The 57,671-nt window shown below is 71.6% G+C and carries 40 protein-coding genes (2 of these 40 only partly in view); 22 read left to right on the top strand and 18 right to left on the bottom strand.

The annotated features are described in order from the left end of the window. On the bottom strand, positions 1-1,478 hold the 5' portion of the coding sequence (locus bpln_RS05920) for a phosphoenolpyruvate carboxykinase (GTP) (RefSeq protein WP_055138314.1). The gene continues 388 nt to the left of window position 1, outside the view; the window shows 1,478 of its 1,866 coding nt (coding positions 1-1,478); the start codon lies at positions 1,476-1,478; its stop codon lies beyond the left edge, outside the window. A 700-nt stretch (positions 1,479-2,178) separates the two neighbouring features. On the opposite strand from bpln_RS05920, the gene bpln_RS05915 reads away from it, so the two are divergent. The 3 genes from bpln_RS05915 (at position 2,179) to bpln_RS05905 (ending at position 4,830) form a co-directional block, all read left to right on the top strand. Next, positions 2,179-2,619 (top strand): Hsp20/alpha crystallin family protein, encoded by a 441-nt coding sequence (locus tag bpln_RS05915; RefSeq protein WP_042624400.1) that lies wholly within the window; start codon positions 2,179-2,181, stop codon positions 2,617-2,619. Between the two features lie 21 nt (positions 2,620-2,640). Then, positions 2,641-3,099, top strand: coding sequence for an Hsp20/alpha crystallin family protein (locus bpln_RS05910; RefSeq protein ID WP_055138313.1), 459 nt, complete (start codon positions 2,641-2,643; stop codon positions 3,097-3,099). Positions 3,100-3,360: 261 nt separating this feature from the next. Further along, the gene (locus tag bpln_RS05905; RefSeq protein WP_055138312.1) at positions 3,361-4,830 is read left to right on the top strand and encodes a DUF2242 domain-containing protein; all 1,470 of its coding nucleotides are present in this window, start codon (positions 3,361-3,363) and stop codon (positions 4,828-4,830) included. A 13-nt stretch (positions 4,831-4,843) separates the two neighbouring features. On the opposite strand, the gene dkgB is transcribed toward bpln_RS05905, so the two are convergent. Both dkgB and bpln_RS05895 read right to left on the bottom strand, forming a co-directional pair. Further along, positions 4,844-5,650: a 2,5-didehydrogluconate reductase DkgB gene (dkgB, locus tag bpln_RS05900; protein ID WP_042624398.1), complete on the bottom strand. Its 807-nt coding sequence runs from the start codon at positions 5,648-5,650 to the stop codon at positions 4,844-4,846. A 149-nt stretch (positions 5,651-5,799) separates the two neighbouring features. Further along, on the bottom strand, positions 5,800-6,996 hold the full coding sequence (locus bpln_RS05895; RefSeq protein WP_055138311.1) for an MFS transporter: 1,197 nt from the start codon (positions 6,994-6,996) through the stop codon (positions 5,800-5,802). A gap of 594 nt (positions 6,997-7,590) precedes the next feature. Here bpln_RS05895 and bpln_RS05890 point away from each other — a divergent pair. Beyond that, entirely contained in the window at positions 7,591-8,331 is a 741-nt protein-coding gene (locus tag bpln_RS05890; RefSeq protein ID WP_055138310.1) for an HAD family hydrolase, read from the top strand. Positions 8,332-8,462: 131 nt separating this feature from the next. Here bpln_RS05890 and bpln_RS05885 read toward each other — a convergent pair whose 3' ends face one another. After that, a complete protein-coding gene (locus bpln_RS05885; RefSeq protein ID WP_042624395.1) occupies positions 8,463-8,795 on the bottom strand; it encodes a DUF2322 family protein in 333 nt (110 codons plus the stop codon). 120 nt (positions 8,796-8,915) lie between these two features. On the opposite strand from bpln_RS05885, the gene bpln_RS05880 reads away from it, so the two are divergent. Beyond that, a complete protein-coding gene (locus bpln_RS05880) occupies positions 8,916-9,491 on the top strand; it encodes a flavin reductase family protein (RefSeq protein ID WP_042624394.1) in 576 nt (191 codons plus the stop codon). Positions 9,492-9,584: 93 nt separating this feature from the next. Here bpln_RS05880 and bpln_RS05875 read toward each other — a convergent pair whose 3' ends face one another. Then, the gene (locus bpln_RS05875; RefSeq protein WP_042624393.1) at positions 9,585-10,457 is read right to left on the bottom strand and encodes a LysR family transcriptional regulator; all 873 of its coding nucleotides are present in this window, start codon (positions 10,455-10,457) and stop codon (positions 9,585-9,587) included. Between the two features lie 119 nt (positions 10,458-10,576). Here bpln_RS05875 and bpln_RS05870 point away from each other — a divergent pair, with 119 nt between their 5' ends. From bpln_RS05870 to bpln_RS05855, 4 genes are all read left to right on the top strand, one after another. Next, positions 10,577-11,836 carry an MFS transporter gene (locus bpln_RS05870; protein ID WP_055138309.1) on the top strand — a complete coding sequence of 420 codons (1,260 nt, stop codon included), beginning with the start codon at positions 10,577-10,579 and terminating at the stop codon, positions 11,834-11,836. Between the two features lie 371 nt (positions 11,837-12,207). After that, positions 12,208-12,975 (top strand): DeoR/GlpR family DNA-binding transcription regulator, encoded by a 768-nt coding sequence (locus bpln_RS05865; RefSeq protein ID WP_055138308.1) that lies wholly within the window; start codon positions 12,208-12,210, stop codon positions 12,973-12,975. Between the two features lie 215 nt (positions 12,976-13,190). Next, on the top strand, positions 13,191-13,874 hold the full coding sequence (locus bpln_RS05860; RefSeq protein ID WP_055138307.1) for an HAD family hydrolase: 684 nt from the start codon (positions 13,191-13,193) through the stop codon (positions 13,872-13,874). 130 nt (positions 13,875-14,004) lie between these two features. Next, positions 14,005-14,373 (top strand): NUDIX hydrolase, encoded by a 369-nt coding sequence (locus bpln_RS05855; RefSeq protein WP_055138306.1) that lies wholly within the window; start codon positions 14,005-14,007, stop codon positions 14,371-14,373. 173 nt (positions 14,374-14,546) lie between these two features. Here bpln_RS05855 and bpln_RS05850 read toward each other — a convergent pair whose 3' ends face one another. Beyond that, on the bottom strand, positions 14,547-15,227 hold the full coding sequence (locus bpln_RS05850; RefSeq protein WP_042626476.1) for a flavin reductase family protein: 681 nt from the start codon (positions 15,225-15,227) through the stop codon (positions 14,547-14,549). Positions 15,228-15,487: 260 nt separating this feature from the next. Here bpln_RS05850 and bpln_RS05845 point away from each other — a divergent pair, with 260 nt between their 5' ends. From bpln_RS05845 to bpln_RS05820, 6 genes are all read left to right on the top strand, one after another. Further along, positions 15,488-16,426 carry a LysR family transcriptional regulator gene (locus tag bpln_RS05845; protein ID WP_042624387.1) on the top strand — a complete coding sequence of 313 codons (939 nt, stop codon included), beginning with the start codon at positions 15,488-15,490 and terminating at the stop codon, positions 16,424-16,426. Between the two features lie 98 nt (positions 16,427-16,524). Then, entirely contained in the window at positions 16,525-17,673 is a 1,149-nt protein-coding gene (locus tag bpln_RS05840) for an aromatic ring-hydroxylating oxygenase subunit alpha (RefSeq protein ID WP_042624386.1), read from the top strand. Between the two features lie 47 nt (positions 17,674-17,720). After that, positions 17,721-18,959, top strand: coding sequence for an ABC transporter ATP-binding protein (locus bpln_RS05835; RefSeq protein WP_055138305.1), 1,239 nt, complete (start codon positions 17,721-17,723; stop codon positions 18,957-18,959). Beyond that, positions 18,956-20,005: an ABC transporter substrate-binding protein gene (locus bpln_RS05830; protein WP_055138304.1), complete on the top strand. Its 1,050-nt coding sequence runs from the start codon at positions 18,956-18,958 to the stop codon at positions 20,003-20,005. Before bpln_RS05835 ends, bpln_RS05830 begins: the two co-directional genes overlap by 4 nt. A gap of 79 nt (positions 20,006-20,084) precedes the next feature. Next, positions 20,085-21,380, top strand: coding sequence for an ABC transporter permease (locus bpln_RS05825; protein ID WP_042624383.1), 1,296 nt, complete (start codon positions 20,085-20,087; stop codon positions 21,378-21,380). A gap of 23 nt (positions 21,381-21,403) precedes the next feature. Next, positions 21,404-22,231 (top strand): ABC transporter permease, encoded by an 828-nt coding sequence (locus bpln_RS05820; RefSeq protein ID WP_042624382.1) that lies wholly within the window; start codon positions 21,404-21,406, stop codon positions 22,229-22,231. A 125-nt stretch (positions 22,232-22,356) separates the two neighbouring features. On the opposite strand, the gene bpln_RS05815 is transcribed toward bpln_RS05820, so the two are convergent. From bpln_RS05815 to bpln_RS05795, 5 genes are all read right to left on the bottom strand, one after another. Continuing rightward, positions 22,357-23,607, bottom strand: coding sequence for a TCR/Tet family MFS transporter (locus bpln_RS05815; RefSeq protein ID WP_042624381.1), 1,251 nt, complete (start codon positions 23,605-23,607; stop codon positions 22,357-22,359). Continuing rightward, complete coding sequence (locus bpln_RS05810; RefSeq protein ID WP_158512003.1) at positions 23,604-24,815, bottom strand: cupin-like domain-containing protein; 1,212 nt, start codon at positions 24,813-24,815, stop codon at positions 23,604-23,606. The genes bpln_RS05815 and bpln_RS05810 overlap by 4 nt, the downstream gene beginning before the upstream one ends. A gap of 14 nt (positions 24,816-24,829) precedes the next feature. Then, a complete protein-coding gene (locus bpln_RS05805; protein ID WP_055138302.1) occupies positions 24,830-41,911 on the bottom strand; it encodes a non-ribosomal peptide synthetase in 17,082 nt (5,693 codons plus the stop codon). A gap of 157 nt (positions 41,912-42,068) precedes the next feature. After that, complete coding sequence (gene pabB / locus bpln_RS05800; protein ID WP_055138301.1) at positions 42,069-43,613, bottom strand: aminodeoxychorismate synthase component I; 1,545 nt, start codon at positions 43,611-43,613, stop codon at positions 42,069-42,071. A gap of 61 nt (positions 43,614-43,674) precedes the next feature. Then, positions 43,675-44,274: a VOC family protein gene (locus bpln_RS05795; protein WP_082465193.1), complete on the bottom strand. Its 600-nt coding sequence runs from the start codon at positions 44,272-44,274 to the stop codon at positions 43,675-43,677. A 675-nt stretch (positions 44,275-44,949) separates the two neighbouring features. Here bpln_RS05795 and zapE point away from each other — a divergent pair. From zapE to bpln_RS35110, 3 genes are all read left to right on the top strand, one after another. Next, on the top strand, positions 44,950-46,002 hold the full coding sequence (zapE, locus tag bpln_RS05790; RefSeq protein WP_055138300.1) for a cell division protein ZapE: 1,053 nt from the start codon (positions 44,950-44,952) through the stop codon (positions 46,000-46,002). 265 nt (positions 46,003-46,267) lie between these two features. Continuing rightward, positions 46,268-46,702 (top strand): DUF2471 family protein, encoded by a 435-nt coding sequence (locus tag bpln_RS05785; RefSeq protein ID WP_042624379.1) that lies wholly within the window; start codon positions 46,268-46,270, stop codon positions 46,700-46,702. A 331-nt stretch (positions 46,703-47,033) separates the two neighbouring features. Beyond that, positions 47,034-47,321 (top strand): hypothetical protein, encoded by a 288-nt coding sequence (locus bpln_RS35110; RefSeq protein ID WP_148653938.1) that lies wholly within the window; start codon positions 47,034-47,036, stop codon positions 47,319-47,321. On the opposite strand, the gene bpln_RS05775 is transcribed toward bpln_RS35110, so the two are convergent. The 3 genes from bpln_RS05775 to bpln_RS05770 form a co-directional block, all read right to left on the bottom strand. Beyond that, the gene (locus bpln_RS05775; protein WP_244132091.1) at positions 47,315-48,475 is read right to left on the bottom strand and encodes a fimbrial protein; all 1,161 of its coding nucleotides are present in this window, start codon (positions 48,473-48,475) and stop codon (positions 47,315-47,317) included. The genes bpln_RS35110 and bpln_RS05775 overlap by 7 nt on opposite strands. Then, complete coding sequence (locus bpln_RS35105; RefSeq protein WP_148653937.1) at positions 48,456-48,647, bottom strand: hypothetical protein; 192 nt, start codon at positions 48,645-48,647, stop codon at positions 48,456-48,458. Before bpln_RS35105 ends, bpln_RS05775 begins: the two co-directional genes overlap by 20 nt. A gap of 285 nt (positions 48,648-48,932) precedes the next feature. After that, positions 48,933-49,895, bottom strand: a complete 963-nt coding sequence (locus bpln_RS05770; RefSeq protein ID WP_055138297.1) for a 2-hydroxyacid dehydrogenase — start codon at positions 49,893-49,895, stop codon at positions 48,933-48,935. A gap of 275 nt (positions 49,896-50,170) precedes the next feature. Here bpln_RS05770 and bpln_RS05765 point away from each other — a divergent pair, with 275 nt between their 5' ends. From bpln_RS05765 to bpln_RS05750, 4 genes are all read left to right on the top strand, one after another. Further along, positions 50,171-50,956, top strand: a complete 786-nt coding sequence (locus bpln_RS05765; protein ID WP_042624376.1) for an SDR family oxidoreductase — start codon at positions 50,171-50,173, stop codon at positions 50,954-50,956. Between the two features lie 56 nt (positions 50,957-51,012). Further along, on the top strand, positions 51,013-52,341 hold the full coding sequence (locus bpln_RS05760; protein ID WP_055138296.1) for an MFS transporter: 1,329 nt from the start codon (positions 51,013-51,015) through the stop codon (positions 52,339-52,341). Between the two features lie 23 nt (positions 52,342-52,364). Next, positions 52,365-52,757 (top strand): VOC family protein, encoded by a 393-nt coding sequence (locus bpln_RS05755; RefSeq protein WP_055138295.1) that lies wholly within the window; start codon positions 52,365-52,367, stop codon positions 52,755-52,757. 69 nt (positions 52,758-52,826) lie between these two features. Further along, the gene (locus bpln_RS05750) at positions 52,827-54,083 is read left to right on the top strand and encodes a citrate synthase (protein ID WP_055138294.1); all 1,257 of its coding nucleotides are present in this window, start codon (positions 52,827-52,829) and stop codon (positions 54,081-54,083) included. Between the two features lie 116 nt (positions 54,084-54,199). Here bpln_RS05750 and bpln_RS05745 read toward each other — a convergent pair whose 3' ends face one another. From bpln_RS05745 to bpln_RS05730, 4 genes are all read right to left on the bottom strand, one after another. Further along, entirely contained in the window at positions 54,200-54,508 is a 309-nt protein-coding gene (locus bpln_RS05745) for an antibiotic biosynthesis monooxygenase family protein (RefSeq protein ID WP_042624372.1), read from the bottom strand. 34 nt (positions 54,509-54,542) lie between these two features. After that, a complete protein-coding gene (locus bpln_RS05740) occupies positions 54,543-55,673 on the bottom strand; it encodes an NAD(P)/FAD-dependent oxidoreductase (protein WP_055139456.1) in 1,131 nt (376 codons plus the stop codon). A gap of 126 nt (positions 55,674-55,799) precedes the next feature. Then, positions 55,800-57,113, bottom strand: a complete 1,314-nt coding sequence (locus bpln_RS05735) for an Nramp family divalent metal transporter (RefSeq protein ID WP_042624371.1) — start codon at positions 57,111-57,113, stop codon at positions 55,800-55,802. A 167-nt stretch (positions 57,114-57,280) separates the two neighbouring features. Continuing rightward, positions 57,281-57,671 carry the 3' end of a cytochrome c gene (locus tag bpln_RS05730; protein WP_055138293.1) on the bottom strand. Its footprint extends 2,045 nt past the window's final position, so the window shows 391 of its 2,436 coding nt (coding positions 2,046-2,436); its start codon lies off the right edge, out of view; the stop codon is at positions 57,281-57,283.

Here is a 57,671-nt window from a genome sequence, read left to right as displayed (position 1 = left end):
CAGTGCGAGAAGTAGTCGCTCATGTTGTAGCCGCAGAATGGCAGCATCGCGAACGGGTCGCGCCGCACCACGCCCTGCTGGCCGGCGGCCGCGGCCGTGGTCTCGGAGCCCATGGTGGCCGCCATGTAGACGCCCTCGGTCCAGTCGCGCGCCTCGGTCACGAGCGGCACCGTGGTCGAGCGCCGGCCGCCGAACACGAACGCGTCGATCGCGACGCCGGCCGGGTTGTCCCAATCGGCGTCGATCGACGGGCACTGCGAGGCCGGCGCCGTGAAGCGCGCGTTCGGATGCGCGGCCTTGCGGCCGGTCTCGCGGCCGATCTCGGGGGTCCAGTCGTTGCCCTGCCAGTCGCGCAGGTGCGCGGGCGGCGTGTCGGTCAGCCCTTCCCACCAGACGTCGCCGTCGTCGGTCAGCGCGACGTTGGTGAAGATCACGTTCTCGCGCAGCGTGGCGAGCGCGTTCGGGTTGGTCTTCTCGCCGGTGCCGGGCGCCACGCCGAAGTAGCCGGCCTCGGGATTGATCGCGTAGAGCCGGCCGTCGGCGCCGGGCTTGAGCCAGGCGATGTCGTCGCCGATCGTGGTGACCTGCCAGCCCTCGAAGCCGGCCGGCGGGATCAGCATCGCGAAGTTGGTCTTGCCGCAGGCCGACGGGAACGCCGCCGCGATGTGGCGCTTGGTGCCGTCGGGCGCGGTCACGCCGAGGATCAGCATGTGTTCGGCGAGCCAGCCCTCGTCGCGGCCCATGGTCGAGGCGATCCGCAGCGCGAAGCACTTCTTGCCGAGCAGCGCGTTGCCGCCGTAGCCGGAACCGTAGCTCCAGATCTCGCGCGTCTCGGGGAAATGAACGATGTACTTGGTGTCGTTGCAGGGCCAGCGCACGTCGGCCTCGCCGGCCGCGAGCGGATGGCCGACGCTGTGGACGCAGGGCACGAAGTGGCCGTCCTCGCCGAGCACGCGATACACGTCGCGGCCCATGCGCGTCATGATCCGCATGTTGACCGCCACATAGGGGCTGTCGGACAGCTCCACGCCGACGTGCGCGATCGGCGAGCCGAGCGGCCCCATCGAGAACGGCACGACGTAGAGCGTGCGGCCGCGCATCGCGCCGCGAAACAGGCCGTCGAGCGTCGCCCGCATCTCGGCGGGCGCGATCCAGTGATTGGTCGGGCCGGCGTCGTCGCGCGACTCGCTGCAGATGAAGGTGCGATCCTCGACGCGCGCGACGTCGGACGGATCGGACAACGCGAGGAACGAGTTCGGACGCTTGACCGGATCGAGCCGGATCAGCGTGCCCTGCTCGACCATCTGCTCGCAGAGCCGGTCGTATTCGGCCTGCGAGCCGTCGCACCAGACCACGCGCTGCGGCTCGGTCAGCGCGGCGATGCGCGCGACCCAGTCGATCAGGCCGCGATGCTTGACGTAATCGGGTACGTCGAGCAAGGCGGAATGCGTGGCCTCGACCGCATTGCTTCGGGTCATGGAAATCTCCTGGTAGTGGGAAAAGGGAAGCGGAATCCGGGGGCGGCGCGTGTCAGGCTGGACATCGCGGCACGCGGGTGCGGCCCGGCGAGGCGCATGGCGGCTGGCGGCGAGGCGAGCCGGGCATGCCGTCGGGCGGCACCGGTGAGAGGGACGAGGCTCGGCGCGATGCTGCCGGCGCAAGCCGGCCGGCGGCGCGGCGCGCGCCGGTATCGAGGGTGGAAACGATCGCGTCGATCGGCATTGCCGATACGAATCCCCGTCATAAAGAAAAGAAAATCAGCATACCATCGCGCTCCCGCAGTGTGGGACGGCCGCGCGCCAGGCTAGGGGATGATCCCGATAGGGATCGCCCCGAAACGAAAGGGCACGACCCCGTGGGCGGGGTCCGCGCGGCATCGATGCCGCCACGCGAGACCGGCGCGCGTGGCCGGCCCGATACGTCGCCGCGTCCGCCGTTCAATACGAGGCGGTCATCATGGCCGCAACGCACCACTGCCGCTGCACGGCCCGATCGATGCCCCCGCAAGCATCGATTCATCGTCGCCCCAATTTTTCCCTCTTGAATTCGTCGGCACCGCTCCTACCTGTGGAGCCATGAGGCGGTTGCACTGGGCACCGCCGGTTGACAACGCATCGCACACGTCGCGTGCCGTTCGCGCTCGCACTTCGCGTGCCGATCTTCGAGAGGACTCGAACCATGACCACTTATCGTTTCGGTGCCGGCCTGTTCGGCGAACTCGACCGGCTGCAACGGCAGATGTCGGGGCTGTTCGCGGCGCCGACGTTCACGGCCGCCGCGCGCGCCGGCCGCTTCGACGCGTTCCCGCCGATCAACGTCGGCATCACCGATGACGCGATCGAGATCGTCGCGCTCGCGCCCGGCATGCAGGCCGCCGATTTCGACGTGACGATCGATAAAGGACTCCTGACGATCACTGGCGAGCGCAAGGCCGCCGAGGACGCCGCCGAGTCGCGCGTGCTGGCTCGCGAACGCTTCGCCGGGCGCTTCCGCCGCGCCGTCGAGCTGCCGTCGACGGCCGATGCCGGGCAGATCCAGGCGCGTTACGACAATGGTTGTCTGCGCATCCGTATTGCGAAGCGCGCGGCATCGCAGCCGCGTTCGATCCACGTTCAATAATTTGCCGCGAGGAATATCGCCATGACCACGACTCCCGAACTCATCGAGCGCCCCGCCACCGTCGCGCCGGATCACCCCGCCACGGCGCCGCAAGCCGCCGCGCCGCAAGCCGACGTGCGCCGTGAACCGGCCGCAACACGGAGCGTGACCGTCACGCCGGCCGTCGACATCGTCGAGGACGCGCAGGGCGTGACGCTGCGCGCCGACCTGCCCGGCGTCTCGAAAGCGGGCCTCGACCTGCGCGTCCACGAGGCGCGCCTCACGATCGATGCGCACGCCGAACTGCCGGACACGGCGGGGCTGCGCGTGCAGCATGCCGAATGGCACGCGCCGCGCTACCTGCGCAGCTTCACCGTGAGCCCGTACCTCGACACCTCGCGCATCGACGCGAGCCTGCGCGACGGCGTGCTGACGCTGCGGATCCCGCGCCGCGAGGAAGCGCTGCCGCGCAAGATCGAGGTCGGCACGGGCGCGGCCTGATCCGCGCCGGGGCGGCGCGGCAAGCGTGCCGGAGGGTCGGACGCCGCCGCGCGCGCTGCGCCGCCCCGCATCGCACCGCCCGACCCGGCTTCGGTCCCATCCCGCCGCCACGCCGGCGGGATTTTTTCGTGTCGGATCCAACACCGCAACTGCGGGGCGGCATCAGGGGAAACTATAATAGCGGCCGGTCACGCCTTCGGCCCGGCGTCGCGTCACGCGTCGGCGGGCGCGTGCCACGTGGCCCACCCCTTACCCGACGCCATGCACAATCGATCCAGACTGATTTCCCTCACCTGCGCGCTCGCGGCCTCGGCCGTGCTGGCGGCCTGTTCGTCGGCGCCGAAACCGCTTTACACGCAGGAGCAGTTCGATGCGTCGAGCAGCCCTTACACGCACACCTTCCACGAGAACGCGACGGCCACCTGCGAGGCCGCGCGGCGCGCGCTGCTGAGCCAGGGCTACATCACCAACCTGACGCGGCCCGACACCGTGGACGGCAGCAAGAACTTCCAGCCGAACAACGATTCGCACGTGACGATCGAGTTTCACGTGGTCTGCGTCGACGCGGACGCCGATTCGACCTCGACCATCGCCTACGTGAACGCGGTGCAGGATCGCTACACGCTGAAGAAGGCCACCACCTCGGCGAGCGTGGGGCTGTCGGTGCTCGGTTCGGTGTCGCTGCCGATCGGTTCGAGCGACGATTCGATGGTGAAGATCGCGAGCGAGACGATTCCGGCCGGGGTGTTCTACGACCGCTTCTTCAAGCTCGTCGATCACTTCCTGAAGGTCGACCCGGCGCGGCACGGCAAGGCCGCCGCGAAGGCCGCCGAGAAGGAACCGGTGGCGCCGCTGCCGGAACCGGCGCCGAGCACCGGTGCGCCCGGCGACGACGGCGCCGTGAAGCTGAAGACGCCGGCCGTGCCGACGCCGCCGGTACCGTCGCCCGCGCCGGTATCGGGCCTCGCGCCGGTGCCCGTCGCGGCGGCGCAGGCCGGCGCGCTCGCCACGGCCGCACCGAACCGCGCGGTCTCGGCCACGCCGGCGACGTTCCCGGCGGTGTCGCCGGCCGCCGCCCCGCATGCGCAGGCCGCGGTGAACGGCGGCGCGGGGGCGAATGCCGCGAACGCTACGAATGCGGGCAGCGCCGCCAACGCAGCGCCGGGCCCGGCCACGCACGCGGCGGGCGGCCCGCAGGCCGTGGTCGCCTCGACCGGCACCTCGGCCGTGACCACCGGCTCGGCCGCGCAGCCAATCGCCACGCCGACGCCGGACGCGCCGGACGCGCCGGCCGACGTGCAGTCCGCGCTCGCGACGCCGCGCACGGCGGGCACGATGGCCGCGCCGGCGGCAAACCCGGCCGCCGCGGCGCCGGTCGAGCAGAACCATCCGGGCACGCCCGCCGCAGCGCCGGCCGCCGGCAGCGCGGCCATGGCGAGCACACCGGCGGCCGCCACGGCGGCGACCGCAACCACCCCGCCCGCCGCGCCGGCGAACCCGGCGCCCGCTGCATCGGCCGCCGCCGCGCCTCCCACCCCGGCATCGCAACCCGCCCCGGCCGCCGCCAGCGCGGCCAGCCCCACTACCAACGCCGCGAACCCGCCGGCAGCCGCCCCGGCACGACCGGCGCCGGCCGCCTCGGCCACTCAGCCGTCATCGGCCGTCCCGGCCAGCCCCGCCTCCACCACGGCCACGCCGGCCGCGCCGACTCCGGCCAGCGCCCCGCAATAAGCGCGCGACGCGCTCAATCCCAAACGGGCGCCAGCCCCGCCGGGCTCACTTCGCGTCCGTTGCGTTCGAGATCGGCGATGCGCGCCATCTCGTCGTCATCGAGCCGCAGGTTGCGGGCCAGCAGATTGCTCGCCAGGTTCGCGCGCTTCGTCGACGACGGAATCACCGCGTAACCGAGTTGCAGCGCCCAGGCAAGCGCGACCTGCGCCGGCGTCGCGCCGCGCGCGGCCGCGATCGCGCCGAGCACCGGATCGCCGAGCACCTTGCCGTAGGCGAGCGTCATGTACGAGGTCACGGCGATCGCCTGCGAGGCGAGGAACGCCACCAGCGCGCGGTTCTGCAGGTACGGGCTCAGTTCGATCTGGTTGGTCGCGATCGCGCCGGTGCCGAGCACGTCGATCGCCTCGCGCGTCAGCGCGATGTTGAAGTTCGAGATGCCGATCTCGCGCGTGAGGCCGCGCGCCTTCGCGTCGGCGAGCGCCTCGAGCGTGGCCGCGAGCGGCACGCCGTTGCCGGGCGCCGGCCAGTGGATCAGCGTCAGGTCGACCCGGTCGGTGCGCAGCTTCGCGAGACTGGCCTCGAGGCTCGGCACGAGCCGCTGCGGCGCGTAGTGATCGACCCAGATCTTGGTCGTCACGAACAGCGCGTCGCGCGCGATGCCCGACTCCGCGATCGCGCGGCCCACCTCGGCTTCGTTGTCGTAGATCTGCGCGGTGTCGATCGCGCGGTAGCCGAGTGCGAGCGCGTCGCGCACCGAATCGATCACCACCTGCCCTTTCAGGCGAAACGTGCCGAGGCCGAACGGGGGAATGCGAGTCATGATTCGTTGTCCTGTCGATGGGAACGGAGAAGGACCGGCGCGAGCGGGCCGCCGCGCGCCCGCAGGCCGGGGCACGGCGAGGTGGGCGCGGCCGGTGAAGGCGGGCCGCCGGGCGACCGGCCGGCCGATACGATTGAAGCTGCCGCGACTCAGCAGGCGGCCGGGCTCGGGCGCCGGCGCATCTGCGAGAGCACCAGCAGCAGGCCGAGCACGGCGATCGAGGCGCCGACGACCGGCACCGCCGCGTAGCCGAGGCCCGACGAGATCGCCGCGCCGCCGGCTGCCGCGCCGAGCGCGTTGCCGAGGTTGAACGCGCCGACGTTGACCGACGAGGCGAGCCCCGGCGCCTCGGCCGCGGCACGCATCACGCGCATCTGCAGCGGCGGCACCACGGCGAAGGTGGCCATGCCCCACACCAGCAGCGCCAGCGCGGCGCCGAGGTGGGTGGCGGCCAGCACCGGGAACGCGACCATCACGACGATCAGCAGCAGCAGGAACGCGATCAGGCTGCCTTCGAGCGAACGGTCGGCGAGCTTGCCGCCCGCCACGTTGCCGATCGAGAAGCCCACGCCGATCAGCACCAGCATCGCGGTCACGAAGGCCGGCGTGGCATGCGTGAGCTGCGCGAGCGCGGGCGCCACGTAGGTGTAGAGCGTAAACATCGCGCCGGCGCCGAGCACCGTGGTGGCGAGCGCGCCGAGCACCACCGGCCGCCGCAGCACCGCGAATTCGGCGCGCAGGTTCGGCATCGCGCCCGTCTCGCCCTTCGGCAGCGCGGCGAGCAGGCCCGCGATCGCGAGCAGGCCGAGGCCGGCGGTGGCGACGAACGACATGCGCCAGCCGATCGCCTGGCCGAGCCAGGTGGCGGCCGGCACGCCGCCGACGTTGGCGATCGTGAGTCCCATGAACATGGTGGCCACCGCGCTGGCCTGGCGCTCGCGCGGCACCACCGAGGCGGCCACTACCGAGCCGATGCCGAAGAACGCGCCGTGGTTGAGGCTCGTCACGAGGCGCGCCAGCAGCAGCGTGGTGTAGTCGGGGGCCAGCGCCGAGAGCAGGTTGCCGAGCGTGAAGATGCCCATCAGCAGGATCAGCGCGGTGCGCCGCGAGGCGCGCGCGAGCAGCAGCGTCATGACCGGCGCGCCGACCATCACGCCGATCGCGTAGGCGCTGATCAGCATCCCGGCGGTCGGGATCGACACATGGACGCCGTCGGCGATCACGGGCAGCAGGCCCATCGGCGAGAACTCGGTGGTACCGATACCGAACGCGCCGACGGCCAGCGCCAGCAGCGGCAGGTTCGAGCGCGCGGCCGGCTGCGCGGCGCGGGTGGGGGAAGCGTTCATGGCGGGCGGATCCTGTAACGGAGCGGGCGCGGCTGGCGGGGAAGCCCGCCGCCGCGCCCGCGGATTCGGTTGATGCGTAGTGTGCCCGGCATGTTGCCATGCAAAAAGCGGCCGCGTCGCGAAAGACTCTTGATTTTGAGTCAAGGATCGTGACGCCGCCCGGATCGGAAGCCAATGTGGGGCCACGCGGGAATCTGGCTGAAGCGTCGAATGAAATCTGATTTTTCCTGAATTTCATTCAATATTTGGTCGAAAATGCGAATGAAACGACATCGCTTCCCGCCATGCTTCTCATGGCAGGTCGGCCGCCGCCGAACACCGAATTCCATCCAATAATCTACGTTCGCGCTTTCGTTAAGACATCAGGCGATTGAGTTTTTCGCATCGCAGCAATCGATACGACGCATCGCGCTGCGACTGGGCGCCCCATGTTTCCGCGTCCTTGTCGCGCCTGAGACACAAGGCCGCAGCACCGGCCCGCCGCCCCCGAGCCAGCGCGCGACATCGTTGCGCCGCATGTCGCAAACCGGTCGCGCCGTGCATCGTGCCGACCGATGTTACCGGTATGATTACCCGTTACCGCAGGAGAAACACATGTCATCCCCCCTCCCCTCCACGCCGCGCGAGGACCGCGCGCTGATCAGCGACTGCGACGGCGTGCTCGTCGACAGCGAAGCGATCGCCGAGCGCATCGTGATCGAACGGCTCGAAGCCCTCTGGCAGGTCGAAGGCGTCCACGACGCGATCCGTCCGCTGCTCGGCATGCGCACCGCGGTGGTGCTGACCCAGGCCGCCGCCGCGTTCGGCCGCATCATCAGCGAGGAACAGATCCATTCGATTCGCGAGGAAATCCGCACGCGCGCGGCCGACGCGCCGAAGATCCCCGGCGCCGTCGAGGCGCTGCGCGCGCTGCCGCTGCGGCTTGCCTGCGCGAGCAACAGCGATCTCGACTACGTGGCGCGCGTGGTCGCGCGGCTCGGCCTCGATACCTGTTTCGGCGGCCGGCTCTTCACGGGCGACCGCGTCGCGCAGCCGAAGCCGGCGCCCGACGTCTATCTGGCCGCCTCGCGCGAGCTGCGGGTGCCGCCCGCCGGCTGCGCGGTGATCGAGGACAGCGTGACGGGCGCGCGCGCCGCGCTCGCGGCCGGCATGACCGTGCTCGGCTTCACCGGCAGCGCCCACCACCCGGCGGAACGCCGCGAGGCGCTGCGCGAGATCGGCGTCCATGAAACGTTCGAGCGGATGAGCGAGTTGCCGGGGCTGGTCGAGCGCTGGCTCGACGGCGAATTCGGCGTGGCGCGCGAGGCGCAGGAGCGCGCCGGCTCGGAAGCCTGAGGACACGCGGCATCGCGAAGCGATGCCGGCGGCGGCTGAAAGCGGTGGGATGAACGCCGAATGTCCGGCATGTTGCGGCGGCTGCGCGGCGGCCTGCACCACGCGGCCGCGCCGGTCGTGACGGCAGCCCGTCAGGCAGCCGCGATCACCTCGATGCGCAGCGCGCCGCCGCCCGCGGCCACTTCCAGCAGCCGGTCGACGTTCGGATGCGCGCCGGGACGACTGCGTGCGTCGGCCGTGTGCTCGCCGAACACCGCGAGGCCGTGCTGGGCCGCGCGCGCGTCGAGCGTGCCGAACGCCTGCCGCAGATAGTGATAGACGGCCAGCGAGCCCTGCTTGCCCGGCTTGTTCTCGATGGTCGCGACGACGGCGCCGCCGGCATCGACGAGATCGATCCGTTCGATGCCGTCGATCGACGGCAGTTGCGCGAGATTGTCCTTGAATACGGGAGTCGGTTGAATCACGGCGGGTTCCTCGGGGTCGGGAAAAGTCGGGGGCTCGTATGGTAGCGGAACGTGGCGCAAGCTGGTGGCCGTCCCGGTAGAATCGGCCGCTTCGCCCACTCTCCCGCACGCTTTCCTCCCATGACGCATTTCGCTCCCGTCCGGCTCGAACACGCGAGCCGCCTGCTGAACCATGGTCCGACCGTGCTCGTCACGAGCAGCGACGGCACGCGCCGCGACGTGATGGCCGCGGCCTGGTCGATGCCGGTCGAATTCACGCCGCCTCGGCTGGCCGTGGTGATCGACAAGACCACCTTCACGCGCGAGCTGATCGCGGCGAGCGGCACGTTCGGCATCGTGGTGCCGGGCTTCGCCGCGCTCGACCTGACCTTCGCGGTGGGCGGCACCAGCGGACGCGACGGCGACAAGTTCGCGCGTTACGCGATCGACGCGCGGCCCGGCCCCGTGCTCGGCGTGCCGGTGATCGAGCAGGACTGCGTGGCCTGGCTCGAATGCCGGTTGATCCCCGAGCCGCACACCGAGCAGGCCTACGACACCTGCTTCTGCGAGGTGGTGTCGGCGGCGGCCGACAGCCGCGCGTTCTCGAACGGCCACTGGACGCTCGACGACAGCAACGAAGCGCTGCACACGATCCACCATCTCGGCGCCGGCAAGTTCGTGCGCGCCTCGGGTCTGATCGTGGCGAAGCCGCTGTAACGGCACCTCGCCCGCCGGCACCCTCCTGCTCGCTCTCTCGCCCTTTCACGCCCTTTCACGCCCGCCGGCCAGCGCGCCGGCGGCTCGCCACGCTCACAGCAGCGCGATCAGGTTCGCGACCACCGCCTCGCGCTCGCGTTCGCGCGTGGCCAGCGCGAGCCGCGCCACGGCCGGCGCGCCGTCGATGTCGAGATAGCGCACGCCCTGCACGCGCACCTGTTCGAACGCGGCCGGCACGATCGACACGCCGAAGCCGGCCGCCACCAGATTGATCACCGACGAGATCTGCGGCGCCTCCTGCGCGAGCCGCGGCGTGAAGCCGGCGCGCCGGCACGCGTCGAGGATCTCGGCGTAGAGCGTCGCGCCCGACGGCCCGGGCACCAGCACGAAGGCCTCGTCGGCGAGCGCGTCGAGCGCCACGCGGCGGCGCTTCGCGAAACGGTGCGCGGCCGGCACCACGAGCTTCATCGGCTCGTCGGCGAACGCGCGCAGCCGGATCCCGTCGAACGCCTCCACGCCGGGCCGCACGAACACGGCGTCGAGCTGCTCGTCGAGCAGGCGGCGCACGAGGCTCGGCGTGTTGGCCTCGTCGAGCGTGACCTCGATGGCCGGCCACGCGGCCTTGAAGCGCTGGATCAGCGCCGGCACCACCGGATTGAACACGGCCGAGGCGGTGAAGCCGAGCCGCAGGCTGCCGGTCTCGCCGCTGCCGGCCTGACGCGCCGCGCGCATCGCGCGCGCGGCGTCGTCGAGCGTGCGCGCGGCCTCGACGCGAAACGCCTCGCCGGCGCTCGTCAGCACCACGCCGTGCGCGGTGCGCCGGAACAGCTCGACGCCGAGCTCGCGCTCGAGGTTGCGGATCTGCTGGCTCAGCGGCGGCTGGCCGATGCCGAGCCGTTCGGCGGCACGCGTGACGTTCGACGCCTCGGCGATGGCGAGGAAATAACGAAGATGGCGCAGTTCCATGGTATCTGTGAAACGTCTTTCTCCGATCCTTTTCATATATTGGACAGTATAACTACGGGTGCGGACAATGGAGCCCTGTCATCCGTTACCCGTCCCGCCGGCGCGTGCCGGCCATCGCCATGAACACCGTCTCCCCCACTTCGGCCGCGCCCGGCGCCGACACGCGCATCGCGCCCGGCAGCGCCAGCTATCGCCGCATCAGCCTCGCGCTGTTCCTCGCCGGCTTCTCCACGTTCTCGCTGCTCTACTGCGTGCAGCCGCTGCTGCCGCTGTTCTCGAACGCGTTCTCGATCGGTGCGGCGCAGAGTTCGCTCGCGCTGTCGCTGTCCACCGGCTGCCTCGCGTTCGCGATCCTCGCGGCGAGCGCGCTGTCCGAGCGCCTGAGCCGGCGCCGCCTGATGTTCGCGTCGATGGCGCTGGCCGCCGCGCTGAACGTGGTGGCGGCCTGGATGCCGAGCTGGTCCGGGGTGCTGGTCGCGCGCGCGCTCGAGGGGCTGGTGCTCGGCGGCGTGCCGGCCACCGCGATGGCCTACCTGGCCGAGGAAATCCAGCCGCGCGGCCTGGGCCTGTCGATGGGGCTCTACGTGGGCGGCACCGCGTTCGGCGGGATGGTCGGCCGGGTCGGCATGAGCATGCTCGGCGGCTGGATGTCGTGGCGCGCGGCGATGCAGTGGATCGGCGTGATCGACCTCGCGGTGGCGGCCGGCTTCGCGCTGCTGCTGCCCGCCTCGCGCCATTTCGCGCCGCGCGCGGGCGTGCGGATCGCCGAGCACGTCGCGTCGTGGCGCCGCCAGCTAGCGCATGCGGCGCTGCCCGCCGTGTTCGCGATCGGCTTCCTCGCGATGGGCGAGTTCGTGACGATCTACAACTACGCGGGCTTCCGGCTGATGGCGCCGCCGTTCTCGCTCGACGCCACGCGCACCGGCCTGATCTTCAGCGCCTACGTGTTCGGCATCGCCGCGTCGTCGACGGCCGGCGCGCTGGCCGACCGCTTCGGCCGGGTTCCCGTGATGGTGGCCGGCATCGCCACCAGCGCGGCCGGTGTCGCGCTCACGCTCGACGCGTCGCTGGCGGTGGTGATCGCCGGCATCACGGTGCTGACGATCGGCTTCTTCATCACGCACTCGGTCGCGAGCAGCTGGGTCGGCCTGCTCGCGCAGGGCGCGAAGAGCTACGCGTCGGCGCTCTACCTGCTCGCGTACTACCTCGGGTCGAGCGTGCTCGGCTCGTGGGGCGGGCAATTCTGGCAGCAGGGCGGCTGGCACGCGGTGGCCGGCTACGCGCTCGCGCTGCTGGCGGCGGGCATCGTCTGCGTCGCCTATCTGGCGCGCGTCACGCGCGCGGCGCCGGCCGCGGCGGGCGCCGTGACGCGCGGCTGAGGGCGGGTACGCGGCGCGCGTCATGCGTAACGCCGGCGCGCACGCCACCGACGGCCGGGCGACGGCGGCGCGCGCCACTGTCGCCCGGGCCGCCTCGCCGGCATACGCGCCCGGTCCTCCGCCCGGTCCTGGTCCGTCAGCGCGATCCGTCGTCCCTCCGCCCCGCCCTCGCCCCGCCCTCACCCTCACCCTCACCCTCGCCTCGCCCTCGTACCGCCCTCGTACCGCGTCCCACCGGCGCTCCTCGCGCCCATCCTCGCCCCGCCCCGGAACTGCCACGCAAGTCTGCAACACTGGCGCCTCGTCCGGGCGCGCGGGGTCGCGCCCGCGGCCGGCCCGCCGGCGCATTCGACAGCACGGGACGACATCTCATGTGGCAGGAAGACCGTCATCAGCGCATCCGCGCGCTGCTGGCCGCGCTGCGGCGCGCGTCGACGGAACGGATCATGGCGGAGCTCGGGGTGTCGCGCGAGACGGTACGGCGCGACCTGCTGGACCTGGAGGCAGCGGGCGAGCTGATCCGCGTGCGCGGCGGCGCGATGCATCCCGATGCCGCCGTGCCGGCCGAACGCGCGCCGGCGCGCGAACGCATCGAGCGCGCGATCGCGAAGGCGGCGGCGGGCCAGATCGGCAGCGGCCAGACGCTGTTCATCGACGCCGACCCGATCAACAACGCGCTTGCCGACGAACTCGCGAAGTTCACGGGCCTGACCATCGTCACCAACTCGCTCGAGGTGGTCGCCCGGCTGCGCGCGCCGGGCGCCTGCGCGAGCCCGGCCAACGAGGTGGTGGTGCTGGGCGGCACGCTCGCCGCGCGCACGCTCGCGACGGCCGACGCCGAGACCGTGCGCGAGGTGCGGCGCCACCACGCCGATCTCGCGCTGCTGGCGCCGGGCGGGCTCGACGCGCGCCACGGCGCGAGTCACGCGGACCGCGCCGAGGCCGAGGTCGCGCGCGCGATGTGCGAGGCGGCCGAGCGCGTCGTGATGCTGGCCGACGCCGACCGGCTCGGCCGGCACAGCCGCCTCGCCTACTGCGCGCCCGAGGCGGTCGACCTGCTCGTCACGCATCGCGGCGCGACCGACGCCGAGGGCTTCGCGGCGCTCGCCGGGCGCCTGCCGAAAATCGTGCTGGCCTGAGCGCGGCCGCGCCCGCCGGGCGCCCCGTCAGGCGCCGGTAGTTGCGCGCGCCACCACCGGGCCGCGCCGCCGCGCGGTTGTAAAGTTTTGCTGATTTGTCATTTTGTGGATTTCTCGTTAGCATTTTTCGACTTTCCGGCCGACCCCACGCCGCGCCGCGCCCCGGAATCCCCCGGAATTCACCCCGTTCGTTCCCAGATTGTCAGGAAGTCCCGATGAGCCGTCACCTCGCGCTGTTCGACCTCGACCACACCCTGCTGCCGCTCGACAGCGACCAGTCGTGGGCGCACTTTCTCGTGACGCTCGGCATCGACGGCGCGGCAGAGCACGTGGCATCGATCGACCGGCTCTACCGCGACTACGCGGCGGGCGAGCTCGACATGGACGGCTACCTGCGCGTGGCGCTCGCGCCGCTCGCGCGCCATTCGCGCGCGCAGCTCGACGCGTGGCACACGCAATACATGACGGCCGTGATCGAGCCGGCGATCGTGCCGGCCGCGCGCGAGCTGATCGCGCGGCACGCCGATGCGGGCGATCTCTGCTGCATCGTGACGGCCACCAACGCGTTCGTCACGGCGCCGATCGGCCGCGCGCTCGGCTTCGAGCACCTGCTCGCGATCGAGCTCGGCACCGAGGGCGACGATCCGGCCGCGCGCTACACGGGCCACCCGATCGGCGTCGCGACGTTCCGCGAAGGCAAGATCACGCGCACCGAGCAATGGCTCGCCTCGCTCGGCCACCGGCTCGACGATTTCCCGCGCAGCTTCTTCTACAGCGATTCGATCAACGACCTGCCGCTGCTCGAGCGCGTCACCGATCCGGTCGCCACCAACCCCGACGCACGCTTGCGCGCGCTGGCCGGCGAACGCGGCTGGCCCGTGATCGAACTGTTTGCCTGAGCGCGGGCGCCTCGCCGCGGCGCCCGGCCCCGGCCGACCCGATCGCCACGCCGACGCGGCGGCACCAAGCAGCAGGCATGCGGACCCGGCGTCCGCGAGCCGCCGCTCCGAACCGATTGCCGAAAATTCGATGAAAGAACGCGCCACCATCCTGTGCCGCCGCGCCAACAAGATCCTGCTCGTGACGCGCCCGCGATCGCGCTGGGCATTGCCGGGCGGCACGATTCACAGCGGCGAGTCGCCGCTCGACGCGGCCCGGCGCGAGCTATACGAGGAAACCCGTCTCGACGGCATCGCGCTGCACTACGCGTTCCTGTTCGGCGGCCTGTCGAAGCGCCATCACGTGCTCATCGCCGACGTGCCGCGCGGCTGCAAGGCGATCGCCAGCAACGAGATCACCAGCTGCCGCTGGTTCGGCCGCCGGCGCTTCGAGACGCTCGCCGTCAGCGTGCCGACACGCAAGATCATCGAACTCGTGACGAAGATGGCGGCCGGCTAGACGCCGGCGGCCGCCGGCGCCGGACTGGCGCCCGCCCCGGGGCGGGGGCGCGCCGCGATGGCGGCGGCCGTCCGCTGCAGCGCCGCGCGAACCTGCGCTCGCCACCGCATCGGCGGCGGTCCGACGTCGCGCCCACGCCGCGAGCGCCCGGCCGGTGCCGCCGCGCCGGCCGTTCAATCGAACGCGCGCCCCATCCGCTCGGCGTCCTCGGGGGTCTGCGGACGCAACAGCTCGAACATCGCCGACGGCTCGATCTGCGCGTAGTCGCCGCGTCCGCCCGCGCGCAGCACCGGCCGTGCCTCGGCGGTGCGATAAACGCCGTCGCGCAGCAGCTCGTGGCGGATATGCACGGCCACCACCTCGCCAAGCACGAGCCAGGTATCGACCTCGACGCCGTCGGCGCCCTGCAGCCGGATGATCTGCGTCTTGCGGCATTCGAAATGCACCGGGCTCGCGGCCACGCGCATCGCGCCCACGCGGCGCGACGGCAGCAGTTCGAGGCGCGCCACGGCCGCCTCGCTCTCGCCGCGCGGCAGCGGCGCGCAGCTGATGTTCATCTGCTCGACCAGCGCGCGCGTGGTCAGGTTCCAGACGAATTCGCCGGTCGCGTCGATGTTCGCGACGCTGTCCTTCCAGCCGATGCTCGCGAAGCCGACCAGCGGCGGATGGTAGTTGAAGCCGTTGAAGAAGCTGTAGGGCGCCAGATTCGGCCGCCCCGCGGCGTCGCGGCTCGAGATCCAGCCGATCGGGCGCGGCCCGACGATCGCGTTGAACGGATCGTGCGCGAGGCCGTGGCCGGTCGCGGGTTCGTAGTAGTGAAACGGGGAATCCGGGGTGACCTGTGATGCGCTCAAGCGATGCTCCTGCCAGAAATCGGATGACGAAAGGCGAGGCGCACGCCCCGCGCGCCGCCGCAGCCAGAACACTAGCGCATCCGGCCCGCGCGTGCAGCGCGTCATGCCGGCCGCGCGCGCCGGCGGGCGGTCCGGCCCCGCGCATCCGGAACACCGGTCCCGCAGGGCACGGCATTGTTTTCGGCTAGGCGAAACATTTCTGTCCACCCACAATCGGCGCGATTCCGTCACCCGTCGTCCCTTCCCACCGAGCGTGCCTCATGGAAAACGTCCCGTTGCGCTATTCGCTGCGGCAGCTTCGCTACTTCGTCGTCACCGCCGAGGCGCTGTCGTTTACCGCCGCGGCGCGCCAGTTGCACATCTCGCAGCCGTCGATCTCGACCTCGATCGCGGAACTGGAGGCGTCGTTCGGCCTCCAGCTGTTCATCCGCCATCACGCGAGCGGCCTGTCGCTGACCCCGGCCGGCCGCGACATGCTCGGCCAGGCGCGCAATCTGCTGAAGAATGCGGAGGAACTGCAGACCGCCGCGCGCGACATGGACGGCGGCATGTCGGGCACCATCGCGCTCGGCTGCCTCGTCTCGCTCGCGCCGCCGCTGCTGCCGGCGGTGATGAGCCGCTTCGTGGCGGAGCACGCCGGCATCGGCTTTCGCACCTTCGAGGCGCACCAGGACGACCTGCTCGACGGGCTCGGCGACGGCACGCTCGACATCGCGCTGACCTACAGCCTCGATCTGTCCGACGACATCGCGTTCACCCCGCTCGTCTCGCTGCCGCCCTACGTGATCCTGCCGCACGGGCACCGGCTCGCGCGCGGCGCCTCGGTGGCGCTCGAGGACCTGCTCGACGAACCCTACGTGCTGCTCGACCTGCCGCACAGCCGAGAGTACTTCGCCGCGCTGTTCGCGCCGCTCGGCCGGCGCCCGGTGCCGGCGTTTCGCTCCTCGCAGCCCGAGGTGGTGCGCGGCATGGTGGCCAACGGGCTCGGCTACAGCATCCTGAACTTCCCGCTGCGCTCGACGGCCACCGTGGACGGCACCAGCTTCGCGATCCGGCCGTTCCGCGACGCGGTCACCGCCACCATGCTCGGCATCGCGATGTCGCGCGCGATGAAGCCGCGCCAGCTGATCACCCGCTTCGCCGCATTCTGCGAGTCCTGCATCCCCGAGCTGCATGGGCGCGCGCCCGTCGCTGCATAGGAAAAAACTGGCTGTTACATCCGAAAAGAATATTTTGGCTGGCAATTTGACTTGTTAGATTGGTGGCGTACCGAACCCGCATCGCCCGAAGGACGCCCATGAACCGCACGCCAGCCGCCCCGCACTCCGCCGACGAGATCGTCCTCGCCCTGCGGGAAAACTGCGCGCGCGAGTTCGACGACGCACGCGCGATGCCGCCCGCCGTCTACACCTCCGACGCCTTCCTCGAACGCGAGCGGCAGACGATCTTCCGCGACGAGTGGCTGTGCGTGGGCCGCGCCGGCGCGCTCGCCAACCCGGGCGACTACCTGACGGCCGACCTCGGCGGCCAGCCGGTGGCGGTGCTGCGCAGCGAGGACGGCACGCTGCGCGCGTTCTCGAACGTCTGCCTGCACCGCATGTCGGTGCTGCTGGAAGGACGCGGCAACGTGCGCCGCATCGTCTGCCCCTATCACGCCTGGAACTATTCGCTGGACGGCCGCCTGCAAGGCGCCCCGTTGATGGATCGGCAGGCCGGTTTCTGTAAGGAGGCCTATGCATTGCCGGCGGTGCGCTGCGAAGTCTGGCAGGGCTGGATCTACCTGACGCTCAACGACGCCGCGCCGCCGGTGGCCGCGCAGCTGGCCGAACTCGACGCGCTGATCGCGCGCTACGGCATGGGCGACTACGTGGAGACCTTCCACGAGGAACACGTCTGGGACACCAACTGGAAGCTGCTCGCCGAGAACTTCATGGAGAGCTACCACCTGCCGATGCTGCATCGGGCCACGGTCGGCCCGCATTCGAAGCTCGACGAGATGGAATGCCCGCCCGGCCTGCCCGCCTTCAACCATCACTGGATCACCAAGGAGGCGACGCTGCCGATCGGCAACGCGCATCCCGACAACCGCCGCCTCGAGGGCCACTGGCGCCGCACCACCGCGCTGCTCGCGATCTACCCGAACCACCTCGTCACGCTCACGCCCGGCTATTTCTGGTATCTCGTGCTGCAGCCGCTCGGCGTCGATCGCGTCGCGATCCGCTTCGGCGGCGGGCTCTCGCCCGAGTTCATCGACGATCCCGACGCGGCCGGCCACATGGCCACGCTCAAGGCGCTGCTCGACGAGGTCAACGCCGAGGACCGGCGCGGCGTGGAGGCGGTGTTCCGCGGCGTGCGCGCGCCGCTCGCCGCGCCCGGCCACCTGAGCCACCTCGAACGGCCCAATTACGACTTCGCGCGTTACCTCGCCGCGCGCGTGGGCGCCTGAGCCCGCGCCGCCCGTTCCCGATTCACCGTTCCCGCAAGCGCACCACGATGGCCAGCCCACCCTTCATTTCGTTCGTCGGCGTCAGCAAGTCCTACGACGGCCGGCACGCCGTGGTCGACGGACTCGACCTCGACATCGCGCGCGGCGAGTTCGTCTCGCTGCTCGGGCCGTCCGGCTCCGGCAAGACCACCACGCTGATGATGCTGGCCGGCTTCGAGACGCCGACCGACGGCACCATCCTGCTCGACGGCCGGCGCCTCGACGACAAGCTGCCCCACCAGCGCGACATCGGCATGGTGTTCCAGAACTACGCCCTGTTCCCGCACATGACGATCGCGCAGAACGTGGCGTTCCCGCTGTCGGTGCGCAAGGTCCCGCGCGCCGCCCGGAAACTGCGCGTCGCGCGCGCGCTCGAGATGGTCGAGCTCTCGCACCTGGCCGCGCGGCGTCCGGCCCAGCTCTCGGGCGGCCAGCAGCAGCGCGTGGCGCTGGCGCGCGCGCTGGTGTTCGAGCCGAGCGTGGTGCTGATGGACGAGCCGCTCGGCGCGCTCGACAAGCGGCTGCGCGAGACCATGCAGTACGAGATCATGCGGCTGCATCGCGAGCTGGCGCTGACGATCGTCTACGTCACGCACGACCAGAACGAGGCGCTGACCATGTCGAACCGCGTCGCCGTGTTCTCGGACGGACGCATCCAGCAGGCCGCCACGCCCACCGAACTCTACGAGAACGCGCAGAACGCGTTCGTGGCGAACTTCGTCGGCGAGAACAACGGCCTCGCGGGCCGCGTCGCGGCGATCGACGGCGAGCTGGCCACGCTGGCCGTCGGCACGACGGGCGCGACCGTGGTCGGCCGGCTCGGCCCCGGGCTGCAGGTCGGCGAGCCCGCCACGCTCGCGCTGCGCCCCGAGCGCGCCGGCGTGGCCGCGCCGGACGCGGGCGGCGCGCCGGCCGATTTCAACACGCTCGCGGCGAGCGTCCACGAACTGGTCTATTGCGGCGACCATCATCGCGTCCACCTGCGCCTGCCCGACGGGCAGCCGATGGTCGTCAAGGTCGCCAACACGCGGCTCGTCGAGCTGCCGCCGGTGGGCGCGACGGCCCACGTGATCTGGCGTCGCGACGACTGCAAGGTGCTGGCCGCCGCCGCGCCGCGCGCCGCCCGACCGACTGCATCGGCTCGCCCGGCCCCGGCCACCTCGTCCGCCGGGTCCGCGCCTTCCGAATCCGCTCCCTCGACCGTTTCCCCTTCCGTCCCGCCTCTCGCTTCCGGAGTCACCCGATGAAAACGTCCCCCCCCCGCTTCGCCGCCGCGGCCATCGCGGCCCTGGCCCTGCTGCCCGCGCTCTCGCGCGCGGCCGACACGCTGTCCGTCGTCACCTTCGGCGGCGCCTACGAGGCGGCCGCGCGCCAGGCCTGGTTCGTGCCGTTCGGCGCGCAGACCGGCGCGAAGTTCGCGACCGAGTCCTACGACGGCGGCCTCGCCAAGCTGCAGGCGATGGAGCAGGCGAAGAACCCGACCTGGGACCTGGTCGACATGGAGACCAACGACGCGATCAACGCCTGCGACGAGGGCCTGCTCGAAAAACTCGATCCCAAGGCGCTCGGCAAGACCGGCGACTTCCTGCCCGGCGCGCTGCGCGACTGCTCGGTGGCCGCGATGGTCTGGTCGACCGTCTACGCCTACGACGCCACCAAGCTGAAGACGCCGCCCACCACCATCGCCGATTTCTTCGACCTGAAGACATTCCCCGGCAAGCGCGGCCTGCGCAAGTCGCCGAAGGTGACGCTCGAGTGGGCGCTGATCGCCGACGGCGTCGCGCCCGCCGACGTCTACAAGACGCTCGCCACGCCGGCCGGGCTCGACCGCGCGTTCCGCAAGCTCGACACCATCAAGTCGAGCATCGTCTGGTGGGAGGCCGGCGCGCAGGCGCCGCAGCTGCTCGCCGACGGCGCGGTGACGATGGTGCAGGCCTACAACGGCCGCATCGACAGCGCGGTGCATCAGGACAAGAAGCCGTTCCGCATCGTCTGGGACGGCCAGGTCTACGACTACGAATGGTGGGCCGTGCCGAAGGGCGCGAAGCATGCCGACGCGGCGAAGCAGTTCATCGCGTTCGCCGCGCAGCCGAAGGCCTATGCGGACCTGACGAAGTACATCGCCTACGCGCCGCCGCGCAAGGATTCGCTGCCGCTCGTCGCGAAGGAGCGCCTGGCCGACCTGCCGACCGCGCCGGCCAACTTCAAGCGGCCGCTGCAGATCGATGCGGGCTTCTGGGCCGACAACGGCGACGAGATCGGCAAGCGCTTCCAGGTCTGGCTGACGAAGTAAGCCGCACGCCACGCCATCACGCGCGCCGGCGGCCCGGGCGGTCGATCCGCCCGGCACCGGCGCGCAGGAGTTCCGCCTCATGAAGATCCTTCCGCAACCGGCGCCGGCCGGCCCGCCGCCCGCGGCACCGGCAGCGCAGGCAGCCCCCCGGGCGCACCGGCTCGCGGCCCAGGCGGCCAGCTACCGGCGCGCGCGCCGCAAGGCCGCCACGCAGGCGCTGCTGCTCGCGCTGCCGCTGCTGGTATTCCTGCTCGCCACCTTCATCGCGCCGATCGCGATCCTGCTCGCGCGCAGCGTGCGCAACCCGGAGGTGCCGGGCGCGATGCCGCAACTCGCGCACGTGCTGCGCCAGTGGGACGGCCGGGGCGTACCCGGCGAAGCCGGCTTCGCGGCGCTGGCCGCCGGCCTGCGCGCGGCCGCCGAGGCCGGCAGCCTCGGCGAGGCGGCGCGGCGCATGAACTTCTACCAGCCCGAATTCCGCAGCCTCCTGCTGAAGACGGCGCGCACGGTGCGCGCCCACGACGGCGGCGGCCCGTGGCGGCCGCTGCTGGTACAGGCCGACGCGCGCTGGGGCCAGCCCGACACCTGGCGGCTGCTCAAGCGCGCCTCGTCGGCCTGGACACCCGACTATCTGCTCAACGGCATCGACGCGCAGGTCACGCCGGAGGGCCGGGTGGCCGCGGTGCCGCCCGACAGCGCGGTCTATCGCGCCGCGTTCGCGCGCACCGTGTCGATCAGCGCGACCGTCACGCTGCTGTGCCTCGTGCTCGCCTACCCGGTGGCGTGGCTGCTCGCGAACCTGCCGCCGAGGCAGGGCAACCGGCTGATGCTGTTCGTGATCATCCCGTTCTGGACCTCGCTGCTGGTGCGCACCACCGCCTGGTACGTGCTGCTGCAGCCGGGCGGCGTGGTCAACCGCGTGCTGCTCGCGCTGCACCTCGTCGACGCGCCGCTGCCGCTGATCTTCAACCGCGCCGGCGTGCTGATCGGCATGACGCACGTGCTGCTGCCGTACATGATCCTCGCGATCTATTCGGTGATGAAGGGCGTGCCGCCGATCTACCTGCGCGCGGCGCAGTCGCTCGGCGCGCATCCGGCGGTGGCGTTCGTGCGCGTGTACATGCCGCAGACGCTGCCCGGCGTGGGCGCCGGCTGCTTTCTCGTGTTCGTGCTCGCGCTCGGCTACTACATCACGCCCGCGCTGCTCGGCGGCGCCGGCGACGAGATGATCAGCCAGCTGATCGCCGCGCAGACCAACGACCTGCTGAACTGGGGGCTGGCCGGCGCGCTGTCGGCCTACCTCGTGATCTTCACGGCCGTGTTCTATTTCATCTTCAACCGGCTGGTCGGCGTCGACCGGCTGCGCTTCGGCTGAACGCACCACCCGGGAGCCCCATCGTGCAACTGACGAACAGCATTCCGTCGATCCGGCTCGCCAAGCTCGGCCTGCGCGTGCATTGCACGCTCGTGCTGGCCTTCCTGGTCGCGCCGATCCTCGTCATCATCCCGCTCTCGTTCAACTCGGGATCGTACTTCTCGTATCCGATGGAGGGCTTCTCGCTGCGCTGGTACGCGCAGGCGTTCGGCAGCCCCGACTGGCAGCGCGCGTTCGCCAACAGCCTCGGCATCGGCGCGGTTTCCACGCTGATCGCCACCAGCCTCGGCACGCTGGCCGCGCTCGGCCTCGCGCGCGAGAACTTCCCGTACCGCTCGCTGATCATGCCGCTCCTGATCTCGCCGATGATCATCCCGATCGTAGTGGTGGCGGCCGGCTTCTACCTGATCTTCGCGCCGCTCGGGCTCGTCAACTCCTACCTCGGCGTGGTGCTCGCGCACGCGGCGCTCGGCACGCCGTTCGTGGTGATCACCGTGACGGCCTCGCTGCTGTCGTTCGACCAGAGCCTGCTGCGCGCCTCGGCCGGGCTCGGCGCGCGGCCGTGGACCACCTTCCGGCGCGTGACGCTGCCGCTCATCACGCCGGCCGTGGCCACCGGCGGCGTGTTCGCGTTCGCCACCTCGTTCGACGAGGTGATCGTGATCCTGTTCATCGGCGGCCCCGACCAGCGCACCGTGCCGCGCCAGATGTGGAGCGGCATCCGCGACCAGATCGATCCGTCGATCCTGGCCGTGGCCACCGTGCTGATCGCGTTCGCGATCGCGCTGTTCGGCTGCATCAACTGGCTGCACGCGCGCACGCGCGCCGCGAACGCGGCGGCCGCGGGCTGAGGGCGCCGCCGGGAAGCCGGACGCGGGTCACGGCGCCGGCGCGGTCCGCGCCACCGGCGTTCGCGCCCCGGCCGTCCGAGCCGCCATCCATGCCGCACTCGGCCGTGCCCGTTCAAGCGGCCCGTTCAAGCCGCCCCCTCCGAGCCCGGCCGCGTGATCCGCAGCGCCAGCAGCAGCGCGACCGCCATCAACCCCGCGGCGATGAAGAACGCGAGGCCCGGTATCGGCCGCGCCACGCCCGGGCCGATCGACCACGCGAAGCCGAGCCCGTAGACGAGCGGCCCGATCAGCGAGGCGAGCCCGGTCAGCCCCTGCAGCGCGCCCTGCAGCTGCCCCTGCTCCGATTCGCCGACGCGCCGCGTGACGAGCCCCTGCAGCGCCGGCATGAACAGGTTGAACATCACGTAGACGGGCACCGCCGCCAGATAGCCGGCGCCCGTCGAGGCGAGGCCGAAGCCGGCATAGCCGAGCGCGCCCATGCCGGCGCCGGCCAGCAGCGCGCCGCGCTCGCCGACGCGCGCCACGATCGGCCCGACCAGCACGATCTGCACGAACGAGCCGAGCCCGCCGCTCGCCATCATCACCAGCCCGATCGCGGCCGGGCTCCAGCCATAGCGGTAGCCGCCGTAGAGCACGAAGATCGCCGGCCCGACCATCCAGCCGAGCGAAACCAGGAACGCCAGCAACGCCAGCCCGCGCAGGTCGGCGCGCGCCTTCAGGAACGCCAGCCCGCCGAGCGGATTCAGCTTGCGGCGGTCGATGGACGCCACGCGCGCGGCGGGCGCGAGCGACTCCGGCAGCACCACCAGGCCGTACAGGAAGTTGCAGGCCGACAGCGCGCCCGCCACGTAGCAGGGCAGCCGCAGGTCGACGCCGGCCAGCAGGCCGCCCAGCGCCGGCCCGGCCAGGAAGCCGAGGCTCACCGCCGCGCCGATCCGGCCGAACGCGCGCGCGCGCCGCTCGGGCGGCGTGACGTCGGCCACGTAGGCGTTGGCCGTCGAGAGGCTGGCCGAGGTCAGCCCGTTCAGCAGCCGCCCGACGAACAGCCAGGCCAGGTTCGGCGCGAGCGCCATGATCAGCGAATCGGCCGCGAGCCCGGCCAGCGAGATCAGCAGCACCGGGCGCCGGCCGATGCGGTCCGACAGCGCGCCGAGCGCGGGCGCGCAGACGAACTGCATGGCGCCCCACACCACCGCGAACAGCGTGCTCCACTCGGTGGCGAGCGCGGTGTCGCCGCCCGCGAACGCCTTGATCAGGTTCGGCAGCACCGGCAGCACGATGCCGAACGAGATCGTGTTCATCAGCGCCGTGGCGAAGATGAAACCGAACGCGGCGCGCGAGGCGCGCGGCTCGCCGGCCACGATCGGCGTGCTCATGATGCGGCGGCGATGCCCGCGGCACCCACGTTCTGCACGGCGGACGGCGCCACGGCCCGCAGCAGGTCGAGCAGCGCCGCGATGGCGCCGCGATCGAGCACCGCATCCTCGTGATGCTCGGCCAGCTGCGCGGCCAGCACCGCGCTGTAGGTCACGGCCTCGCGCTGCGACGGCGAGAGCGACGCGTCGGCCAGCAGCGCCGCGCGCACCGGCGCGAGATCGGCGGCGAGGTCGGCGAGCCGTGAGCCGGCCGGCCGCGCCGGCGCGTCGGGCGCCGCGTGCTGGCGGCCCCACTGGTCGAGCGCGGCGATCGCGAGCAGGCCCGCGCCCCACAGCCGGCCGTGTTCGAGAAAGCGCGCGCCGGCTTGTGCGAAATCGAGTCCGGCCGGATCGAGAAAGCCCGCCCGGAACTCGGCGAGCCGGTCGCCCGCGTAGAAGCCCGGCAGCGCGCGCGTGGCGTTCGGCGCGTCGATGATCTGCCGCAGCGACGGATACCACCAGAAGTTCACCGACACCGACACGTCGCGCGCCCGCACGTGGTGCCACCAGAACACCGGCATGTACAGCAGCTCGCCCGGCTGCATCGTGAAGCGCAGCGGCTCGGCGCGCGCGAACGCGGGATGCCGGGCGAGATCGGGCTGGCCCGGATCGACGTTCGACAGGTGCGCGGTGGCCGCGTCGTGGTGATACGGATACAGGTGCGGCGTGTCGTCGGGCGAGAACAGCGTGAAATCCTTGGTGCCGTGCAGCTGCGCGAAGAAGTTGTTCGAATAGTCGAAGTGCAGCTGGGTTTCGGTGCCGCGGCCGAACCAGAGGTTGATCATCGGCCGCTGCGCCGCGATCCATTCCGGCACCACGAGCTGGTCGAGCAGTTCCGGCATCACCTCGGGAATCGACTGCTGGAGCAGGTAGATGTGCTCGCCCTGATCCGCCTCGAGCAGCCGCGCCACGGCCGCGCCGAACTCGACCTCGGTGTTGCGGAACACCGGCGCGCGGCTGCGCTCCTGGGCCGGCTCGAAGCGGTAGCGGCCGTCGCTCGACGCGCTCAGCGTCACGCGGCGCGACGGCGCCACGTTGCGCGCCAGCGCCTCGGGCGTCCAGCGCTCGGCGATCCGCCACGCGTCGAGCGCGTCGGTGATGATCGCGGGCCGGCCCCGCGCCAGATAGCCGTCGGCGAATTCACTGCGGGTCACGCGTGGAATCATCATGTCTCTCCTGGGGTTCATTGCGGCGCGCCGTCGGGCAGCGCGACCCTGCGTTTCAAGATGTCGCCGATCTCGCGGCCGAGCGCGTCGGCGTGGCGCTTCACGATCGTCTCGTGGTTGCCCGGCACGCTCACCACGGCGAGGTCGGCGGCCGGCACCAGCGCCTCCCAGCCGAGCGCGGGCGACAGCGACGCGTGGCCTTCGAGCGGCGTGATCGAGGCGTCGCGCGCGGCGAACACATGCAGCCTGACCGGCGCCGGGCGCGGCCGCCAGCTGCTCATCGCGGCGCCGTGCGCGACCAGCCGCTCGAGGAACAGGCGGTTCTCGGCGGCCGTCTCGTAGGCGAGATGCCAGAGCGGGCGGCCCGCCGCGCGGCGCGTCTCGATCGCCTGCACCAGCTCGTCGATCAGCGCGTCGAGATCGGTGGCGCGCTCGAACGCGGCCACGTCCGCCTCGTAGTCGGTGAAGTTGTGGGCCGCGAACGAGTAGAGCGTGACGAGCGCGACGCGATGCGGATCGGGCTCGGCGTCGTGGCGCGGCAGCGTGGTGTCGAACACGCCGAGGAACTCGATCTCGTCGCCGGCGGCGATCATCTGCGCGGCGATCTCGTAGGCGATCAGGCCGCCGAACGACCAGCCCGCCACGCGGTACGGCCCGTGCGGCTGGATCGAGCGCATCAGCGCCACGAAGCGCGCGGCGATCGCCTCGATGGTGCGCGGCTGCGGCCGGCCCAGCGCGAGCGGCGGCAGCCCGTAGACGGGAATCGACGCGTCGATGAACGAGGCCAGATGCTCGAAGTACCACGAGTAGCCCTGCAGCGTGTGGGCGAGGAACAGCGGCCGCTCGCCGCCGCCGGTGTTGAACGCGACGTATTCGGTGCCGGCGTCGTTCGACGGCACGCCCGCGTATTCACGCGAAGCGCCGCCGCCCGCCTCGATCAGCGCGGCGAGCCGCTGCACGCTGCGCGTCTCGAAGATGCTGCGCACCGTGACCTTCACGCCGGTGCGCTCGCTGGCGCGCACCGCCACCTGCGCGGCCATCAGCGAATGGCCGCCGATCGCGAAGAAGTTGTCGTGGCGCCCCACCCGCTCCACGCCGAGCGCCTCGCGCCAGATCCGCGCCAGCAGCGTCTCGAGTTCGCCTTGCGGCGGCTCGTGGGCCGGGCCGGCCAGCTGCGCCGCGCCGGGTTCGATGCGCGCCAGCGCGAGCCGGTCGAGCTTGCCGTTGGGCAGCGTCGGCAGCGCGTCGAGCGCGATGAAGCGGCTCGGCACCATCGCGGCCGGCAGCCGCTCGGACAGCCAGCCGTGCAGCACGTTGTGATCGACCCGCGCGCCGCGCAGCGGCACGTAGCACGCCACCAGCTCGACCTCGTCGGCACCGGCCTCGCCAGCCGTTTTCCGGCCGATCGCGGCCGCCGCGGCCACCGCCGGATGCGCGCCCAGCTCCTGCTCCACCGCCGGCAGCTCGACGCGCTGGCCGCGCACCTTGATCTGGAAATCCTCGCGGCCCAGATGCAGCAGCTGGCCGTCGGCGAGCCACTGGCCGATGTCGCCGGTGCGCAGCAGCCGGGCGCCCGACACCGGGTGCCGCACGAAGCGCTCGGCCGTCAGGTCGGGCCGCCGCCAGTAGCCGGGACCGACGCCCGGGCCTTCGACGTAGATCGCGCCGACCGCGCCCACCGGCACCGGCGCCAGCGCCGCGTCGAGCAGATGCACGCGGCTGTTGGCGATCGCGCGGCCGGCCGGCACCACGGCGTGATGCACGGCAAGGCCGCTGTCCTCGCAGTAGGTGATGTCGTTCACCTCGCTGCAGCCGTAGTTGTTGTGCAGCTTCGCGTGCGGCAGCAGCGCCGCGAAGCGCATCGCGAGGCGCCGGCTCAGCGGCTCGCCGGCCGTCGTGACGTGGCGCAGCGCGCCGAGCCGCCCGGCGTGGTCGAGCAGCACCGCCAGATGCGAGGGCACCAGGTTCAGGCGCGTCACGCCATCGCGCTCGAGCGCCTCGGCGAAGGCCGGCGCGTCCTTCACCAGCGCGTCGGGGTAGATCACCTGCGGGGTGCCCGCGAGCAGCCCCGAGAGCATCTCCTTGATGGACGGCACGAACGACATCGAGGTCTTCTGGCCCACCACTTCGCCGGCCGCGTAGGGGGTACGGGTCCAGAGCGCCTGCAGGCAGTTCAGCACCTGCCGGTGCTCGACCATCACGCCCTTCGGCGTGCCGGTCGAGCCCGAGGTGTAGGCGATGTAGGCAAGATCGTCGGGCGAGGTCGCGAAGTCGGGCACATGAGCCGGGCCATGAGCCGGGCCATGAGTCGGCTCAGGGGCGGCCCCGGCATCGGGCCCGCCCCCGGCCGCGAGGTCGGCCTCGACGTCGAGCCGCACCACCACCGGCACGATGCCGGCCAGCGTGTCGCCGAGCGACGCCAGCGTCACGGCCGCGGCCGGCTGCGCGTCGTCGAGCGTGCGCCGCACGTAGGCGGCCGGATAGGCCGGATCGATCGGCACGTAGGTCGCGCCGAGCCGGAACGTGGCCAGCAGCGCGGCGATGAAATCGGTCGAGCGCGGATGATGGAGCGCGACCCGCGCGCCCGGCCCGATGCCGCGCGCGCGCAGCGCGGCGGCGATGCGCGCCGCGCGGCGATCGAGTTCGGCATAGCTGGCCGTCGCGTCGCCGTCGCGGCAGGCGGGCGCGTCGGGCCGCAGCGCGACCTGCCGCGCGAACAGCGCGTTCACGCCGGTCGTCTCGAACGCGGCCGGCGCGCCCTGCGCCTGCGCGACCAGCGCGCGCTCGACCGCGGTGGGCTCGCGCAACGCGGCCAGCGACGCGCCGGGCGCCTGCGCCATGCGCTCGAGCAGCTGTTCGAGCACGCTCAGCATCAGGCCGATCTGGCGCGCGTCGAAACGCAGGCTGTCGTAGTTCGCGACGATCTCGAGCCCGCTGCCGTCGCCGAAGATCTCCAGGTCGAGATCGGACTGCGCCTCGCGCGCCACGCTCTCCTGCAGCACCGTGATCGCGAGCCCGTCGCCCCAGTCGTGCGTCTGCACCGGCGGCACGTTCTGGTGGCGCAGCATCACCGGCACGGGCGAGCGGCCGTCGAGCTGGCGCAGCGCCGGCACGCCCGCGATCATGTGCTCGAACGGCAGCGCCTGGTGTTCGAGCGCGTCGAGCACGCGCCGGCCGGTGCGCTCGAGCAGCGCCGGCAGGTCCGGTTCGCCGGACAGGTCGAGCCGCAGCGGCAGGATGTTGATGAAGAAACCGATCAGCGGCTCGACCAGCGGCTCGTCGCGGCCGGCCGTGGTGGTGCCGATGCAGAAGTCCTCGCGGCCGGTCTGGCGGTGATGCAGCACGCCGAGCGCCACCAGGAACAGGGTGAACAGGCTCACGCCGCGCTGCCGGCCCAGTTGCGCGAGGCGCGCGGCCAGCGCCGGCGGCAGCGCGCGGCGCAGCACGCCGGCCGGGCCGTGGCCGGCGTCGGCCGGCGTGCCGGGCACGCTCAGGTCGACCGGGTCCGCGGCGCCGGCCAGCATCGCGTGCCACCAGGCCGCGTGGGGCCGCAGATCCTGCTCGCGCTGCCAGCGCGCGTAGTCGGCGTACTGCGCGGCGAGCGGCGCGAGGGCGGCACCATCCGTGCCGTCACCCGCCCCGCCCGCCGGTCCGGCATGCCCGTCGCGATGCGCGAGGTACGACGCGCGCAGGTCGCGCACCAGCACCCCGAGCGACCAGCCGTCCGACACGATGTGATGCATCACCAGCGACACCACATGGCGTTGCGGCGCGAGCCGCAGCAGCTGCACGCGCATCAGCGGGCCGCGCTGCAGGTCGAACTCCACCGCGGCGTGGCGTTCGAGTTCGGCATGCAGGTCGGCCTCGGCGATCTCGCGCACCGGCAGCTCGACCGCGTGCGGCGCGTCGATGAACTGCGCCGGCACGTCGGTGCCGGGCGCGATCGCGAAGCGCGTGCGCAGCGTCTCGTGCCGCGCCACCAGCGCGTCGAACGCGGCCCGCAGCGCCGGCAGCGAGAGCGGCCCGTCGAGCCGCAGCGCGCCGTTCATGTTGTAGGCGCGCCCGCCGTCGCGCTGCTGGATCAGCCACAGCCGCTCCTGCACGTAGGACAGCGGGAACGGGCCGGCCGCGCCGTGCCGCGCGGGCACGGCCGTGAAAGGCGCGGCCTGCGGCGCGCCCTGCGAGGCGTCGGCCGAGGCCGCGCCGGCGCCGAGGCGCGCCGCGAACGCGGCGAGCTGCGGCGCCTCGAACAGTGCCGTGAGCGTGGCCGCCTCGCCGAAGCGCTGGCGCAGCCGGCCGATCACGCGCACCGCCAGCAGCGAATGGCCGCCGAGCGCGAAGAAGCTATCGTGGCGCCCCACCCGGTCGACGCCGAGCAGTTCCGCCCAGATCGCGGCCAGTGCCGTCTCCACCTCGCCCTGCGGCGCGGCGTAGTCGAGGCGGCCGAACGCGGCGGCGTCGGGCGCCGGCAGCGCGCGGCGATCGAGCTTGCCGTTGGCCGTCAGCGGCAGCCGCTCGAGCGCCACGTAGGCCGCCGGCACCATGTAGTCGGGCAGGCTCGCGCGCAGGTGGGCGCGCACCGCCTCCACGTCGCAAGTCGCGTCGGTGTGATAGACCACCAGCCGCCGCTCGCCCGGCACGTCCTCGCGCGGTATCACCACCGCGTCGCGCAGGCCGTAGGCGCCGAGCTTCGCCTCGATCTCGCCCGGCTCGACGCGGAAGCCGCGGATCTTCACCTGCGTGTCGTTGCGGCCGAGGTATTCGAGGTTGCCGTCGGGCAGCCAGCGCGCGAGGTCGCCGGTGCGGTACAGGCGCGCGGCGGCGCCGGCCGGCCCGAACGGATCGGCGACGAAGCGCTCGGCCGTGAGCGCCTCGAGGTTCAGGTAGCCGAGCGCCACGCCCGCGCCGCCCACGTGCAGCTCGCCCGGCACGCCCACCGGCACCGGCTGGCCGGCCGCGTCGAGCAGGTAGACGCGCGTGTTGGCGATCGGCCGGCCGATCGGCAGGCGCTCCGGCGCCGGTTCGCCCGCGCGCAGCGTGTAGGTGGTCGCGAAGGTGGTCGATTCGGTCGGGCCGTAGCAATGCACGAGGTGGCGCGGCGCGCCGTGGCGCATGATCCGCTGCACCGCGCGCACGTCGGCCGCGTCGCCGCCCGTGAGCAGGTAGCGCAGCGTCGGGAACACCGGCGCGAGCGCGTCCGCATACGAGCTGAGCAGCCCGGCCACCAGATGCAGGACGTTGACGCGCTCGGCCGCCAGCAGCGCCGCGAGCCGCGGCGGCGCGAGCAGCACCTCGTGCGGCACCACCACCAGGCAGGCGCCGTTGAGCAGCGCGCCCCAGGTCTCCATCGTGCTCGCGTCGAACGCCGGGTTCGAGGTGAAGGCCACGCGGTCGCCGGGGCCGAAGTCGAGGTAGCCGTTGTTCAACGCCAGGCGGTCGATGCCGCGATGCGCCACGATCACGCCCTTCGGCTGGCCGGTCGAGCCGGACGTGTACATGATGTAGGCCGGCCGGTCGCCGCCTTCCTGGTGACGGCCCGGCGCGAACGCGTCGCCGCGTTCGGCTGCGGCCTGATCCGCGTCTCCGGCTTCCTCGACGGCGATGCGCAGCGCCCGCGTGCCCTCCGGCGCGGCGAGCCCGTGCGGCGCGAGCAGGCAGCGCGCGCCGCTGTCGGCCAGCATGAACGCCTGCCGGTCGGCCGGCGCGTTGCGGTCGAGCGGCACGTATACGGCGCCGCATTTGAGCACGGCCAGCTCCGCCACGATCAGCTCGATCGAGCGCTCGTACAGGATCGCCACGCGCTCGCCCGGCACGACGCCGGCCGCCGCGAGCCGCCGCGCGAGGCGCTCGGCCCGGGCGTCGAGCGTGGCGTAGTCGAGCGTGCGCGGCCCGTCGACGAGCGCCGGCGCGTGCGGCGTGCGCGCCGCCTGCGCCGCGAACAGCGCGTGGACGCCGGTCTCGACCGGGCACGGCGCGTCGGTGGCGTTCCATTCGTCGAGCAGCTGGCGCCGCTCGGCATCCGGCAGCCACGCGAGCGCGGCCACCGGCGTGTCGGGCGCCTGTTCGAGCGCGTCCACCAGGCTGCCGAGGCAGCGGTCCAGGTAGCCGCAAACGCGCGCCGCGTCGAACGGCTCGGCGAGCTGGGCGGTCAGGCGGAAGCCCTCGCCGAGATCGTCGACGCTGAGCACGCACGGGTAGTTGGTGCGTTCCTCGCCGTCGAGCACTTCCACGCCGTGCCAGCCGAGCGCGCCGCCGCCGTGCTCCAGCAGCGGCCCGGCGCTGTGCCGGAAGTTCAGCAGCGCGCTGAACAGCGGCGCCGGCGCGGCCACGCCGCTGCAGCGCTGCGCGGCCGCGAGCGAGGCATGCTCGTGGTCCATCAGCGCCGCGAGCAGGCGGTGCGTGCGCAGCGCGGCATCGTGGACGCTCACGGCGCCCACGTCGAGCCGCACCGGCAGCGTGTTGATGAACACGCCGAGCGCCTGCTCGATGTCGGCGCCGCCCTGCCAGCGGCCGAGCAGCACGGTGCCGAACACCACGTCCTCGCGCCCGGCGAGCTTGCCGACCACGTGGCCCCAGGCCAGGTGGAACAGGCTCGCCACGCTCGTGCCGAGCCGCCGCGCCTGCGCGCGCAGCCGCGCCGCGAGGCCCGCGTCGAGGCCGAGCGCCGCGCTCGCCACGCCGGTGCCTTGCCGTTCGTCGCCTTCGGTGCCGGTCACGCCCGTCATGCCATAAGGCAGCGTCGGTTCGTCGACGTCGGCGAGCATCGCGCGGAAAAACGCCTCGCTGCCGCGCGAGCGCGCGCCGAGCCGTGCCTGCGCGACGTAATCGCGGAACGACGGCGGCGCCGGCAGCGTGGCCCAGCTGCCGTCCAGATGGGCCGCGATCTCGCGCAGCAGGATGCCGAGCCCGGTATGGTCGAGCGCGATGTGATGGAACAGCAGGATCAGCACCCAGCGCGCGTTCGGCGCGTCGTGCGCGACGTGGACCGCGAGCGGCGGTGCCTGCCGGATATCGAGGCGATGGTGGCGCGGATCGAAGCGGTCGAGCAGCTGCGCGGCGACGTCGCCGTGCGCCGCGTCGAGCGCGACCTCGGCGACCGGCAGGCGCGCCTCGCGCCAGACCACCTGAACGGGCTCGCGCAGGCCTTCCCAGGCCACGCCGCTGCGCAGGATGTCGTGCCGCGCGATCACCGCCTGCAACGCGTCGATGAAGCGCTCGAGCGTGGCGCGGCTGTCGAACGCCAGCCGCGTGCGCAGCAGGTACGCGTCGCCGCGCGCCTGCGCCAGATGGTGATAGAGCATGCCCTCCTGCAGCGGCGCGAGCGGATAGATGTCCTGCACGTTGGCGGCGCCGCCGGCGACCGTCGCGACGATGCCGTCGATCTCGTCCTGACTCAGCTCGACGAGGCTCAGCATCGCCGGCTCGATGCGCCGCGCACCGGCCGCGATCCGGTTGGCCGGCACCGCGGGCGCGGCGTCCGTGCGCTGCAGCGAGGCGGCCAGCTCGGCCAGCGTCGGCGCGCCGAACAGCGCCGCCATCTCCACCTCGAAGCCGGCCTGGCGCAGGCGCCCGACCAGCCGCACGGCCAGCAGCGAGTGGCCGCCGAGTTCGAAGAAATTGTCGTGGCGGCCCACCCGCGCGACGTTCAGCAGCTCGGCCCAGACCTCGGCCAGCACGCGTTCGGCCTCGCCGCGCGGCGCCTCGTGGCCGCGCTGCCCGGACGCGGCGGCGTCGGGCGCCGGCAGCGCGCGGCGGTCGAGCTTGCCGTTCGCCGTGAGCGGCAGCCGCGCCAGCGCCACGAACGCGGCAGGCACCATGTGGCGCGGCAGGCGACGCGCGGCATGCTCGCGCAGCGCCTGCGCGAGCGCCTCGCCATCCGCGGGATTCGCCGCGTCGCGGCTCGTGAAATAGGCCACCAGCCGCGGCTCACCCGGCGTGTCCTCGCGCACGATCACGGCCGTCTCCAGCACGCCGGCGAGTTCCGCGAGACAGGCCTCGATCTCGCCCGGCTCGACGCGAAAGCCGCGGATCTTCACCTGATCGTCGTTGCGGCCGAGGTACTCGATATGGCCGTCGGGCAGATGGCGCGCGAGGTCGCCCGTCTTGTACATGCGCGCGCCGGGCTCGGTGCTGAACGGATCCGCGACGAACTTCGCGGCCGTCAGCGCCTCGCGGTTCAGATAGCCGCGCGCCACCTGCGCGCCGCCGACGTGCAGTTCGCCCGCCACGCCGATCGGCACCGGCGCGCCATGCGCGTCGAGCAGGTAGACGCGCACGTTGGCGATCGGCCGGCCGATGTGCGGCACCGCATCGCCGTGGCGCATCGCGCCCGAGGTGGCCACCACGGTGGTCTCGGTCGGGCCGTAGTTGTTGACCACCGTCTGGTGCGGCGGGACGTGTTCGCTGAGGCGCTTGAAGCGGTCGCCGCCGATCAGCACCGTGTGCGCGTGCGGATTGGCGTAGCCGAGCGAATAGGCGAGTTCGGCGAGCGGCGTGATCAGGAAGCTCACGTCGATCGCCTGCGCGTGCCACCAGCGCAGCAGCCGCTGCGGGTCGCCCGTCGCCGCCGCGGGCGGCAGCAGCAGCGTGGCGCCGCAGGCGAGCGCCGGCCACAGCTCCCAGGCGCTCGCGTCGAACGCGACGCCGGCCGTGGCCGTGGTGCGGCTGCCGGCGCGCAGCCCGAAGCGGCTCACGTGCCAGTCGATCAGGTTGTCCAGCTGGCGATGCTCGACCATCACGCCCTTCGGCTGCCCCGTCGAGCCCGAGGTGTAGATCACATAGGCGAGATGATGCGCATGCAGGCCCTCGAGGTCGAGGTTGGCGGCGTCGGCATCGTCGCGGTCGGCGGTATCGACATCGGCGGCGTCCACGACGATACGCGGCAGCGTCGGCGCATCGGCCGCCGCGATCAGGTCGGCGCCGCCGGCCTGCGTGAGCACGGCCACCGGCGCGCTGTCGGCCAGCAGATAGGCGAGCCGCTCGGCCGGATAGGCGGGGTCCATCGGCACGTAGGCGCCGCCCGCCTTCAGCACGGCCAGCAGCGCGATCGCCAGTTCCGCGCCGCGCTCCATGCAGACGGCCACGCGCGCGTCGGGGCGCACGCCGAGCGCGACCAGCCGGCGCGCGAGCCGGTTCGCGCGCGCGTTCAGCTCGCCGTAACCGAGCGTCGTGCCGTCATGGCTCAGCGCGATCGCGTGCGGCGTGGCCGCGGCCTGCGCCTCCACCCGCGTGTGAACGCAGCGGTCGCGGCGCGTGGCGACGCCCGTATCGTTCCAGGCCTCGATCACCTGATGGCGCTCCGCCTCGGACAGCAGGCTGCGCGCGTGGTAATCGGCATGGACGTCGGCGGCGATCGCGTCGAGCGCGGCCACGTAGTAGCCGAGCACTCGTTCGCCCTGCGCGGCCGACAGGCGCGCCGGGTCGATCTTCACGTCGATCGCGAGGCCGCCGGCCGCGTCGTTGAAGTTGACGCTGAGCGCGAAGTTGGTGGCCTCGAAGCCGATCCCGCCCAACAGCGCGAAGCCGGCATGCCGGCCGAGCGACTCGTAGACGTGGAAGTTGACGTAGTTGAACGCCACTTCGTAGAGCGGCGCGCGATCGTTGTCGAGTTGCAGCTGGAAATACGGGTAATGGCGGTGGCGGATCACCTCGAGTTCGGTGCGGAACGTCTCGCGGATCAGATCGGCCCAGCTCGACGACGTCAACGCCAGCCGCAGCGGCAGCGTGTTCAGGAACAGGCCCAGCACCTTCTCGCCGTCGTCCTGCTCCTGGCGCACGTTCGACACGAGGCCGGTGGTCACGTCGGTCTTGCCCGACAACATCGACAGCACGCGCAGGTGCGCCGCCAGCAGCACGCTGCGCACCGGCACGCCGAGCGTATTGGCCACGCCCTGCAGCCGCGCGCGCACGCTCGCGTCGATCGCCACGCTCGCGTGCGGCCGGGTTTCGCCGCCGCTTGCCGTTTCGGACGGCTCCGCCTGCCTCGGCGGCAGCTCGCAGAACGCATGGCCGTCCAGATAGCGGCGCCAGAAGTCGCGATGCGCGGCCGAGTTCAGCGCGCCGCGCTCGCTCTCCACGGCGCTGCGCGGCGTGCGGGCCAGCGGCGCCGGTTCGGCCGCCTCGGCGGTTCCAGCCGCGTCGTGGCCGAGCGACGCGAGATACGCGCCGAACAGCTCGGTGTTCAGCGAGGCCACGCTCCAGCCGTCGAGGATCGCGTGGTGGAAGCTCAGCGTGTACTGGATCTCGCGCTCGCCGCGTTGGTGAATGAACACGCGCAGCAGCGGCGCGGTGTCGAGCGCGAAGCGCGTCTTGCGTTCGGCCTCGACGAACTCGGCCAGCAGGCGGTCCTGCCCGGCCTCGTCGTGCATCGACAGGTCGAAGCTCGCCAGCGGAATCCCGGCCGCCGCATGAACCAGTTGCATCGGCTCGTCGAAGCGGTCGAAATCGAACGAGGTGCGCAGCACCGGATGCCGGCGCGCGAGCGCGTCGAGCGCGGCACGCAGCGCCGCTTCGCGCCACTCGGGCAGATCGAAGCGATAGCTGAACACGTCGTGATAGAGCGCCGCGTCGTGGGACGCCTGCTGGTTGTGATAAACCATGCCGCGCTGCAGGAACGTGAGCGGATAGGCATCCTCGACGTCGGCCGGCAGCTTCGCGCGGTCGGCTTCGCCGAGCGAGAGCGCCGAGCCGTCCTGCGTGGGGCTGACTTCATCGAGCGACAGCGCCTGCGCGAGGTTCTCGATCGTCTGATGCGTGAACAGATCGACCAGCGCGAACGCGAGACCCTGCGCCTTCGCCTTCGACAGCACCGACACCGCGCGGATCGAATCGCCGCCCGAGACGAAGAAGTTGTCGGTCACCCCCACCCGTTCCAGCCGCAGCACCTGCGCCCAGATCGCCGCGAGCCGTTCCTCGATCGAGGTGCGCGGCGCCACGTATCGTTGTGCGTCCTGCGCCTGCATCGGGCGCGGCAGCGCCGCGCGATCGATCTTGCCGTTCGCCGTCAGCGGGAAGCGGTCGAGCGTCACGAAGTGCGCCGGCAGCATGAAGTCGGGCAGCGTGCGCGACAGGGCCGTGCGTAGCGCGGCGGTATCGCTTTGCTCCGCTTGCGCATCGAACACCAGATAAGCCACCAGCTGTTTATCGCCCGGCTCGTCCTCACGCGCCAGCACCAGCACCTGACGCACGCCGTCCAGTGCCGACAGCGCCGCTTCGATCTCGCCAAGCTCGATCCGGAAGCCGCGAATCTTCACCTGCGTATCGATGCGGCCCAGATATTCGAGCGTGCCGTCGGGCAGGAAGCGCGCGAGATCGCCGGTGCGATAGAGCCTCGCGTTCTCGTCGTCAACGAACGGATTGCGCACGAAGCGCTGCGCCGTCAGTTCCGGCCGGTTCAGGTAACCGCGTGCCAGGCCCGCACCGCCAACGCACAGCTCTCCCGCCACGCCGATCGGCATCGGGTTCAGGTTCGCGTCCACCACGTAGGCCGACAGATCCGGAATCGGCCGGCCGATGCTGGCCGGCGTGCCGTTGCCGCCCGTGGCGCTCAGCGGCCAGTACGTGACATGCACCGTCGTCTCGGTGATGCCGTACATGTTCACCAACTGGCAATCGGCGTTGCGTGCGTCTTCATACCAGGGCCGCAGCATGCCGACTTCCAATGCCTCGCCGCCGAAAATCACGTTGCGCAACTGGTGACCGCGATCGCTCTCGGCCTGCGCCGCGATCAGCTGACGGAACGCGCTCGGCGTCTGGTTCAGCACCGTCACGCCCGCCTCGCAGATCAGCGCGTAGGTGTCCTGCGGCGAACGGCTTACCAGCTTCGGCACGATCACGAGCCGGCCGCCGTGCAGCAGCGCGCCCCAGATCTCCCAGACCGAGAAGTCGAACGCGAACGAGTGGAACAGCGCCCATGCGTCGCTCGCCCCGAAGTGGAACCACGCCTCGGTGGCCGAGAACAGCCGCGTCACGTTGCGGTGCTCGATCATCACGCCCTTGGGCTGACCGGTCGAGCCCGAGGTGTAGATCACGTAGGCGAGGCTGTTCGACGTCACGCCCGCGACGTCGGGATTATCGGCGCGAGCCGCCAGGTCATCGGCCGCTTCATCGATCACGATCACCGGCACCGACAGCTCGCCAGGCACGCCACGCGTATCGCCCTGCACGAGCACGGCCAGCGGCGCGCTGTCGTTGAGCGTATAGGCCAGCCGTTCCGCCGGATAAGCGGGATCGAGCGGCACGTAGCCCGCCCCCGCCTTGAGCACCGCCAGCAGGCCGACGATCATGCCGAGTCCGCGCTCGACGCAGATCGCCACGCGATCGTCAGGCTTCACGCCCGCCGCGATCAACCGATGCGCAAGCCGGTTCGCGCGCGCGTTCAGCTCGCCGTAGCCGAGCCGCTGTCCGTCGCATTCCACCGCCACCGCCTCGGGCGCTCGCGCCGCATGCGCCTCGAACAGCCGATGAATCGGCACGTCCTGCGCGTAGCCGGCACCGGCGTCGTTCCAGGCGGCCAGCACCTGATGCCGCTCCGCGCCGGACAGCAACGCGGCGCGGCCGTGATCGGCCTGCGCATCGGCCGCGATCGCGTCGAGCGCGGCCAGGTAGTAGCCGAGAATCCGCTCGCCCTGCCCGGTCGACAGCCGCGCCGCGTCGATCTTCACGTCGACGGTCAGCCCGTCGGCCATATCGGCGAAATTCACCAGCAGCGCGAAGTTGGTCGCCTCGAAGCCGTGCCAGCCGCGCAGCGCGAAGCCGGCATGCCGGCCGAGCGACTCGTAGACGTGGAAGTTGACGTAGTTGAACGCCACTTCGTAGAGCGGCGCGCGATCGTTGTCGAGTTGCAGCTGGAAATACGGGTAATGGCGGTGGCGGATCACCTCGAGTTCGGTGCGGAACGTCTCGCGGATCAGATCGGCCCAGCTCGACGACGTCAACGCCAGCCGCAGCGGCAGCGTGTTCAGGAACAGGCCCAGCACCTTCTCGCCGTCGTCCTGCTCCTGGCGCACGTTCGACACCAGGCCGGTGGTCACGTCGGTCTTGCCCGACAGCATCGACAGCACGCGCAGGTGCGCGCCCAGCAGCACGCTGCGCATCGGCACGCCGAGCGTATTGGCCACGCCCTGCAGCCGCGCGCGCAGCTCGGGCGCGACGGTCACGCTCAGTTCCGGCCGCGCCACGCCCGGCCCCGCGCCGGGCTCGGCCGGCGGCAGTTCGCAGAACGCGTGGCCGTCCAGATAGCGGCGCCAGAAGTCGCGATGCGCGGCCGAGTTCAGCGCGCCGCGCTCGCTCTCCACGGCGCTGCGCGGCGTGCGGGCCAGCGGTGGCAGGTCGACGTCGGGCTCGCCGCCGTCGCGTGCCTGATCGAGCAGCGCCAGATAGGTTTCGAACAACTCGGTGTTCAGCGAGGCCACGCTCCAGCCGTCGAGGATCGCGTGGTGGAAGCTCAGCGTGTACTGGATCTCGCGCTCGCCGCGCCGGTGAATGAACACGCGCAGCAGCGGCGCGACGTCGAGCGCCACCACGGTCTTGCGCTCGGCCTCGATGAACGCGGCCAGCTGGCGGTCCTGCTCGGCCTCGTCGTGCATCGACAGATCGCCTACCGTCAGCGCGATCTCGCTCGCGGCATGGACCAGTTGCAGCGGCTCGTCGTAGCGATCGAAGTCGAACGAGGTGCGCAACACCGGATGCCGGCGCGCGAGCGCGTCGAGCGCGGCACGCAGCGCCGCTTCGCGCCACTCGGGCAGATCGAAGCGATAGCTGAACACGTCGTGATAGAGCCCGGCGGCGTCGGGCGCCTGCTGGTTGTGGAACACCATGCCGCGCTGCAGGAACGTGAGCGGATAGGCGTCTTCCACGTCGGCAGGCAGGCGTGCCACGTCGGCGGCGCTCAAGGGCGGCAGCGCCGCTTGCGCGGCTACGCTCACCTCATCGAGCGACAGCGCCTGCGCGAGGTTCTCGATCGTCTGATGCGTGAACAGATCGACCAGCGCGAACGCGAGACCCTGCGCCTTCGCCTTCGACAGCACCGACACCGCGCGGATCGAATCGCCGCCCGAGACGAAGAAGTTGTCGGTCACCCCCACCCGTTCCAGCCGCAGCACCTGCGCCCAGATCGCCGCGAGCCGTTCCTCGATCGAGGTGCGCGGCGCCACGTATCGTTGTGCGTCCTGCGCCTGCATCGGGCGCGGCAGCGCCGCGCGATCGATCTTGCCGTTCGCCGTCAGCGGGAAGCGGTCGAGCGTCACGAAGTGCGCCGGCAGCATGAAGTCGGGCAGCGTGCGCGACAGGGCCGTGCGTAGCGCGGCGGTATCGCTTTGCTCCGCTTGCGCATCGAACACCAGATAAGCCACCAGCTGTTTATCGCCCGGCTCGTCCTCACGCGCCAGCACCAGCACCTGACGCACGCCGTCCAGTGCCGACAGCGCCGCTTCGATCTCGCCAAGCTCGATCCGGAAGCCGCGAATCTTCACCTGCGTATCGATGCGGCCCAGATATTCGAGCGTGCCGTCGGGCAGGAAGCGCGCGAGATCGCCGGTGCGATAGAGCCTCGCGTTCTCGTCGTCAACGAACGGATTGCGCACGAAGCGCTGCGCCGTCAGTTCCGGCCGGTTCAGGTAACCGCGTGCCAGGCCCGCACCGCCAACGCACAGCTCTCCCGCCACGCCGATCGGCATCGGGTTCAGGTTCGCGTCCACCACGTAGGCCGACAGATCCGGAATCGGCCGGCCGATGCTGGCCGGCGTGCCGTTGCCGCCCGTGGCGCTCAGCGGCCAGTACGTGACATGCACCGTCGTCTCGGTGATGCCGTACATGTTCACCAACTGGCAATCGGCGTTGCGTGCGTCTTCATACCAGGGCCGCAGCATGCCGACTTCCAATGCCTCGCCGCCGAAAATCACGTTGCGCAACTGGTGACCGCGATCGCTCTCGGCCTGCGCCGCGATCAGCTGACGGAACGCGCTCGGCGTCTGGTTCAGCACCGTCACGCCCGCCTCGCAGATCAGCGCGTAGGTGTCCTGCGGCGAACGGCTTACCAGCTTCGGCACGATCACGAGCCGGCCGCCGTGCAGCAGCGCGCCCCAGATCTCCCAGACCGAGAAGTCGAACGCGAACGAGTGGAACAGCGCCCATGCGTCGCTCGCCCCGAAGTGGAACCACGCCTCGGTGGCCGAGAACAGCCGCGTCACGTTGCGGTGCTCGATCATCACGCCCTTGGGCTGACCGGTCGAGCCCGAGGTGTAGATCACGTAGGCGAGGCTGTTCGACGTCACGCCCGCGACGTCGGGATTATCGGCGCGAGCCGCCAGGTCATCGGCCGCTTCATCGATCACGATCACCGGCACCGACAGCTCGCCAGGCACGCCACGCGTATCGCCCTGCACGAGCACGGCCAGCGGCGCGCTGTCGTTGAGCGTATAGGCCAGCCGTTCCGCCGGATAAGCGGGATCGAGCGGCACGTAGCCCGCCCCCGCCTTGAGCACCGCCAGCAGGCCGACGATCATGCCGAGTCCGCGCTCGACGCAGATCGCCACGCGATCGTCAGGCTTCACGCCCGCCGCGATCAACCGATGCGCAAGCCGGTTCGCGCGCGCGTTCAGCTCGCCGTAGCCGAGCCGCTGTCCGTCGCACTCCACCGCCACCGCCTCGGGCGCTCGCGTCGCATGCGCCTCGAACAGCCGATGAATCGGCACGTCCTGCGCGTAGCCGGCCCCACCCCCGTTCCAGCGCATCAGCCGGCCCAGTTCGTCCCCCGTCGGCAACACGAGCCGCGCCACCGGCACGGCGGCATCTTCCAGCACCTGTTCCAGCAGATGCGTGAAGCGCGCGCCGATCGCCTCGACCTCGTCGGCATCGAAATACGCGCGGTTGTACATGAAGTGGATCCACGCGTGCTCGTCGAAACGGTTCTCGCGGATATGCAGCGCGAGCGGCAGCTGCTCATGGCCGTTCGAGCACATGTGGACCTGCGCGCGCGCCGCGCCGAACCGCATGTCGTAGTCGTCACGCTCATACGACACCGAGATGTCGAACACCTGCGCGCGCTGCGAGCGCCACAGCCCGAGCGCGCGGTTCAGCTCGCTGACCGGAAAGCGCTGGTGGCGGTAATCGCGCTTGAGTTCCTGCCCCACCGCGCGGACCAGCTCATTGAAGCGCAGCGCGCCGTCGAGTTGCAGCCGCACCGCGCTCACGCCCGTGAACATCCCCGCCGTCAGCTTCATGCGCGCGTTCGAACGGTTCAGGATCGGCAGCCCGATGACGAGTTCGTCGCGCTGCGCCGTGCGGGAAAAATAGACGTAGAGCAGGCCGAGCATCAGCTGGAACGGCGTCGCGTCGCATTCACGCGCGAGCGCGACGATGCGCTCGTAGAACGCGCGCGGCAGGCACAGCGCATGATGGCCGCTCGGCACCACGCCACCCTCGGCACGCTCGCGCGAACGCGGCGCGAACAGCGGCTCGGGCACCGTACGGTACTTGTCGAGCCAGTAGTCGCGCTGCCGCTCGAACTGCGGCGAGGCGCGAAACGCCTGGTCCTGCGCGACGAACTCGAGGTAGGACGGCGCCGCCAGATCGGGCGCCTGGTTCGCATCGAGCGCGCTGTACAGCGCCGCGAGCGAATCGACCAGCAGGCCGATCGCCCAGCCGTCGACGATCAGGTGATGGAAATTGAGCGTGAAGAAGAAGCGCGTGTCGCCAAGCTTCGCCAGCTCGAAGCGGAACAGCGGGCCGCCGTCGAGCGCGAACGGCTCGGCGAGCCGCTCATGAATCCAGGCCAGCGCGGCCGCCTCCACCGCCGCGGCGTCGCCGGCACCCGAGAAATCATGCAGCGGCACGCTCACCGGCCCGGCCGGCACGATGGTCTGGCCCGGCACGCCATCCTCGCCGGTACCCGGCACGAGCGCGATGCGCAGCGCATCGTGCTTCTCGACCAGCAGCGTCACGGCGCGCGCGAAGCGTGCCGCGTCGAGCGGTCCGTCGATCAGCGTATAGCCGCCGATCTTGTAGATCGGCGCATCGCCATGCATGGCCTGGTCGAGCCAGATTTCACGTTGCGCGGCCGTCAGCGGATGGACCTCGCGCGGCAGGACAGTTTCGTTCACGGCTCTCTCTCCCTCGTGCGACGGGCCAAGGCACTGCGCATCGGCGAGCGGCCCGTTCGCGACTTTCGTTTGTACTCCCGGCGGCGCGCACCTCGCGCGCCGCCGTCATGGCACCGACACTCCGACGTGCCGGCTCGGCCCCGGCGGGGCCGCCGGATCAGGCGCTGGCGATACTGGTTTCGGCGATCGGGTCGGCGGCACCCGCCTCGCGCGCGGCCAGCAGCTCGACCGCCTCGATCACGCCGCGCGCCTTCACGATGGTTTCGTCGAACTCCTCGGTCGGGTCCGACAGCGCCGTGATCGCGCCGCCCACGCCGAGCCGCGCGCGGCCGTCGTGGATCGTCACCGAGCGGATCACGATGTTGAAATCGCACGCGCCCGACAGCCCGAACCAGCCCAGCGCACCCGAATAGATGCCGCGCGGGCCGGCCTCGAGCCGGTCGATGATTTCCATCGTGCGTTTCTTCGGCGCGCCCGTCATCGAGCCGCCCGGGAACGCCGCGCGCAGGCAGTCCACGGCCGACACGCCGCGCTTGAGCGTGCCGCGGATGGTCGATACCAGCTGGTGGACGTGCGAGTAGGTCTCGACGTCGAACAGCTTCGGCACGTGGACCGAGCCGAGTTCGCTGACCTGGCCGAGATCGTTGCGCAGCAGGTCCACGATCATCAGGTTCTCGGCGCGATCCTTCTCGCTCGCGCGCAGCTCGGCGACCAGCGCCGCGTCCTCGTCGGGGGTGCGGCCGCGCGGGCGCGTGCCCTTGATCGGCTTGGCCTCGGCATGGCCGTCGCGATCGACGCTGAGGAAACGCTCGGGCGAGGCGCTGACGAGCGAGAAGCCGTCCACCTCGAAATAGGCCGCGTGCGGCGCCGGCGTCAGCTCGCGCATCGCGCGGTACAGATCGAACGGCGCGCCCGCGAACGGGAACGTGATCAGGTTGGTCAGGCAGACCTCGTAGCTCTCGCCGTTGACGATCTCGGCCAGCGCCTCGCCGATCTTCGCGATGTAGCTCGGGCGGTCGTGGCGCATCGCGGCGTGCCGCGCGATCCACGCCTCCACCTCCGCGAGCGACAGCCGCGCGCGCGGCTTCGCTCCGGCCTGCCCGGTGCCGGCAGGCGCGGGCGCGGCCTCGCCCCCGGTTCCCGGCAGCGATCGCAGTTCGGCCTCGACCGTGTCGAACCACGCCTCGGCCTCGGCATGCCGCCGCGCGTCGTCGGCCTCGCCCAGATGCAGCAGCCAGGTCTTGCGCTCGATATGGTCGATCACGATCAGGCGCGTGGCGAACACGAACGCGGCGTCGGGCGTGTCCGAGCGCCAGGCCGCCGAGCCGCCGGTCTCGCCCTTCAGCTCGTAGCCGAACACGCCCGCGTAGCCGAGATCGAAACCGAACGGCAGCGCGGCGGGCGCCTCGACCCGGCGCGCCGCCAGGTTCGCCGCGAGCAGGTCGAACAGGCCCGTCACGCGCTGCGTGCGGCGCGTGCCGCCGCGCTCGATGGTGGCCTCGCGCGTGGCCAGCTCGTAGGTGATGGTCTCGCCCAACGGCCCATGCGCATCGCCCATGAACGTGAAGCGCGAGAAGCCCGGCACCACCACGCTGCTCTCGAGCAGGAACCTGCTCCTGGACGGCAGGAACACGCGGCTGAACACGCTCACCGCGTCCGGGCAGTTATCCAGCGCCCGGTGCTGGATCTGAAGTCGATCCATCGCTCTTATCCTTTCGAAATCCGCCGGCCACGGGCCACACGCCACGGCCCCGGCGCGTTCATCAATACTTGCCCGACTGCTCGAGCTGCTCGAACAGATCCTGCACGTTGTCCTCCAGGAAGCCGGCCTCGCCGTTGCGATGGATCAGCTCGAAGCTCATGCCGGTGTTCGCGCAGCGCGAGGAAAACGCCTGCGTGAGACCGTTGCCGCGAATCACGCTGGTGTCGAACGACAGGCCGCGCGAGCGCAGCGTGCCGACGGCCGCCTCGACGTCGTCCACTTCGAGCGCGACATGGGCCACGCCCACGCCGAAGTGCTCGATCAGCTGCGAGACCTGCGATTCGGGCTCGGTGCCCTGGCACAGCACGAAGCGGATGCCGTTGCGCTCCATCTCGGCCGAATGCATGCCCGTGCGCGCGCCCTTGATCTGCAGGCGGCGCTTGAGCGCGAAGCCGAGCACGTCGCGAAACAGGTGCACGGCGGCCTCGAGATCGCGAACCGCGAGCGCGATGTGGTCGAGGCGCCGGAACGCGGCGGCGGCGTCGACGCGGTTATCGATGGTGCGATCGGCGGCGTCATCGGCGATGTCAACGGCCGCGCCGTCCCGCGGGGTCTCGGCGCGATCGGCCGTGCGGGCCGCGTCCCGGGAGAGTCTGTCCATGGATCTGTCCTGCCAAACGAGAGTGCGCATTGGGGCGCGCGAACGCCGCGCGCGGGCGTGCCGGCGCGTCGGCGTGCAAGGCACGCGCGACACGCGGGTACGAATGGACCGGATCGGCACGATCGCCCGATCCGCTTGCCAGCCAGGGAACTTGCGTCAAATGACGCTGAAAGAATGAACGGCCCGCCGTGATGCACGACCCACCGCGACGCACCGACCGACCGGTGCCGACGCGCGGCCGGCGGCCGGAGTGCGCGCTGGTTGCGGCGCCTTGATGACAGACTCGCGACGCGAGCGAAAAAGATCCATCGCGGCCATCTAGCCCTCTCTCTGATTCTCGTAGCGCTGCATTCGACATGGTCAAATTGCCCCTGTCAACACGCGCCGGACGCCACGCGAGACGCGCATCGCATTGCCGTACATCGCGTCGCTACGGCACGCGATTCGCGCACGCGGCGTGCCCGCGCCGAGCTGCGCAGCGGTTGTTTTCGGCCCCGTCCCTCAGGCGATTTTCAGCGCTGCCACGATGGCGTCATCGTCGATCGAACCGGCGTGGGGTTCGCCATCGCATCATCATTGCCGGCGCCAGCATCGATCCGCGCCGCGCGCCGTTCGTGACGGATTGATGGCAGACTGACGCCACCTCGCGGCCCACCCCTCACGCCTACCGATCCAATGCCCGACCTGCCCCGCTGGCTGAGCGCCGAACTCGACCGCCGCGCGCTGACGCTCGACGCGAACCAGCATGCCCGCGCCGTCGAACTCGACCGCCTGCTCGGCGGCGCGCTGCCGCCCGAGATCATCGGCGCCTATTGCTACGGGCCGCCCGGGCGCGGCAAGAGCCTGCTCGCCGCGCTGTTCCACGAGGCGTGGCCCGGCCCGCGCGCGCGCACGCATTTCCATGCGTTCCTGCGCGACGTGAACCGGCTGCTGGTGGCCGCGCCGCCGTCCGGCGACAAGCTCGGCGAGACGCTCTCGCAGTGGCTCGGCGACGCCACGCTGCTCTGGTTCGACGAGTTCCACGTCAACGACATCGCCGACGCGCTGATGCTCGCCGCGCTGCTGCGCGTGGCGATCGCGCGCGGCGTGAAGCTGATCTTCACCTCGAACATGGCGCCCGGCGCGCTGTTGCCCGACCCGGAGTTCCATCATCGCTTCGCGGCCAGCATCGCGCTGCTGCACACGCATTGCATCGCGCTCGCGTTCGACGGGCCGATCGACTATCGGCGCGCGCCGGCGGCGCTCGCGAACGCGGTGGCCGCGCCGTACGAGCCGATGCCGGAGGCACGGTCTCCGGCCGATCGCGCGGCCTGGCTGCGCGCGCTGTTCGCGCGCCATGGCGACAGCGTGCGCGAGACCGACACGCGCGTGGATCTCGCCGGGCGCCCGCTCGTCGCGCACGCCACGGGCACGCGCGTGCTGCTCTGCGGGTTCGACGCGCTGTGCGGGCAGGCGCGCTCGCATCTCGACTATCTCGATCTGGCCGCGCGCTTCGAGGTGGTGATCGTGGTGGACGCGGCGCTCGACGCGCACACGCCGCGACACACGCTGCAACGGCTCGTCTGGCTGGTCGACATCCTCTACGACCGCCATGCCCGGCTCGACTTCGCGCCGGACCGGGATGTCGAGGCGAGCGTGGGCGAGCGTGCCGACGTGCATGGCATCGAACGCATGGGGTCGCGCCTCGCCGAGATGCGCGCGAAGGCGGATGGCGTGCGCGGCGCATGATGCGCGAGTCCCCCTCGCCGGCCGCGACGATCGCGCCGGTGCCGTTCGCCGCCGATCACGCGGGATGGCGCTTCGCCTGACGCGTGCCGCGCCGGCCCGAATTCCATCCCGCCACGACGCTCGTCCGACGCAATCGCTCTGCCCGCCCCAGCTTGCGGCGCCCGGCCGCTCGCCCCCGTCACCGAATTTCCCGCTCACGACCGATTGCATGCGGCAAAAAGACTGTATATATTTACAGTACCAGATCACCCCATGAGGTCTTCCGATGACGACGATGTCCGAACCGAGCCCGATCAGCCAAGCCGGCGCGCGCCCCGACGCCGACTGGATGGTCGACGACTACGAACTCGAGCAGATGGCCGCCGACCGCGCACGCCATCTCGCCCAGCAGGACCTGCAACAGACGCTGGTCGCGCTCGCGCGGCGCGCGTTCGGCCCGCGCCGCGGCAGCCCGTTCGGCGAGTTGCGCGGCCCGAGCTGGGGCATGCTGCTCGCGATCGAGGCGCGCGCGTTCGGCGACCCGGGCCTGCGCGCGCGCCACGATCCCGCCGTGCTCGCCACGCTGCCGCGGCTGGCCGGGCGCCGCGGCATCGAGGACGAACTCGACGCCGAGGCGAACCTGCGGGCCGACGACGACGACCTGCCGCTCGTGATCGGCGTGGCCGCCGCGCTGCTCGGCGCGCACGACACCGAACTCTGAGCGGCCGGCGGCCCGCCTCGGGGGCGACGCGGCGGGCCCTGCGGTCGCCCGCTGCGCGCGTGCCGGCTGGGTGTCGTGGGTTGCGTGCGGGTTGGGTGTCGGGCACCTGCCGCCGAATCGCGGCAAGCACGGCGGAAACTCGGTACGCCAGCCCGTCGTCCGCGGCCCGTCCTGCCGCGCCGACAGTTCGCGATACCGCGCGGCGCCGTGGCCGTCACCGGGCTCGATCGCGTATTCGAAGCGGCCGCCGCACGGCGCGTCGAAGCCGCGATGGCGGCTCACCCGCCACGATCGCGTTCGGCGCGGCGCGCGGCGCCAGCCTTGGGCGCCCGTGAAATTGACGCCGGTCGTCAGTCCGGCGGCCTCGCGCAACTCGAACGTCGCGCTGTCCACGCCGGACCGGTTCGCGCGCTCGCCGAGCACGAGCCCGTGGCGCGCGCCGCCCGCCTCGCAGCGCAGGAAGGTGCCGGCCGCCTGGCGGGATGCGGCGATCCCGAAGCCGAGCCGGCGCCGGTGGAAATCGATCGCGGCATCGCGCCCGCTCTCGGGGATCTCGAGCGCATCGCCGCCGCCGGCACGCCAGCCGGCGGCGGCCCGAACCGGCACGGCGCGTCACTGATAGATCATCGTGAACGTCATGAGTCCGATCACGCTGCCCGGCGTTACCGTTTCCGCCGTCTGGAACAGGGCCGCGTTGAGCCCGATCGAGTAAGAGCCGCCCGCCGACGGGTTGTAACCGGCGAGCGTATAGGTGGTGTTGTACTTCAACGCATAGCCATCGGCGTCCGTCAATTGCAGGCCGACGCCGGTTGCCCCCGAGCCGATCGCCAGCGCGACCACGCCGTTGGCCGCATCGAGCACGGGGCTGACCGGGATGAATTGATACTGGATCTTGGCGAGCCCGGCGGGACAGTTGGTCAAGGTCACGGAAAACGGGACCGGGCGTGTCGCCGAGCCGATGCCCTTGAACTCCGAGAGCCAGTGGGTGTGCAGATCGACATTGACCAGATCCGGCGTCGTGCAGGCCCTCACGAAGATCGCGGCCGGCAAGATCGCAAACGATTTGGCGATCGACAGGTCCGGAAGGTAGGGATTGCTGGCCGATTGCCTCGTCATCGACGCGGCCTTGAGCGCAATGCCCGGCATCACCACGCTGGGCGTCGCGCCGCCCGGCATCGGTCCGGTTTTCACATAGGCAGCCCTCACCTGCCCGCCGTTCGTGATGGTGCCTGCCCCGTTGCACGGCACCCCCGCCCACGGCGACGGATACCAGTTCGTGTCGGGGGTTCCGAGGTCGCGCCAGCCGGTCCAGCCACAGATGTTCGCGTAGGTGCGCACCTCGATCGCGAGACCGACACCGGCCACGTTGGTATTCCAGACCGTCAGATTCACGCCGTCGGGAGCCGGAATCGTCAATCCGGACTTCGTCAGCGAGAGTGGCTCGAATCCCGTACCGGACGATCCCGTAACCTCTTTCGTGCACGAGAAATAGCCGGTGTCCGCCGGCGTGCTTGCCCACGTACCCAGCACGGTGCCGACCGGCGCATCCCTCGGCACCGTGATCTGGAACTGCATGGGCACCTGGATGACCTCGGCCGTACCGGTACAGGTGAACTGCGCCAGGGCCTGCCGCGACGCCACCAGCAGCACGAGCAGCGCGAACACGCGCCACGGCCGGCGCCATGCCGCGCCGATTCGCGCCATCGGAATCCTGTCGCGATGCATCATGCCCACCCCGCCGATCTGCTTCGTTTCATTTCCCTGTTCCTCCATGCAAGCGGCCCGACTGCGCCGTTCGCCGCTCGGCCACCAGCCGGGCCGCGAACGGCGACGCCGTCGCGGCGGCATCGCCGGCCCCTTCGAACGCAGGCCCGTCCGGGCGTTCACGTTTTTCCGATCCGGAAAATCTGACAGATTCGACCGTGCCGACGTTGATTCGCGTCACGCCTTGTGGTCCGCTCCCGAACGGCGGCTTGATTTGCCGCTGCTTTCCCGGCGACGCCGCAGGCCCCGTGAGGTGTCGCCTCGTACTCGGCGGCGGAATCGAATGCCTCGCCGCACGTCCCCATGGAAAATCCGTGACTCCTCGGCCTGTTTCGCCGTGCCGGCTCCATGAAAAAAACCCGGTCCGTCAGCGACGCAACCGGGTCTTCGCTTCCGTGCCACACGGGCGGCGGCAGGGCTTCGGGGTCCGGCCCGCCGCCGGCTGCCCGCCATGCGCCGCGCGGGCTCAGGCGGGATTCGGCGGCGCCTCGCCCGCCAGCACCGCCGCCACGTTGTCGAGCGCGGTGAAGCCCATCTGGTCGCGCGTCTCGATCGTCGCGCTGGCCATGTGCGGCGTGAGGAACACGTTGTCGAGCGCCGCGAAGCGCGCGTCGATGTTCGGCTCGTTGCGATAGACGTCGAGCCCGGCGCCGAACAGATGCCCCGAGCCGAGTGCGTCGAGCAGCGCGTTCTCATCCACCAGCCCGCCGCGCGCCGCGTTCACGAACACCGCGCCCTTCGGCAGCCGCGCGAATTCGCGCGCCGTCATCAGCGGCGCGCCGCCGCCCGGCACGTGCAGCGTCAGTACCTCGCAATGCGGCAGCAGCGCGTCGAGGCTCGCGTGGAAGGTCGCGCCCGCCTCGACCGCAGGCTCGGCACGCTGCCGGTCGGTGTAGGCGATGCGCATCCCGAAGCCGCGCGCGCGCCGCGCCACGGCGCGCCCGATCCGGCCGAAGCCGACGATGCCGAGCGTCTTGCCGTGGACGCGCGTGCCGAGCATCTCGGTCATGCCGAACGACCTGCCCCAGCCGGCGCGCACGATCCGCTCGTATTCGGACGCGCGCCGGCAGGCCGCCAGCACCAGCAGCATCGTGAAATCAGCCGTGCATTCGGTCAGCGCGTCAGGCGCGTTGGTCACGGCGATGCCGCGCGCGCGGGCGGCGGCCACGTCCATGTGATCGACGCCGGCGCTCGCGTTGGCGATGATCTTCACGGTCGGCGGCAGCGCGTCGACGTGTTCCTTCTGCAATCCTGACTTCTTGCCGACCAGCACCGCCGGCACCGCGTACCGATGGCAGAAGTCGACCACGGACGCGCTGTCCATGTCCGCCTCGGTCACGAAGGCGTTGAATTCGCGTTTGGCGCGGGCGGCCACGGCGGCGGGAATCCGTCTTGCGACGAGCAGGCGCGGAATGGGGGAATCGGACATGGTGGGTTCCTCGGGTCTGAATTCGGCCACATCCTACGAAGCGGGTCCGCCACGGGTCAATGTTGATTGAATCAATCAACATCCGGCGGCACGCCCGGCACCCCGGCGGCGGCCTGCGCCATTCCCGCCCCGCCTCGCAAGGAGTCAGGAAAACCCTGAGGCCGGCCCCTCGCGGCAGGCCCTCGCATGTTGATTGACAGAATCAAGATTGCCGCGCATTCCGGGCCGGTGCAATTCTGTTCGCATCTCCATCAGCCCGGGAACGAGAACCAGCCATGCGACCCAGCACGCAACAAGACACGCAACCGCAGCCCCCGCGCTTCGCCGCGGTGACCGGCGCGGGCTCCGGCATCGGCCGCGCGAGCGCCGTGGCGCTGGCCCGCGCGGGCTTCACGGTGGCCCTGCTCGGGCGCCGCGCCGAGGCGCTGCACGAGACGCGCACGATGATCGCCGAGGCCGGCGGCCGCGCGCTCGCGGTGCCCGCCGACGTGGCCGACGAAAGCTCGGTCAACGACGCGTTCGCCCACCTCGAGCGCGAGTTCGGCCGCCTCGACGTGCTGTTCAACAACGCCGGCCGCAACGCCGGCGCGGTGCCGCTCGACGACTACACGCTCGCGTTCTGGAACGACGTGGTGGCCACCAACCTGACGGGCGTGTTCCTCTGCGCGCGCGCCGCGTGGCGGCTGATGCGGCGGCAGGCGCCGCAGGGCGGCCGGATCATCAACAACGGCTCGATCTCGGCGCACGCGCCGCGCCCCAACACGATCGCCTACACGGCCACCAAGCACGCGGTACTCGGCATCACGAAGTCGCTCGCGCTGGACGGGCGGCCCTTCAACATCGCCTGCAGCCAGATCGACATCGGCAACGCCGCCACCTCGCTCACGGAGCGGATGAACCAGGGCGTGCTGCAGGCCGACGGCCGGCTCGCGCCCGAACCGCGCCTCGACGTCGCCCACGTGGCCGACGCCGTGGTGCAGATGGCGCGGCTGCCGCTCGAGGCGAACATCCTCAACATGACCATCATGGCCAGTGCGATGCCGTTCGTCGGCCGCGGCTGACCCGCCCCCGGCCGGAGCCATAACAACAAGATCCGGCCCACGATCAGGAGACAGACATGAGAATCGCCGAATCGCGGCAGGCCCCGCTGCACGACCACGCCGCCCAGGCCAGCGCCGCCCGGCGCACGCGGGTGCGCTACTTCATCCTTTCGATGCTGCTGGTGGCCACCATCCTCAACTACGTCGACCGCTCCGCGCTCGGCATCGTCGCCCCCGCGCTGTCGAAGGAACTCGGCCTCACGCGCGTGCAGATGGGCGAGCTGTTCGCCGCGTTCGGCGCGGCCTATTCGGTCGCGCTGCTGCCGGCCGGCATCCTCGCCGACGTGCTCGGCTCGCGCGCGGCCTATGCGCTGTCGCTGCTCGGCTGGTCGCTCGCCACGCTCACGCAGGGCATGGCGCTGGGCTACCGGATGCTGCTCGGCTCGCGGCTCGCGATGGGCGCGCTCGAAGCGCCGGCGTTCCCGTCCAACGCGCGCGCCGTCACGCTGTGGTTCCCGGTGCAGGAGCGCGGCTTCGCCACCAGCGTCTACGTGATGGGCCAGTACATCGGCACGCCGCTGTTCGCGGGGCTGCTGCTCTGGGTCTCGACCGCGTTCGGCTGGCGCGCGGTGTTCTTCGCCACCGGCGGCTTCGGCATCGTGTTCAGCGCGATCTGGTTCCGGCTCTATCGCGACCCGTCGCGACATGCCTCGGCCAACGCGGCCGAGCTGCAGCACATCAACGAGGGCCGCCCGGTCGCGACGAGGGCGGGCAAGCCGCGCGAGCGCTTCGACTGGCGCATGGCGCTGCGCCTGCTCGGCTATCGCCAGATCCTCGCGATCTGCCTCGGCAAGTTCTGCAACAACACGCTGCTGGTGTTCTTCACGACCTGGTTCATGACCTACCTCGTCGAGGAACGCCACATGTCGATGATCAAGGTGGGCTTCTTCCAGGCGCTGCCGTTCGTGGGCGCCACGCTCGGCATCCTGCTGGCCGGCTTCCTGTCGGACTTCTGCATCCGCCGCGGCGTGTCGGTGTCGGCCGCGCGCAAGGCGCCGCTGATGATCGGCACGTTCCTCGGCGCCTCGATCATGCTGGTGAACTTCGTGCAGTCGAACGCGGTGGTGATCGCGGTGCTGACCGTGGCGTTCTTCGCGCAGGGCATCGGCTCGATGTCGTGGGCGGCCGTCTCGGAGATCGCGCCGAAGCAGTACGTCGGGCTCACCAGCAGCATCACGAGCCTCGCGGCCAACATCGCGGCCGTCACCACGCCGCTGATGATCGGCTACGTCACCCAGCACACCGGCAACTTCTTCTGGGCGCTGAACCTGATGGGCGCGATCTGCCTGGTCGGCACGCTGTCGTACTCGGTGCTGCTCGGCAAGCTCTCGCGCATCGAACTCTGAACCCGCCTGTTACGCCACTCACCATGATCGAATTCTCCTGGGATCACCTGCAACTGTGCTCGGCCGACGCCGAGGCCACCGCCGCCTGGTTCGCGCGCTGCCTGAACGCCGAGATCGTGCGGCGGCCGGGACGCGTCGACCTGCGCATCGGCACCATCAACCTGTTCATCACGCCGCTCGCCGAGCCCGGCGCCGCGACGCCGGATGGCGCGGCGCCGCGCCAGGGCATCGACCACATCGGCGTATGCGTCGACGATCTCGACGCCGCCTTCGCGCACCTGCTCGCCTCGGGCGCGCGGGTCGTCGCGCCGATCCAGCCGATCCGCGCCGGCGTGCGCGGCTGCTTCGTGAAGGCGCCGGGCGAGATCCTCGTCGAGGTGCTCGAACGGCGCCCGGCGCAGATGGCGTTCAGCTGAAAGCGGTCTATAGTCGGGGCATGCCGGTACGCAGCCGGCATGCCGTTTCCTGCATCGAGGCAGCCCGTCATGTCGAACTGGATCACCCTGGCCGAAGCCACCCGGCAACTGGGCGTGCGCGCGCAGACCGTCTATGCCTACGCGAGCCGCGGCAGCATCGCGGTCATGCCGGACCCGCACGACCCGCGCCGCAGCCTCTACCGGGCCGAGGACGTGATCGCGCTGTGCCGCAGGAAGCAGGTCGGCCGCAAGCGCGCCGCGCTCGCGGCCGGCACGATCTTCGGCGCGGAGCCGTGCATCTACAGCGGCCTCACCACCTTCTCGAAGGGACGGCCCTGGTATCGCGGCCGCGACTGCATCGCGCTGGCCGAACATGCCACGCTGGAAGACGCCGCCGCGCTGCTGTGGAATTCGCCGACGCCGGTGGCCTTCGCGTTCGCCGACGCCGCGCCGCCCGACGGCGAACCAGGCCGCAGCCGCGCGTTCACGGCGCTGGCCGCACTGGCCGCGCACGGCCATTCCACGCTCGGCCGCCTCGACAGCGCGCTGCACGCCGAGGCGGGTCGGCTGGTCGCGGTGGTGTCGCTCGCGTTCGGCGCGAACGGCCACGGCGCGCATCGCGGGACCCATGAGCGGCTGGCGGCCGGCTGGGGGCAGGACGCGGCCGGCGCCGACCTGATCCGCCGCGCGATGGTGCTGGTGGCCGACCACGAGGTCACCAGTTCCGCCTTCGCCGCGCGCATCACCGCCTCCACCGGCGCGCCGCTCGCCGGCTGCCTGCTGACCGGCCTCACCACGCTGTCCGGCCCGCTGCACGGCGACGCCTCGCGGCGCGTGCGCGCCATGTTCGACGACGTCGCGCGGCTCGGCGCCGAGCACGTGGTCGGCCATCATCTCGGCTCGGCGATCCCGATCCCCGGCTTCGGCCACCACCTCTACCCCGACGGCGATCCGCGCGCGCAGGCGCTGCTGGCGCGGCTCGATCCGCCGCGCGAACTGGGCGCGTTCATCGACAGGGTCACCGCGCTGACGGGCCTCAAGCCCAACATCGACGTCGCGCTGGCGATCCTCGCGGCGCAGCTGGGGCTGCCGGACGACGCGGCGTTCGGGCTGTTCTCGATCGCGCGCAGCGTCGGCCTGCTCGCGCACGGCATCGAGCAGTTGCGGGTGGGCCGCGTGATCCGGCCGCGCGGGCGCTACACCGGCCCGGCGCTCGACGACGAGCACCTGCGGCCCGCGACGGCGGACGGCGGCAAGGCGGACGGGAAAGCCTACACGGCGGGGGCGCTGGAGAAGAATCGCGTCTTCAGGCTGAAGACGGGCTGAGGCGGAATCGCTCGGGAACGCGGGTGCAAGGCCCGGCACCGCTGGCAACGGCCCGATGACGGGTCATGCGCGTGCCGCGCGGCAGCCGCGAGCCCGGCCGCCGCGCGCAGGATCGGTCAGGCGCGCGTGGCCGGCCCGACCTTGATCTCGGTGTGGCAGACCGACGGCGGCGCCGCGAAGAACGGGCTGACGAGCGCGCGCCAGGCCTGGTATTCCTCCGACTCGCGGAAATGCACCATGTGATCGTCGACCGTTTCCCAGCGCACCAGCAGCAGGTATTCGGCCGGCCGCTCCACGGTGCGGTGCAGCTCCACGCCGATGCAGCCGCGCGAGCGCAGGAACAGCGGCACCGCCTGCTCGACGCCGGCCTCGAATTCCGCTTCCTTGCCCGCCTGCACCTCGATCCTCGCCATCTCGTGAATCATCGTCGTCCTTTCGTGGTTGATGTTGGGTTGACCGTCACCGTGCGTCGTCATCGAGCGCCGCGATCACCTGTCCGGCGATCGCGAGCGAGGCCGTCAGCCCCGGCGACTCGATGCCGTACAGGTTGACGAGGCCGGCCACGCCGTGCGAGCGCGCCGACTGGATCACGAAATCGTCGACGCCGCCCGGCGGCTCAGCCAGCTTCGGCCGCACGCCGGCGTAGGCCGGCTGCAGCGCTTCGTCGGGCAGCCCCGGCCAGTAGGTGCGGATCGCATCGTAGAAGCGCACCGCGCGGGCCGGATCGACGCGGAAATCGATCGAGTCGATCCATTCCACGTCGGGGCCGAAGCGCGCCTGGTTGGCGAGATCGAGCGTCAGGTGGACGCCAAGCCCGCCCGGCTCCGGCACCGGATAAATGAGCCGCGAGAACGGCGCGCGGCCCGACAGCGAATAATAATTGCCCTTGGCGTAGCGTGCGCGCGGCACCGATTCGGGCGGCAGCCCGCGCAGCACGCCGGCCACGGTCTGCGCGTGGAGCCCGGCCGCGTTCACCACGCGCCGCGCGCGCAGCGTCATCGGCTCGGCGCCGCCCACCTCGAGTTCGATCGCGGTGCCGCCGCCGTCGTCGTGCAGCACCTGCCCGCCGATCACGGGCGAACGGTACGCGATCACGGCGCCGGCGCGCTCGGCGTCGCCGAGCAGCGCGAGCATCAGCGCGTGGCTGTCGACGATCCCGGTGGACGGCGATTCGAGCGCCGCCACGCAGCGCAGGGCCGGTTCGAGCGCACGCGCCTCGTCGCCGCTCAGGCGCCGCAGGTCGGTCACGCCGTTGGCGCGCGCGGCCGCCTCGATGTCGGCCAGCGTGCCGCGCTGCGCCTCCTCGGCGGCCACGATCAGCTTGCCGCTGCGCCGGTGCGGCACCTGGTTTTCCTCGCAGAACGCATAAAGCTGCTCGCGCCCCTCGACGCAGAGCCGCGCCTTCAGCGAGCCGGCCGGGTAATAGATGCCGGCATGGATCACCTCGCTGTTGCGCGAACTCGTGCCGGTGCCGATCATCGTTTCCGATTCGACGATCACCGTCTCCCAGCCGCGTCGCGCACCGGCGCGCGCGGCCGCCAGGCCGACCACTCCCGCGCCGATCACGACGCAATCGACCATCTCCGTCATCTTCTCACGCTCCTTTTTGTGATCGCCGGCGCTCGGCCTCGCATGGCGCGAGCCGGCATGCGGCGGCGGAACCCGCAGCATACCGCAGCGCCAGGGAGGCGCGGCAGGCCGCCGCGCCCTGCCCGCTCAGCCGATCACGCCCGTGATCAGCAGCAGATTGGTGCCGCCGATCACGGCGAACAGCAGCCACGCGAACAGCCGCGCGGGCCAGCCGATCGCATTGCCCTGCATCAGCCGGTCGTCGCTGACCGAGCGGATCAGCGGCCACATCGCGAACGGCAGCTGCAGGCTCAGCAGCACCTGGCTCCACACCAGCAGCTTGCCCACCGCGCCGTCGCCGAGCACCAGCACGCCGATCAGCGCCGGCACCAGTGCCAGCGCGCGCGTGATCAGCCGGCGCTGGTAGCAGGGAATCTTCACCTGCAGGAAGCCGTCCATGATCACCTGCCCGGCGATCGTGCCGGTCAGCGTCGAGCTCTGCCCCGAGGCCAGCAGCGCGATGCCGAACAGCACCGCGGCGCCGCCGCCCACCAGCGGCGTGATCAGCTGGTAGGCCTGCTCGATGTCGGTCACGCCGGTGTGCCCGGCGGCATGGAACGCGGCGCCGGCCAGGATCAGGATCGCCGCGTTCACGCACATCGCGACCAGCAGCGAGACCCAGGTGTCGACGCGCACCATCGCGAGCGTGTCGCGGATCGGCCCGCCCGCGCCGCCCACCACGCGGCGCGTCTGCACCACCGACGAATGCAGGTAGAGGTTGTGCGGCATGATGGTGGCCCCGATGATGCCGAGCGCCAGCACGATCGCGTCCTTGCGGTCGTGGCCCGGATCGCCGGGGACGAGGCCCGCGGCCACCGCGTGCCAGTCGGGCGGCACCATCGCCACCTGCGCGACGAAGCAGGCCGCCATGGTGCCGATCAGGCCCAGCACGATCGCCTCGATCTGGCGGAAGCCCTTGCCCTGCAGTCCGAGCACGATCACCGTGTCGAGCGCGGTCAGCACGATGCCCCAGGCCACCGGCACGCCGAGCAGCAGCTTGAACGCGAGCGCGCAGCCGAGCACCTCGGCGATGTCGCAGGCGATGATCGAGATCTCGGCCGTCACCCACTGCAGCCACTTGCCGAACGGTCCGTAGCGCTCGTAGCTGGCCTGCGCGAGATCGCGGCCGGTGACGAGGCCGAGCCGCGCGGCCAGCATCTGCAGGAAGATCGCCGCGAGGCTCGAGAACGCCACCACCCACAGCAGCGCGTAGCCGAACTGCGAGCCGGCCTGGATGTCGGTGGCCCAGTTGCCGGGATCCATGTAGCCGATCGCGACCAGCAGGCCCGGCCCGGCGAAGCGGCGCAGCTTCGCGAACCACGATGCGCGCGCATCGATCGTGATGCTGCCTTTCACTTCGGCGGGGCAGAACGGGGCGGTCGGTATGGTCGGAAGCGGCATCGGCGGCGGCGGGAAGGCGCGAGGAACGGCGGTTGACGGAATCCGCGCATTGTACTGAGGTACTGGGGCATTGCGTCACGGGCGCGCCGGCGTGCGGTGTGCGGCGCCACCCGGCATCCGCCGGCGCCGCGCCTTCCGCGCCGCCGGCGGCCCGCGGCGCCCGCCGTTCAATGCGGCGCTCCCTCGGCGCGCAGCCGCGCCGACGCCGCCTCCAGGTCGCGCCAGGCCGGCTGGTCCGGCGCGTAGCGCTGGCGGATGTAGGCGGCCAGCTCGGCCATCTGGCGATCGTCGAACGCGTCGCGGAACGCCGGCATGTAGCCGAGCGCGGCCGTGGCCGGCTGCGCGATGCCGTTCTGCAGCACGCGCAGCAGGTTGTCGGGGTTCGCGTGGCTGACGCTGGTGTTGAGCCCCATCAGCGGCCGCACGCCGAAGTGGCCGACGCCGCCCGAGGCCGCGTGGCACACGGCGCAGGCCGCGTCGAACGCGCGCCGGCCGTTTTCGAGGCCGAGCGTGGCGAGCGGATCGGCCCCCGCCGCGCGCGTGGCGGCGGCCGCGGAG

Origin of the sequence: Burkholderia plantarii, from assembly GCF_001411805.1 — a bacterium.
GTDB lineage: Bacteria > Pseudomonadota > Gammaproteobacteria > Burkholderiales > Burkholderiaceae > Burkholderia > Burkholderia plantarii.
This window is presented reverse-complemented; position numbering and strand designations above follow the sequence as displayed.

Excerpts from the sequence above, each read along its gene's own strand:
- bpln_RS05915 (WP_042624400.1), top strand. The coding sequence starts at position 2,179 with ATGACCACTTATCGTTTCGGTGCCGGCCTGTTCGGCGAACTCGACCGG.
- bpln_RS05910 (WP_055138313.1), top strand. The coding sequence starts at position 2,641 with ATGACCACGACTCCCGAACTCATCGAGCGCCCCGCCACCGTCGCGCCG.
- bpln_RS05905 (WP_055138312.1), top strand. The coding sequence starts at position 3,361 with ATGCACAATCGATCCAGACTGATTTCCCTCACCTGCGCGCTCGCGGCC.
- dkgB (WP_042624398.1), bottom strand. The coding sequence starts at position 5,650 with ATGACTCGCATTCCCCCGTTCGGCCTCGGCACGTTTCGCCTGAAAGGG.
- bpln_RS05895 (WP_055138311.1), bottom strand. The coding sequence starts at position 6,996 with ATGAACGCTTCCCCCACCCGCGCCGCGCAGCCGGCCGCGCGCTCGAAC.
- bpln_RS05890 (WP_055138310.1), top strand. The coding sequence starts at position 7,591 with ATGTCATCCCCCCTCCCCTCCACGCCGCGCGAGGACCGCGCGCTGATC.
- bpln_RS05880 (WP_042624394.1), top strand. The coding sequence starts at position 8,916 with ATGACGCATTTCGCTCCCGTCCGGCTCGAACACGCGAGCCGCCTGCTG.
- bpln_RS05875 (WP_042624393.1), bottom strand. The coding sequence starts at position 10,457 with ATGGAACTGCGCCATCTTCGTTATTTCCTCGCCATCGCCGAGGCGTCG.
- bpln_RS05870 (WP_055138309.1), top strand. The coding sequence starts at position 10,577 with ATGAACACCGTCTCCCCCACTTCGGCCGCGCCCGGCGCCGACACGCGC.
- bpln_RS05865 (WP_055138308.1), top strand. The coding sequence starts at position 12,208 with ATGTGGCAGGAAGACCGTCATCAGCGCATCCGCGCGCTGCTGGCCGCG.
- bpln_RS05860 (WP_055138307.1), top strand. The coding sequence starts at position 13,191 with ATGAGCCGTCACCTCGCGCTGTTCGACCTCGACCACACCCTGCTGCCG.
- bpln_RS05855 (WP_055138306.1), top strand. The coding sequence starts at position 14,005 with ATGAAAGAACGCGCCACCATCCTGTGCCGCCGCGCCAACAAGATCCTG.
- bpln_RS05845 (WP_042624387.1), top strand. The coding sequence starts at position 15,488 with ATGGAAAACGTCCCGTTGCGCTATTCGCTGCGGCAGCTTCGCTACTTC.
- bpln_RS05840 (WP_042624386.1), top strand. The coding sequence starts at position 16,525 with ATGAACCGCACGCCAGCCGCCCCGCACTCCGCCGACGAGATCGTCCTC.
- bpln_RS05835 (WP_055138305.1), top strand. The coding sequence starts at position 17,721 with ATGGCCAGCCCACCCTTCATTTCGTTCGTCGGCGTCAGCAAGTCCTAC.
- bpln_RS05830 (WP_055138304.1), top strand. The coding sequence starts at position 18,956 with ATGAAAACGTCCCCCCCCCGCTTCGCCGCCGCGGCCATCGCGGCCCTG.
- bpln_RS05825 (WP_042624383.1), top strand. The coding sequence starts at position 20,085 with ATGAAGATCCTTCCGCAACCGGCGCCGGCCGGCCCGCCGCCCGCGGCA.
- bpln_RS05815 (WP_042624381.1), bottom strand. The coding sequence starts at position 23,607 with ATGAGCACGCCGATCGTGGCCGGCGAGCCGCGCGCCTCGCGCGCCGCG.
- bpln_RS05810 (WP_158512003.1), bottom strand. The coding sequence starts at position 24,815 with ATGATGATTCCACGCGTGACCCGCAGTGAATTCGCCGACGGCTATCTG.
- pabB (WP_055138301.1), bottom strand. The coding sequence starts at position 43,613 with ATGGATCGACTTCAGATCCAGCACCGGGCGCTGGATAACTGCCCGGAC.
- bpln_RS05795 (WP_082465193.1), bottom strand. The coding sequence starts at position 44,274 with ATGGACAGACTCTCCCGGGACGCGGCCCGCACGGCCGATCGCGCCGAG.
- zapE (WP_055138300.1), top strand. The coding sequence starts at position 44,950 with ATGCCCGACCTGCCCCGCTGGCTGAGCGCCGAACTCGACCGCCGCGCG.
- bpln_RS05785 (WP_042624379.1), top strand. The coding sequence starts at position 46,268 with ATGACGACGATGTCCGAACCGAGCCCGATCAGCCAAGCCGGCGCGCGC.
- bpln_RS05775 (WP_244132091.1), bottom strand. The coding sequence starts at position 48,475 with ATGGAGGAACAGGGAAATGAAACGAAGCAGATCGGCGGGGTGGGCATG.
- bpln_RS05770 (WP_055138297.1), bottom strand. The coding sequence starts at position 49,895 with ATGTCCGATTCCCCCATTCCGCGCCTGCTCGTCGCAAGACGGATTCCC.
- bpln_RS05765 (WP_042624376.1), top strand. The coding sequence starts at position 50,171 with ATGCGACCCAGCACGCAACAAGACACGCAACCGCAGCCCCCGCGCTTC.
- bpln_RS05760 (WP_055138296.1), top strand. The coding sequence starts at position 51,013 with ATGAGAATCGCCGAATCGCGGCAGGCCCCGCTGCACGACCACGCCGCC.
- bpln_RS05755 (WP_055138295.1), top strand. The coding sequence starts at position 52,365 with ATGATCGAATTCTCCTGGGATCACCTGCAACTGTGCTCGGCCGACGCC.
- bpln_RS05750 (WP_055138294.1), top strand. The coding sequence starts at position 52,827 with ATGTCGAACTGGATCACCCTGGCCGAAGCCACCCGGCAACTGGGCGTG.
- bpln_RS05745 (WP_042624372.1), bottom strand. The coding sequence starts at position 54,508 with ATGATTCACGAGATGGCGAGGATCGAGGTGCAGGCGGGCAAGGAAGCG.
- bpln_RS05740 (WP_055139456.1), bottom strand. The coding sequence starts at position 55,673 with ATGACGGAGATGGTCGATTGCGTCGTGATCGGCGCGGGAGTGGTCGGC.
- bpln_RS05735 (WP_042624371.1), bottom strand. The coding sequence starts at position 57,113 with ATGCCGCTTCCGACCATACCGACCGCCCCGTTCTGCCCCGCCGAAGTG.